The sequence below is a fragment of the Methylomonas rosea genome (assembly GCF_024505055.1).
In the GTDB taxonomy this organism is placed as follows: Bacteria; Pseudomonadota; Gammaproteobacteria; order Methylococcales; family Methylomonadaceae; genus Methylomonas; species Methylomonas rosea.
Genome location: NZ_JANIBL010000011.1, coordinates 1 through 57,671, shown reverse-complemented (window position 1 = coordinate 57,671; position 57,671 = coordinate 1). Strand labels below are relative to the sequence as shown.

General features: G+C 52.8%; 45 protein-coding genes. 16 read left to right on the top strand and 29 right to left on the bottom strand.

The annotated features are described in order from the left end of the window. Nucleotides 1-52: 52 nt before the first annotated feature. The 5 genes from NP589_RS05325 to NP589_RS05305 all read left to right on the top strand — a co-directional run bounded on the left by NP589_RS05325 (nucleotide 53) and on the right by NP589_RS05305 (nucleotide 9,709). Nucleotides 53-2,587 (top strand): circularly permuted type 2 ATP-grasp protein, encoded by a 2,535-nt coding sequence (locus NP589_RS05325; RefSeq protein ID WP_256606056.1) that lies wholly within the window; start codon nucleotides 53-55, stop codon nucleotides 2,585-2,587. A gap of 10 nt (nucleotides 2,588-2,597) precedes the next feature. Further along, a complete protein-coding gene (locus tag NP589_RS05320) occupies nucleotides 2,598-3,479 on the top strand; it encodes a transglutaminase family protein (protein WP_064009809.1) in 882 nt (293 codons plus the stop codon). Between the two features lie 165 nt (nucleotides 3,480-3,644). Beyond that, the gene (locus NP589_RS05315; RefSeq protein WP_256606055.1) at nucleotides 3,645-7,787 is read left to right on the top strand and encodes an EAL domain-containing protein; all 4,143 of its coding nucleotides are present in this window, start codon (nucleotides 3,645-3,647) and stop codon (nucleotides 7,785-7,787) included. Between the two features lie 106 nt (nucleotides 7,788-7,893). Further along, complete coding sequence (locus tag NP589_RS05310; protein ID WP_256606054.1) at nucleotides 7,894-8,952, top strand: hypothetical protein; 1,059 nt, start codon at nucleotides 7,894-7,896, stop codon at nucleotides 8,950-8,952. A gap of 133 nt (nucleotides 8,953-9,085) precedes the next feature. Then, nucleotides 9,086-9,709, top strand: coding sequence for an inorganic pyrophosphatase (locus NP589_RS05305; protein WP_256606053.1), 624 nt, complete (start codon nucleotides 9,086-9,088; stop codon nucleotides 9,707-9,709). A gap of 202 nt (nucleotides 9,710-9,911) precedes the next feature. Here the strand turns inward: NP589_RS05305 and NP589_RS05300 are convergent, their stop codons facing one another. Both NP589_RS05300 and NP589_RS05295 read right to left on the bottom strand, forming a co-directional pair. After that, nucleotides 9,912-11,126, bottom strand: coding sequence for a type II toxin-antitoxin system HipA family toxin (locus NP589_RS05300; RefSeq protein ID WP_256606052.1), 1,215 nt, complete (start codon nucleotides 11,124-11,126; stop codon nucleotides 9,912-9,914). Beyond that, nucleotides 11,127-12,782 carry a GmrSD restriction endonuclease domain-containing protein gene (locus NP589_RS05295; RefSeq protein ID WP_256606051.1) on the bottom strand — a complete coding sequence of 552 codons (1,656 nt, stop codon included), beginning with the start codon at nucleotides 12,780-12,782 and terminating at the stop codon, nucleotides 11,127-11,129. 326 nt (nucleotides 12,783-13,108) lie between these two features. Here NP589_RS05295 and NP589_RS05290 point away from each other — a divergent pair, with 326 nt between their 5' ends. Next, on the top strand, nucleotides 13,109-13,339 hold the full coding sequence (locus NP589_RS05290; RefSeq protein ID WP_256606050.1) for an antitoxin: 231 nt from the start codon (nucleotides 13,109-13,111) through the stop codon (nucleotides 13,337-13,339). A 116-nt stretch (nucleotides 13,340-13,455) separates the two neighbouring features. Continuing rightward, nucleotides 13,456-14,157 (top strand): hypothetical protein, encoded by a 702-nt coding sequence (locus NP589_RS05285; RefSeq protein WP_256606049.1) that lies wholly within the window; start codon nucleotides 13,456-13,458, stop codon nucleotides 14,155-14,157. A gap of 253 nt (nucleotides 14,158-14,410) precedes the next feature. Here the strand turns inward: NP589_RS05285 and NP589_RS05280 are convergent, their stop codons facing one another. After that, entirely contained in the window at nucleotides 14,411-16,189 is a 1,779-nt protein-coding gene (locus tag NP589_RS05280) for a choice-of-anchor Q domain-containing protein (protein WP_256606048.1), read from the bottom strand. Nucleotides 16,190-16,573: 384 nt separating this feature from the next. On the opposite strand from NP589_RS05280, the gene NP589_RS05275 reads away from it, so the two are divergent. Further along, on the top strand, nucleotides 16,574-17,275 hold the full coding sequence (locus NP589_RS05275; protein ID WP_256606047.1) for a HupE/UreJ family protein: 702 nt from the start codon (nucleotides 16,574-16,576) through the stop codon (nucleotides 17,273-17,275). Nucleotides 17,276-17,279: 4 nt separating this feature from the next. Further along, the gene (locus NP589_RS05270; RefSeq protein ID WP_256606046.1) at nucleotides 17,280-17,855 is read left to right on the top strand and encodes a hypothetical protein; all 576 of its coding nucleotides are present in this window, start codon (nucleotides 17,280-17,282) and stop codon (nucleotides 17,853-17,855) included. A 262-nt stretch (nucleotides 17,856-18,117) separates the two neighbouring features. Here the strand turns inward: NP589_RS05270 and NP589_RS05265 are convergent, their stop codons facing one another. The 11 genes from NP589_RS05265 to NP589_RS05215 all read right to left on the bottom strand — a co-directional run bounded on the left by NP589_RS05265 (nucleotide 18,118) and on the right by NP589_RS05215 (nucleotide 28,576). Continuing rightward, the gene (locus NP589_RS05265) at nucleotides 18,118-18,723 is read right to left on the bottom strand and encodes a nitrogen fixation protein NifQ (RefSeq protein ID WP_256606045.1); all 606 of its coding nucleotides are present in this window, start codon (nucleotides 18,721-18,723) and stop codon (nucleotides 18,118-18,120) included. Nucleotides 18,724-18,760: 37 nt separating this feature from the next. After that, nucleotides 18,761-19,111 (bottom strand): 2Fe-2S iron-sulfur cluster-binding protein, encoded by a 351-nt coding sequence (locus NP589_RS05260; protein ID WP_026602163.1) that lies wholly within the window; start codon nucleotides 19,109-19,111, stop codon nucleotides 18,761-18,763. A gap of 20 nt (nucleotides 19,112-19,131) precedes the next feature. After that, a complete protein-coding gene (locus NP589_RS05255; protein ID WP_020484745.1) occupies nucleotides 19,132-19,419 on the bottom strand; it encodes a 2Fe-2S iron-sulfur cluster-binding protein in 288 nt (95 codons plus the stop codon). A 187-nt stretch (nucleotides 19,420-19,606) separates the two neighbouring features. Then, a complete protein-coding gene (locus tag NP589_RS05250; protein WP_256606044.1) occupies nucleotides 19,607-20,884 on the bottom strand; it encodes an FprA family A-type flavoprotein in 1,278 nt (425 codons plus the stop codon). Beyond that, nucleotides 20,881-21,306, bottom strand: a complete 426-nt coding sequence (locus tag NP589_RS05245; protein ID WP_020484743.1) for an ArsC/Spx/MgsR family protein — start codon at nucleotides 21,304-21,306, stop codon at nucleotides 20,881-20,883. The genes NP589_RS05250 and NP589_RS05245 overlap by 4 nt, the downstream gene beginning before the upstream one ends. A gap of 5 nt (nucleotides 21,307-21,311) precedes the next feature. Beyond that, on the bottom strand, nucleotides 21,312-21,596 hold the full coding sequence (locus tag NP589_RS05240) for a 4Fe-4S dicluster domain-containing protein (protein WP_036274323.1): 285 nt from the start codon (nucleotides 21,594-21,596) through the stop codon (nucleotides 21,312-21,314). A 203-nt stretch (nucleotides 21,597-21,799) separates the two neighbouring features. Then, nucleotides 21,800-23,296: a nitrogenase cofactor biosynthesis protein NifB gene (gene nifB / locus NP589_RS05235; RefSeq protein ID WP_256606043.1), complete on the bottom strand. Its 1,497-nt coding sequence runs from the start codon at nucleotides 23,294-23,296 to the stop codon at nucleotides 21,800-21,802. A 240-nt stretch (nucleotides 23,297-23,536) separates the two neighbouring features. Beyond that, entirely contained in the window at nucleotides 23,537-24,649 is a 1,113-nt protein-coding gene (locus NP589_RS05230; protein WP_256606042.1) for an ABC transporter permease, read from the bottom strand. Between the two features lie 5 nt (nucleotides 24,650-24,654). Continuing rightward, entirely contained in the window at nucleotides 24,655-25,776 is a 1,122-nt protein-coding gene (locus tag NP589_RS05225) for an ABC transporter permease (RefSeq protein WP_256606041.1), read from the bottom strand. Beyond that, entirely contained in the window at nucleotides 25,773-27,551 is a 1,779-nt protein-coding gene (locus tag NP589_RS05220) for an ATP-binding cassette domain-containing protein (protein WP_256606040.1), read from the bottom strand. Before NP589_RS05220 ends, NP589_RS05225 begins: the two co-directional genes overlap by 4 nt. 5 nt (nucleotides 27,552-27,556) lie before the next feature. Then, complete coding sequence (locus NP589_RS05215) at nucleotides 27,557-28,576, bottom strand: HlyD family secretion protein (protein ID WP_256606039.1); 1,020 nt, start codon at nucleotides 28,574-28,576, stop codon at nucleotides 27,557-27,559. A 166-nt stretch (nucleotides 28,577-28,742) separates the two neighbouring features. Between NP589_RS05215 and NP589_RS05210 the strand changes: the two genes are divergently transcribed. The 3 genes from NP589_RS05210 (at nucleotide 28,743) to NP589_RS05200 (ending at nucleotide 30,709) form a co-directional block, all read left to right on the top strand. Further along, nucleotides 28,743-29,495 (top strand): proteasome-type protease, encoded by a 753-nt coding sequence (locus NP589_RS05210; RefSeq protein WP_020484739.1) that lies wholly within the window; start codon nucleotides 28,743-28,745, stop codon nucleotides 29,493-29,495. Between the two features lie 181 nt (nucleotides 29,496-29,676). Beyond that, nucleotides 29,677-30,471 (top strand): lysophospholipid acyltransferase family protein, encoded by a 795-nt coding sequence (locus NP589_RS05205; RefSeq protein WP_256606038.1) that lies wholly within the window; start codon nucleotides 29,677-29,679, stop codon nucleotides 30,469-30,471. Beyond that, on the top strand, nucleotides 30,452-30,709 hold the full coding sequence (locus tag NP589_RS05200) for a phosphopantetheine-binding protein (RefSeq protein WP_256606037.1): 258 nt from the start codon (nucleotides 30,452-30,454) through the stop codon (nucleotides 30,707-30,709). Before NP589_RS05205 ends, NP589_RS05200 begins: the two co-directional genes overlap by 20 nt. Before the next feature lie 140 nt (nucleotides 30,710-30,849). Here the strand turns inward: NP589_RS05200 and NP589_RS05195 are convergent, their stop codons facing one another. The 4 genes from NP589_RS05195 to gcvT all read right to left on the bottom strand — a co-directional run bounded on the left by NP589_RS05195 (nucleotide 30,850) and on the right by gcvT (nucleotide 38,361). Beyond that, nucleotides 30,850-32,742 (bottom strand): diguanylate cyclase, encoded by a 1,893-nt coding sequence (locus NP589_RS05195; RefSeq protein ID WP_256606035.1) that lies wholly within the window; start codon nucleotides 32,740-32,742, stop codon nucleotides 30,850-30,852. Nucleotides 32,743-32,949: 207 nt separating this feature from the next. Next, nucleotides 32,950-34,341 carry a 3'-5' exonuclease family protein gene (locus NP589_RS05190; RefSeq protein ID WP_256606034.1) on the bottom strand — a complete coding sequence of 464 codons (1,392 nt, stop codon included), beginning with the start codon at nucleotides 34,339-34,341 and terminating at the stop codon, nucleotides 32,950-32,952. A gap of 8 nt (nucleotides 34,342-34,349) precedes the next feature. Further along, on the bottom strand, nucleotides 34,350-37,259 hold the full coding sequence (gene gcvP / locus NP589_RS05185) for an aminomethyl-transferring glycine dehydrogenase (protein ID WP_256606033.1): 2,910 nt from the start codon (nucleotides 37,257-37,259) through the stop codon (nucleotides 34,350-34,352). Nucleotides 37,260-37,263: 4 nt separating this feature from the next. Further along, nucleotides 37,264-38,361, bottom strand: a complete 1,098-nt coding sequence (gene gcvT, locus NP589_RS05180) for a glycine cleavage system aminomethyltransferase GcvT (RefSeq protein WP_256606032.1) — start codon at nucleotides 38,359-38,361, stop codon at nucleotides 37,264-37,266. Nucleotides 38,362-38,568: 207 nt separating this feature from the next. Between gcvT and NP589_RS05175 the strand changes: the two genes are divergently transcribed. Continuing rightward, a complete protein-coding gene (locus NP589_RS05175; protein ID WP_256606031.1) occupies nucleotides 38,569-39,663 on the top strand; it encodes an acyltransferase family protein in 1,095 nt (364 codons plus the stop codon). 8 nt (nucleotides 39,664-39,671) lie between these two features. Here NP589_RS05175 and NP589_RS05170 read toward each other — a convergent pair whose 3' ends face one another. Together NP589_RS05170 and NP589_RS05165 are read right to left on the bottom strand one after the other, a co-directional pair. Further along, the gene (locus NP589_RS05170; protein ID WP_256606030.1) at nucleotides 39,672-43,352 is read right to left on the bottom strand and encodes a hypothetical protein; all 3,681 of its coding nucleotides are present in this window, start codon (nucleotides 43,350-43,352) and stop codon (nucleotides 39,672-39,674) included. Nucleotides 43,353-43,649: 297 nt separating this feature from the next. Continuing rightward, the gene (locus NP589_RS05165) at nucleotides 43,650-45,344 is read right to left on the bottom strand and encodes an FHA domain-containing protein (RefSeq protein ID WP_256606029.1); all 1,695 of its coding nucleotides are present in this window, start codon (nucleotides 45,342-45,344) and stop codon (nucleotides 43,650-43,652) included. Between the two features lie 420 nt (nucleotides 45,345-45,764). Between NP589_RS05165 and NP589_RS05160 the strand changes: the two genes are divergently transcribed. Beyond that, nucleotides 45,765-46,616 (top strand): glycosyltransferase family A protein, encoded by an 852-nt coding sequence (locus tag NP589_RS05160; RefSeq protein ID WP_256606028.1) that lies wholly within the window; start codon nucleotides 45,765-45,767, stop codon nucleotides 46,614-46,616. 172 nt (nucleotides 46,617-46,788) lie between these two features. Here NP589_RS05160 and NP589_RS05155 read toward each other — a convergent pair whose 3' ends face one another. From NP589_RS05155 to NP589_RS05115, 9 genes are all read right to left on the bottom strand, one after another. Continuing rightward, nucleotides 46,789-47,244 carry a transposase gene (locus NP589_RS05155; protein ID WP_256606027.1) on the bottom strand — a complete coding sequence of 152 codons (456 nt, stop codon included), beginning with the start codon at nucleotides 47,242-47,244 and terminating at the stop codon, nucleotides 46,789-46,791. A gap of 366 nt (nucleotides 47,245-47,610) precedes the next feature. Beyond that, a complete protein-coding gene (locus NP589_RS05150; RefSeq protein WP_256606026.1) occupies nucleotides 47,611-48,621 on the bottom strand; it encodes a hypothetical protein in 1,011 nt (336 codons plus the stop codon). Between the two features lie 37 nt (nucleotides 48,622-48,658). Next, on the bottom strand, nucleotides 48,659-50,071 hold the full coding sequence (locus tag NP589_RS05145) for an MBOAT family O-acyltransferase (RefSeq protein WP_256606025.1): 1,413 nt from the start codon (nucleotides 50,069-50,071) through the stop codon (nucleotides 48,659-48,661). 122 nt (nucleotides 50,072-50,193) lie between these two features. Then, nucleotides 50,194-51,180, bottom strand: a complete 987-nt coding sequence (gene mltB / locus NP589_RS05140) for a lytic murein transglycosylase B (protein ID WP_256606024.1) — start codon at nucleotides 51,178-51,180, stop codon at nucleotides 50,194-50,196. Between the two features lie 7 nt (nucleotides 51,181-51,187). Beyond that, entirely contained in the window at nucleotides 51,188-52,318 is a 1,131-nt protein-coding gene (gene rodA, locus NP589_RS05135; RefSeq protein WP_064036194.1) for a rod shape-determining protein RodA, read from the bottom strand. Then, entirely contained in the window at nucleotides 52,315-54,165 is a 1,851-nt protein-coding gene (mrdA, locus tag NP589_RS05130; RefSeq protein WP_256606023.1) for a penicillin-binding protein 2, read from the bottom strand. Before mrdA ends, rodA begins: the two co-directional genes overlap by 4 nt. A gap of 6 nt (nucleotides 54,166-54,171) precedes the next feature. Beyond that, nucleotides 54,172-54,660, bottom strand: a complete 489-nt coding sequence (gene mreD / locus NP589_RS05125; RefSeq protein ID WP_256606022.1) for a rod shape-determining protein MreD — start codon at nucleotides 54,658-54,660, stop codon at nucleotides 54,172-54,174. Continuing rightward, on the bottom strand, nucleotides 54,647-55,543 hold the full coding sequence (gene mreC, locus NP589_RS05120) for a rod shape-determining protein MreC (protein WP_256606079.1): 897 nt from the start codon (nucleotides 55,541-55,543) through the stop codon (nucleotides 54,647-54,649). The genes mreD and mreC overlap by 14 nt, the downstream gene beginning before the upstream one ends. A 182-nt stretch (nucleotides 55,544-55,725) precedes the next feature. Then, on the bottom strand, nucleotides 55,726-56,769 hold the full coding sequence (locus NP589_RS05115; RefSeq protein WP_020484718.1) for a rod shape-determining protein: 1,044 nt from the start codon (nucleotides 56,767-56,769) through the stop codon (nucleotides 55,726-55,728). Between the two features lie 114 nt (nucleotides 56,770-56,883). On the opposite strand from NP589_RS05115, the gene gatC reads away from it, so the two are divergent. After that, complete coding sequence (gene gatC, locus NP589_RS05110) at nucleotides 56,884-57,171, top strand: Asp-tRNA(Asn)/Glu-tRNA(Gln) amidotransferase subunit GatC (RefSeq protein ID WP_256606021.1); 288 nt, start codon at nucleotides 56,884-56,886, stop codon at nucleotides 57,169-57,171. An 8-nt stretch (nucleotides 57,172-57,179) separates the two neighbouring features. Next, a partial coding sequence (locus tag NP589_RS05105; protein ID WP_256606020.1) for an amidase occupies nucleotides 57,180-57,671 on the top strand: 492 nt, incomplete at its 3' end.

Sequence of the window (57,671 nt, the reverse complement as noted above, 5' to 3'; positions counted from 1 at the left end):
AGATCGGCTTTGATAAATTGCGCAATACCCGGTAAACCGGCAAACTAAAGCTATGAAAACCTTAAGCACACCAGAAGCTTTCGCGCCTGGATACCGCCTCGACAAGGGCATCCACGACGAAATGCTGGACGAGACCGGCCGGGTTAGACCGCATTGGGCCCACCTGATGCAGGCATTGCAACAGCTCGGCCCCCGCGAAGTGGGTCAACGCCATCAGGAAGCGCTGAAGCTGCTGCGCGAAAACGGCGTCACCTATAACGTCTACGGCGACCCGGATGGTATCAACCGCCCCTGGCAACTCGACCCAATACCGCTACTGCTTTCCGGCGACGAATGGTTCGACATCGAGGCCGGACTACTGCAACGCGCCGAACTGTTGAACCTGATTTTGGCCGACCTGTACGGCCCGCGTCAGCTCATCAAGAAAAACCTGCTGCCCTTGGAGCTGATTTATAACCACGGCGGTTTCCTGCGGGTTTGCGATCAAGTGCGCTTGCCCGGCCAACATCAGCTGGTGCTATGCGCCGCCGACCTGGCTCGCGGCCCGGATAAAAAAATGTGGGTACTGGGCGACCGCACTCAAGCGCCGTCCGGTGCCGGCTACGCACTGGAGAACCGTTTGGCTATGTCGCGGGTCTTGCCCAGCCTATTCCGCGATACTCATGTACACCGCCTGGCGCGCTTCTTCCAGTCTCTGCGCGCCGGTCTGAATGCGATCGCCCCCGGCGACGCCGACACGCCGCGCGTCGTGGTACTCACCCCCGGCCCGCTGAACGAAACCTTCTTCGAACACGCCTATCTGGCCTCCTATCTGGGCTACCCCTTAGTGCAAGGCGACGACCTGACCATTCGCGATGGCTATGTCTGGTTGAAATCGCTGGTCGGCTTGCAGCGGGTGGACGTCATTCTGCGCCGGGTGGACGACAATTACTGCGACCCCCTGGAGCTGCGCGAAGATTCGCGGCTCGGCGTCCCCGGCCTATTGGAAGTGGTCAGACGTGGGAATGTAGCGATTGCCAATCCGCTCGGTAGCGGCGTGCTGGAAAACCCCGGCATCATGCCCTTCCTGCCCGGTATTGCCAAATATTTCCTGGGACAAACCTTGAAATTAAATTCGATTGCCACCTGGTGGTGCGGTCAGGCTCGCGAATTAAATTACGTACTCGCCAATCTGGAACGCCTGGTCATCAAACCCATCTACCGCAAGCCCGGCGAACACTCGGTGTTCGGCCATCAACTCAGCCGCGTGCAACTCGCGGACTGGCGCGCACGCATCAAGGCCCGGCCCGCGCTTTACGTCGGCCAGGAGTACGAAAGCTTCTCCACCGTACCGGCGATGGTGTCCGGTGGCTACGAACCCCGCCAAACCCTATTGCGCTGTTTCATGGTGGCGCGGGCTGACGGTTATACCCTGATGCCGGGCGGCTTGAGCCGTAGCGCGCCGCAGTACGGCAATATGATGATCACCAACCAAACCGGCGGCATCAGTAAAGATACCTGGGTGGTTGCCACCGAACCGCAGCATCCGGCCATTCCAAGCAAGCGCAGCGGCGGCGGCCTGACCGGCCACGGCAATGCTTTACCCAGCCGCGCGGCGGACAATATTTTCTGGGTGGGCCGCAACGCGGAACGCGCGGAAGGCGGCGTACGTTTATTACGCGCCACTATCAAAAAATTGTTCAGCAATCCTGATCGCGACAGCCTTGACTATCAGCTCAGCCTGGAAACCCTGCTGCGTTGCGTCACCAGCATGACCGGCACCTACCCCGGCTTTTTTGCCGAGGATAACGAGGGCTTACTGCAAGCACCCGAAGCCGAATTACTGGCGATAGTAGTCGACGAAAGCCGAGCGGGCAGCCTGGCCAACACGGTAAACAGGATGACCCAATCCGGCTATGCGGTGCGCGATTTATGGTCTTCCGATACCTGGCGGGTAATCGACGAAATCGAGGAACAGGTTTCCGAGGCGCGCCGCCTGGGTAAAACCGGCTTGTGGTCGATGCAGGAACAAATGGACCAGCTGATCACCACGCTCTCAGCGTTCAGCGGCCTGGTAATGGAAAGCATGACGCGCGGCAACGGCTGGCTGTTTCTGGACATCGGCCGGCGCCTGGAGCGCGGTTTGCAACTGGTTTCGGTGTTGAGAACCGCATTTGCCATGCCGCAAAGCGAAGCGACGGAAACGCGCTTGATAGAATCCTTACTGGATACCAGCGACAACCTGATTTGCTATCGCCAGCATTACCGCAGCAATCTGGAGTTGGCCTCCTTTCTGGAATTGCTGCTGATGGACCCGAACAACCCCCGCTCACTGGCCTATCAAATCGCCCGCTTGCAGGAACATGTCGGCAAACTGCCGCGCGAACCCAGCACCCGTCGGATAAGCGCCGAAGAACGGCTATTATTAGAGGCAAGCTGCATTCTAAATATCGCCAACATCGAAGACTTGTTGAGCGTGTCGGAAGCCGGCATTCGCGAGGCCTTGGACCAACAACTCAGCAAGATTTACGCACTGCTGGCCGCGCTGTCCGATACCTTGACCGCCAATTATTTCCGCCACGGGGACGCGCCGCAATCGCTGTCCTAAGGGAGTCACCATGCGTTATCGGGTTACCCATACCACTACCTACCGTTACCAACAAGCCGTGGGCTTGTCCTACAACGAAGTCAGGATGCAGCCGCGTCCTTGTCCGAACCAACAATTACTCAGCTCGCAGCTGAAAATCACCCCCTTGCCTTGCGACTATCGGACCCGTACCGATTTTTTCGGCAATCAAGTCGCCTGGTTTTCGATCCGCGAGCCGCATCGGGAGTTTGTAGTCACCGCCAGCAGCGAAGTGCAGATTTTTCCGCAACCGGTGCAGTTGGACTTTAGTCACGGCATGAGCTGGGAATTGGTCAGGGAAGCACTCTGGAACGACAGGAGTGAGCCGCTCCTGGAGGCCCGGCAATTTGCGCTGGATTCGCCGTTCGTCTCCGCCGATGCGGAACTGGCCGGCTATGCGCAAGCGTCCTTCACACCCGGCAAGGCACTGATTGAAGCGATACACGATTTGATGCAACGTATCCACCGCGACTTCACCTTCGATCCGGAATTTACCAATCTGGCTACCCCGCTGACCACCGTCCTGCAACATCGGCGCGGCGTCTGTCAGGATTTCGCCCATCTGGCCATAGGCTGCATCCGTTCGCAAGGCCTGGCGGCCCGCTATGTCAGCGGCTATATCGAAACCCTGCCGCCGCCCGGCAAGAAAAAACTGGTAGGCGCCGACGCTTCGCATGCCTGGTTCTCCGTGTACTTACCCGACCTGGGCTGGATGGATTTCGACCCCACCAACAATCAATTGCCGGGCGACCGGCACATCATCGTCGCCTGGGGCCGCGATTATAGCGATGTCACGCCGTTGAAAGGAGTGATTTTCGGCGGACAGAACCACGAATTGAAAGTGGCGGTGGAAGTTGAAAATTTGGGCGTCTAAACACAAACCGGCGCTGGTGAATCACCGGCACAAAGCCACCTTTCATCCGTTAGGAATGCGCCAAAATCCCAGCACTTAGCCCGTGACAAAACCTTGCATTTCGTGAGATAAACCGAGATATTTTGTTTGTCTATTCGTAAGCTTTCAATAAATCAAGGTAATCTCTTGCGCCGATTCTCGACCTTTTCCAATGCAGAACTAGTCCGGCTTATTGGCCTCGCGGTTGCTTATGCAGTCGTTGCCAAACTGGTGCTGATGTTTTTCGCCGCCAATCACGTCGTTTCCATCATCTGGCCACCCTCCGGCATTGCGTTGGCGGCCTTGTTGTTAGGCGGCAAAAAATTCTGGCCCGGCGTGTTCCTCGGCGCTTTGCTCGGCAATCTATGGGCGGGCAATCCCTTGCAACAGGCGTTGCCTATCGCTTGCGGCAATAGCCTTGCAGCGCTAACCGGCAGCTATTTGCTCGGCAATATTCGCAAACTGCAACAACCGCAAGACTACTTGCGCACATTGTTCGTCGGCGCCTTGGCGTCGGTAGTGGCGGCAACCACGGGGTCCTTCGCTCTATTGCATTTCGAGGTAATAATGCCGCCGCAATGGACAGCCAACTTCGCACATTGGTGGATGGGCGACGTATTGGGTATCGCGATTGTCACCCCCCTTATCCTGGTCTGGCGGCAACCGCCAAGTTTTAACTGGAGCCTGCTACAAGTCTGCCGGGCATTTCTTTATGCCTCCACAGCGTTTCTGGCGGGGCAAATCATTTTCTTGGCGTGGCCGCTGGATCTAGGAGAATACGGCAAAGCCTTTTATATGTTCGCTTTTCTGGTTTATGGCGCCATGCATTTTGGCTTACACGGCACCTTGTTATTGATAGTCATGGTGATGCTGCAAAGCATGTTCGGCGCGATTTTTCAGGTAGGATTTTTTGCAGCCGACAGCAGTGAAACCGGCTTATTGCTGCAATGGTCATTTTTGCTGGTGCTATCCAGCGTCGGTGTTTCCCTGGCGCTGGCCATAGAGCGGTACCAGCGATCCGAACAATTCAGCAAAGCCCTCGGCGATTTCAACAAACACATTCTGCGTTCGGTCCAGGAAGGCGTGATTGTTTACGATCTGCATGGCCGTATCGAACTCTGGAATCGTTTTATGGAAACCCTGACGGGACGGCCGCAAGCCGCTTGCCTGGGGAAAACACCGATTGAATTATTTCCCTGGCTGGCGCAAACGCCGATTCCTGGAGGCATTCAAAAGGCATTGACAGGCGAAACGGTCTATCAGACCCCATTTACCTCCGGCAACGGCCGCTGGATCAGTTCGATGCAAATGCCCTTACGTGACGACCAGGACCGTATTGTCGGCGTTATCGAACTGGTCAAGGACGAATCCTTAAACATCGAGTTCGGCAAATCCCTGTCGGTCAGCGAATTACGCTTTCAAAGCATTCTGGACAATACGCCCACGGTGATTTACAGCAAAGACCTGCAAGGCCAATATCAGCTGATCAACCGCCAATTTGAAAAACTGTTCGCGGTGGATAACGAGACCGTCAGAGGCAAGCGGGATATCGATTTATTTCCGGGCGACGACACCAAACTACTCTGGGAAAACGACTTACAGGTCGTCAATAGCGGCCAGGCGCAGATATTCGAAGAAAAACTCACCCATCAAGACGGTAAAATTCACACGTATTTGTCGCATAAGTTTCCGCTACGCAATGCGCAAGGCGAAATCTATGCGGTGTGCGGCATTTCCACCGACATCAGCGAACGCAAGCAATCGGAAAAACTATTGCAAGAAAGCGAATTGCGCTGGAAATTTGCGTTGGAAAGCGGCGGTGACGGCGTCTGGGATTGGGATTTGACCAACGGTAAAGTGTTTTTGTCGCCGCGCTGTATGGAAATTCTGAACTTTAGCGAACAAGACAGAGACAACGATTACCGCAATTGGGAAGCCACGATACACCCGGAAGACAGCGCCAGAATGATGGCCGACTTGCAGGCCCATCTGGAAAATCGCAGCGCGCGCTTCAGTAACGAACACCGAGTCAAACATGGCGATAAGCAATGGCGCTGGATTCTGACGCGCGGCCTGGTGATCAGTCGCGATGCCCAGGACAAGGCCTTGCGGATGATCGGTACCCAAACCGATATTACCGAACGCAAGCAATTGCAATGGCTGCAATTATCCAAGATTGTGGATGGTTCGCCGGAAGCCACGCTTTTAGTCGGAGAAAACGGCATTATCAAACTCGCCAACCCGCCCGCTGCGAAAGTATTTGTCTATGCGCTGGATGAGTTGATAGGCCTGACTGTCGATGCACTGGTGCCGGAGCGGGCCCGCGCTAAACACCCTGAGCAGCGCGCGCAATTTTTACAGGAAAACAAAGCCCGGCCGATGAGCGCCAGCCGCTCGCTAACCGCAATACGCGGCGACGGCGCGGAATTTCCGGTGGAAATCAGTTTGACGCCTATCGATATAGACAACCGGCGTTACATTATCGTCTCGGTGCTGGACATCAGTGAACGTAAACGCCTTGAGCACGAAATGCAGTTGATGGCCATGATTTATCAGGCTATCGGTGAAGCGGTAATGGTCGCCGATGCCGATAATCGCATCATTGCGATCAACGAGGCATTTACCCGCCTGACCGGCTATAGCGCGGAAGACGCGATAGGCCATTCCACCGACATTCTAAAATCGGGCCGCCACGATCCGGACTTTTATCAAACCATGTGGCACTCACTGTCACAAACCGGCCACTGGCAAGGCGAAATCTGGAATAAACGCAAAAACGGCGACATTTACCACGAGTGGCTGGTGATCAATACCATCTACGGCGAACGCGGCGAAGTAGAACGCCGCGTGGCGATGTTCTCGGAAATTACCGAGCAAAAACACGTCGAACAAACCATCTGGCGCCAAGCCAATTTCGACCCGCTCACCGACCTGGCTAACCGGCGCATGTTCCAGGACCGCTTGAATCAGGAAATCAAAAAAGCCCACCGCGACAAAAACAGCTTGGCGGTGATGCTGCTGGATCTGGACCGCTTCAAGGAAATCAACGACACCCTGGGTCACGGCATGGGCGACATTTTGTTGCAGGAGACCGCGCGGCGCATTTTGGCTTGCGTGCGTAATGTCGATACGGTGGCCCGGCTGGGCGGCGACGAGTTCACCATCATTCTGGGTGAATTGGACTCGGAAACCAATATAGACCGAGTCGCGCAAGGCATTTTGCACCAACTTGCCGAACCGTTTCGTTTGGGCGAGGAACTGGCCTACATCTCGGTCAGCATCGGCATTACCTTCTATCCGCAAGACGCACTGGAAGCCGAACAATTGATCAAGAACGCCGATCAGGCCATGTATTCCGCCAAGCAACAAGGCCGCAACCGTTACAATTTCTTTACCAGCGAAATGGAGCAAACCGCGCAAAACCGCATGCGCTTGACCAGCGACCTGCGCCAAGCGTTGGCCAATCAAGAATTTTGCCTGTTCTATCAACCGATAATCGAACTGAGCAACGGCAGAATGCATAAAACCGAAGCGCTGATCCGCTGGCAACATCCGACGCGCGGCATGATCAGCCCGGCGGAATTTATTCCTTTGGCCGAAGAGACCGGACTGATAGTCGATATTGGCGATTGGGTATTTCGCGTGGCAGCAAAACAGGTTGCCGAGTGGCGCGGCCAATATCGCCCGGATTTACAAATGGGTATTAACAAGTCGCCGGTACAATTTACGCGCAGCAATCTGGGCGACAGCAAATGGATAGACTACTTGCATGAACTAGGCTTATCCGGGCAATGCGTCGTCATCGAAATTACCGAAAGCCTGTTGCTGGATGCCGATAATATCGTCCGCGACCATTTATACGCCTACCGCGATGCCGGCATCCAAGTGGCTATCGACGATTTTGGTACCGGCTATTCATCCTTGTCTTATCTAAAAAAATTCGACATCGATTATCTGAAGATCGACCAAAGCTTTGTACGCAATCTGGAAGCCGATTCCAGCGACCTGGCGCTGTGCGAAGCGATTATTGTGATGGCGCATAAACTGGGCTTAAAAGTGATAGCCGAAGGCATCGAAACCCCGCAACAACTGGAATTGCTAACTGCCGCCAGTTGCGATTATGGCCAAGGCTATCTGTTTTCCAAACCGCTGCCTGCTTCTGAATTTACGCGGCTGTTCGACGCGGAAGATCAACGACGGACACCACCGCCAGCACCCGCACCAACGCCGGCAAAACCAGCCGGACGCGGCGATTCCAGTATTTCCAAATTGTTCGGTTCGGACAAATAAACGGCGCGCGGCGATACACACTAGTTTTTAGAATGAATGCGTTCGGCAATCTTCGGCCGAAGCCTCATACTTTTTATCAGAATACCTATATTGAAACGGAGTTTTTATGCTGATAGACAAACCTTCCTTCCCCATCATGTTACTAAGTGCCGCCGCGCTATTTTACCAACCGGCATGCGCTCAAGACGCCCCTAGCCCACAGCAAGCGCTACAGAACTTCGGCATCAGTGCCGCGCAAATCCCGCAACTGGAACGCGGCGAAATCATCGGTTATGACGTCAGCGAAACCAGTCAAAAAGAACTGGCTATTGGCGTAGCGATGATCATGCCGGTAGGTTTGCCGCGGCTGGCCGATTACATCAAAAAGGGCAAACTCAACGCCGGCGAGAGCGACATCATCGCCACCGGCATGCTGGGCGATAACGCCAGCGTCGACAGTTTTAAGAAGTTTGCTTTTACCGAAAAGCATTTGGACGAAGCTAAGGCCTTTCTGGAAGCGGAGCCGGGCGACGATTTCAATCTATCCAAAGCCGAACTGGACAGTTTGAAAAGTCTGCAAGCCGGACTGGAAGATGCCGACAACAAAACCCTGCTGAAAACCGCCAACCAAAAGTACCGAGAACTTTTACTGCAACGCCTGCAAGCCTATAAAAAAAGTGGCTTGGCCGGCATAGCCCCATACAGCCGCGACGGCGGCACAGCCGACCCGGCCGCGGAACTGCGGAACGACGCCGTGAACAGCAAAGCCTGGGCGCGTTACTTTCCGGAATTGCAACAAGCCTGGCTAAACTACCCTGCCACATTGCCGACTAATACCAGTGAACAGTTTTTGTGGTTGAATCGGCGCGTGGAAGACCGGCCCACCGCCGTACTTAATCATCGTGTCATTGCCATTGGTGAAAGCGGTGGGATTGTGGTTTCCCGGCAGTTTTACGTCGGCCATTCCTACAACTCCAGCCAAGTGGTCGCCGGCGGCCTGCCGTATAAAGACGGCACGCTGGTGTTTTATTCGATCCGCAGCTCCACCGATCAAGTCGCGGGCATGGGCAGTAGCCTGAAGCACTCGATAGGCCGCGAACAGATGAAAAAAGAAATGATCAAGCGCCTGCAACGGCTGAATAAAGACATGAAGCTCAAGCCCGCGCCAGTCGCCGCCGACGAGTAATTTCGATAAACAAACTCAAGGCATTTACCGCAAGCCCGATCAGATACTAGTATTAGGCTTGATTGGCTTGCGCATTGCCCCCGTCCTGGTAAATATCCTTATAACCTTATTCCCCAAAGCCCCTGAATCTTAGATGAATATAAAACACAAAGCCCACCCCTGGCATGGCATCTCACCCGGCGACAACACCCCGGATATAGTCACCGCTTTCATAGAAATCGTCCCATCCGACACGGTGAAATACGAAATAGATAAAGATAGCGGCTATCTGAAAATCGACCGGCCGCAAAAATTCTCCAACATGATTCCGACTCTCTACGGATTCATTCCGCGCAGTTATTGCGCGGAAAAAATCGCCGAGTACGCTGCCACCCAATCCGGCAAACCGGTCAGCAAGGGCGACGGCGACCCGCTGGACATTTGCGTATTAAGCGAACGCAGCGTGACCCATGGCGACATCCTGTTGCAGGCCATTCCGATCGGCGGTTTTCGGTTACTGGATGGCGGCGAGGCCGACGACAAAATCATCGCTGTGATGAAAGGCGACGAATTCTACCGGCAATGGCGCGACGTCTCCGACTGCCCGGAATCGTATATCAACCGCTTGAAGCATTACTTCCTGACCTACAAACATCTACCCAGCGAAAAAAGCGTCTGTGAAATTACTCATGTCTACGGCCGCGAAGAGGCACATGAGGTCATCAGACGCGCAATCGCGGATTATCAATATCACTTCGGCTGTCAGGACAACGAATAGGGTTGTCTGGGCCTGGACGCGCTGAGCCGTTTTCGGCGCGTCCAGGCTACCTCTATTTTCCGAAACCGCCGAATAGGCTAAAGCTTTTAAAAGGAGAAATCGATATCTCTGAATATTTCGACGCATTGGATAGATTCGACGAAATAAATTTTGGAAGGACCATATACAGAAGCAAACTTCTGCCAGCTGGGCCTCTCTGGACTCAGAAGTGCTTACTGATTTCCACCAACGGTATTTGCATGAAATGACTTTCAATAATATCTCGTTGACTGAAATCGTAACCAAAATCACCGTTAAAATTTTGCCAGGCACTTAGGACCGCATCCAGCGAAGCATGCACTAGCTCGACCATTCGCAGCTCATCTTCACCTAGTTTCCGGGCCATACGCCGAAAAGACTCAATTCCAACGTCTTCGAATCGCTTGGATTTTGCGAAGTTCAGAGCTAGTTGATCATTTGGCATGTATTGAATAGTGGAGAGTAAATCATAGGCAGGTGAAAGTTTGGCCTTAACGCCATCAGGATAGAGCAAACTCCAATTCTTATGGTGAGCATCTCCATTGCCGGATACTATTATGAAAACCAAACGGCGAATGAATTCATCTAGCCCTCCGGTTAAAACCAAAATCAACTTGGCTAATGTTTCGTAGTTATATTTTAGGTATTTCTCTTCAGGATATAAACCAAGAATTTGAGCCAAGTCTTCCATATGGACCCGCTGATCGGCAGCCGGCCTATCAAAGCGACGAACAGCCAAAGCAAAATTTTCCGAGAACTTACCAATGTCGCTTGGAAGTCCGGATATGTGACTTAAATTGACCAATTCGAGCTCGGGAATATCGATGCCACTAGCCTTGGCCCAAAGCATAGTCGCGTATTCGTTTTCTGGTACTTTGGGATAGCGGGAATCAGGTAACTTGAGGATCCAGTCGCCACCTTGACCGCTAACAGGAATGGTAAGCCCCCTATCGTTGCGGCGGGCAGAAAATTTGAGCTGAACTCCGGCCAAGGAAAAATGCCATGCCCCAGTCGGGTCGGGCACCAGCAACTGCTCATCAAGCTCAGTTAGGGGTTCAATGGAAACATCATCAGAGATAATCCTAACGGCACCGGGCAAATCTTCCCCCAAACGATGCAGTAGAAAAAACTCACGAGTTGAGGCGACACCGGCTTGTTTAGCCACCAATTCTCGAAGAGGTCCCTCCGGCAACAGATTCGAAAACCACGGAGGCACCCGGGAGCGGCTACTATAAACCTGTTCCAAATTATCGAGAAACTGTTGCCCTAGAACTGGACGCGGATACGCGTGTTTGTAGGACTCTAGCAATCTGAATTCACCTCCGTCGTTGCGGTTTAGGCTTAGCGTACCGATAGGTATGTCGTGTAATAAAACCCGTAAAGTATTGGCAAATTCCATTTATTCCTCCTCGTCCGAGACAAACAGTGAAGACAGAGAGGGGCGGTCAGGCTCGTCCCAGCGAGTACGTTGTTGGAAAAATCGGTCAAAATGAAGCTGTAGCTGTTCCGCACGTAATTGAAGAAATTGCGCCGTATTCCCCTCATGCAAGACTTGCATGGCAATATCTGTTATGCCGTGCGATGCCAGTATATGCGGATTGCTGACATTTAGTAGTATTCGGCGCAGTCCTCCGTTACGGGGCGGATGAGCCAACCTATTAGCGACAGAAGTATGTAATTCGTTTTGAGTTGCCGTTCTATTGGCAAATACCCGAGTAAAAAGCGTTTCTTGGTCATTCAAACCGTTAATCAAAAGTGCTTCTAGCTGCAGAAATGTTCCGCTTTCGAGATCGCGCGGACCAAGTGCCATTAGAGCAAGTGCCTGAAGCTTACTTACCGAATAGCGAAAATTGAAGGGCTCTGCCGCAGATGGATATTTATCGGGCTTTCGATCAACCATTTCCAACATGTGCTGGACCGACAGTTCTTCATTGTCCGGGTCAATGCGATCAAGTGCTTTTCGGGTAGAAGCAGTGTCTCCTTGATGCGAACCGTTCAGTGCACCGCGCCACAGCCAGCGTGCCAGTAAATCGCGTGAGCGGGCATTTGCGCTAGGGTGATAGCTAAAAAACTTACCTAATGTAACTACAGGTTGTTTATACGGAAGCAACTCATAATGGGGAATGCCACTCTCCTCCTTTAGAAACTGAATAACCCGTTTCGCTGCTTCCGCCGTTTGCTGATAGGCTTGCTCAGCCTCGTTAGATGTCAAACGCAATGGACCATCGTTTCCACCTTGAATAACCGGAGCGCCTTTAAGAACCCGTAACAGCTTGTATAACGTCTTTTCCTCAACACGACCAAAACCAAGGGCTTCTAATTCCGTAACAATATCCGTGATTGTTGCCGGTCTCGAACGAGATCTTGCACCATGCAAAGCATCGAAAACCTGGGATGCTTCCAGCCGTTTACCCGTGGAGTTCACACGGCTGAACACTTCTCTAAGAATTTCTTCGCTATCCGTTCGAACAATATAAGCTGGGATTTCATATTCACGTATTCGTTTGCCCAATTGAAATGCCCGATCACGGCGGACTTTGTTAATAGATGACTTTGCCATCAGCCACTGAAAAAGGTACTCTGAGTCCAGTACCTCAGTCATAGGTAGCCAGCGAGTCGGATCTAAGCTTCGCGCGGACACCGACGGTGGCGAGACAAACTCGATTCGATCCAAGTCGAAATAAAGCGCGAAAGCATCGCTATTCGCTTCAGAAGCTAAGAGCACTCTCGCCAATGAGACAATACGCTGCTGACCGTCCACCACCCACCACGCATCCGTACGTTCTGCAGCATTGATATTGACAGACCCAAAGCGCATTTCACTAGTTTGCGCAGTTGTCTCCCAAAATAATAAAGTACCTACTGGATAACCACGATAAAGGCTATCAATCAATTTACTTGCGTCTTTCCGACCCCAACTCAACGGTCTTTGAAAAGACGGGATACGAACTCGCCCCAAACGAACCTCAGCCATTAAATCTTCGATTTTGAATGCCCTGGCCTCTGGGCGACGTTCCAAGGGTTCTGGAGCTTGCATATGATTAGTAGTTGCCATTTATTAAGTTCTAATGCGAATTTGAGCCTCAAAAGGCTTTGTCCATCCTTTTAATCTATTATCGATCATTGAGTCCATCTAATCCGTGAGATTGGTTGATGTAGTTCAGTAATAGTCATATTCAAAACCACCTGTTACTTTGTTGGACCGATACTAGCGGGTATTGCGCCCGGACACTAGGTAGACGTGCAATAAATCACGCCATTTAACAAGAACATGAGACGCTGTTCTTCTGGCTTCACCAGATTGAGATGCTATTCGCACGCAATATTTACGCATGCCTCAAAACTTATATACTTCGCGTAACAATCCATTAGGGGAACTAGATGGCCTACACCCGAGTTTTTCAATCCGGCAATAGCCAGATGGTACTGCTACCCAAGGAATTTCGTTTCAACACTGCCAGGGTGGAAATATTTCGCCGGGGTGATGAGATCGTCTTACGAGAAACGCCCGCCAGCGCTGCCACAATATTCGACACCTTGGTCGCATTGCCCGACGATTTTATGAATGATGGCCGAGAAGATACCGTGCCCCTGGAACGCAAGACCCTGTAATGAAAAATTGCTATTTGCCTGATGCCAATGGCTGTATTTACATTGCCGCAACCATTAGTAATCAAGCGCCCCTTAAACGCCGACAATTCAGCATATGTAGACTCAGGACAATCCGAATGAAACATCTATCAATGACGATTTTTTTGTTGGTTGCCCTGACCGGCTGCACAACAAACTCTCAATATACCCAGCCATTAGCCTTAGCCGACCCAGCCCCCGCTCCAAAATCCCTGTCAACCGCCTCGCTCTACCCACCGGCCGCCACCGAAAAAACCGGCCCCGTGAATGTTTATCTGATTCCACTGAATGATTTTTCGGAAGATGTTGCGGCGCAAATGAGCAGAGATTTGAGTAAGGAATTCGGTCTGTGGGTTAAGGGCATAGTGGCTATGGGCACGCAAGGCCTGATGCCGATGCAGGGCGGTCAGCAATACGCAGCGGAAGATATTTTCGAACAGGCCAAGACCGTGATGCAGCGTTTGCCGGAAGCAGACAGCAGCACCTATTTTATTTTTCTGACTAACCGCGACATCAACAGCCGGGCTCGAAATTTTCGTTTCCAGTTTTCTTATCACGACACAGTTCGCCGCTGCTCGGTGATTTCCGCCGCGCGCATGCACTCTGAACCGGAAAATTCGCTCGGTAGCCGCCAACAACTGGAATCGCGCTTCATCAAAATGACCAAACGCGCCATCGGCCAGATGGTATTGGGCTGGGAGCGCTCCAGCGACATCAATGATCTGATGTATTCGCCGATTATGAGCCTGGACGACATCGATCATCTGGGTAATCGGCATCCGGGCATCCCCAAGAAATAAGCCGGCAAAAGAGGCCGGCTTTGATGGTTTCTGTTGGGTTTCCGTTGTTTTACCCAACCTATGTTGCTGATTTGCTCTCCTCACCCCTGTCCTTTATGCCCAGCGGGTGCGGGAGGAGAGGGCTGGGGAGAGGAGAATTAAATTCGCAAGTGCCTAATTTTGATTCCCCTCACCCTGCCTCTCCCGCTGGAGAGGAACTGTTGTGCTTCGCGCTGAATAATTGCGATTTTTATTCTTTTAGCGCCGGCTTACCCTAAGGTATACCGGTTTTAGCCTCACAGTTAGTCGCGGTATCGGTGCCGGCGCCGCCGTCGCAGCTATCCGTACCTGCTTCGCCGTTCAGGGTGTCGTTACCGGCATCGCCTTTCAGCGTGTCTTGGCCTAGGCCGCCGCAGATGATGTCATTATCGGCAGCGCCGCTGATGGTGTCGTTACCGCTCAAACCGTGGATGATGTCGCGGCGTTTGCTACCGACTAACGTATCCGCACCTGTGGTACCGACGATAGTTGGCACCAAGCCGTTGCACAATAGCGGCTGAACAGCGACCGTTTGCGTAGCAGTGTTATTTAGCGGCTGGCTGTCGTTTTGGTCGGCAAGCACAGTCACTTGATTACTCAACGTAATCGCAGCAGTGGGAATGGCTTTGACGCTAACCGTGGCGCTGGCGGTGTTAGCCAGGCTACCCAAATTACAAGTGATCTTACCGTTGACCGGCGCACTGCAATTACCTTGCGATGCGGTTGCGGAGATGGATGACAAGCCGGAGGCCGGCAAGGTATCGATTAACTTCACACCCGAGGCATCGGCTGTGCCGTTATTTTTAACCACAATCGTCCAGGTCAGGCTGTCGCGCACCATCGCTGCACTGGCTGTGCCGGTGACCGCCAAATCCGCCGAAGGTACAGCTGCCAATTCGAAAGCACCGATATCGCATTGCGGGCCTTGCGGACGAGCCACGCCGCGTTGGTCCAAATTACTCACCGGCGCAGTGGCGCACAGTGCGTTATCAGCGGCATCAATGGCGGCGCTGCCAGGGACTAGCGCCAAAGTTTGGGTCGGGCCGCCGTTGTTAGCCAAAGTAGCTGCGACCAATGTGCTCGCATCGACACCGGTAATGTTGCCGTTGCTGCCGTGTACCGGCACAATCGGGCCAAGCCCGTTCCATCTGTAAAACAGGGTAGCGGGAAAGCCAATCAAGTTGTAACTGGCAGCCGTTGGCGAACCGCCGATGTCGGCATCACCCACCGTCGCCGTGTTGCCGGCGACGATGCTGTTATGTAGATTCAGCGTACCAAGATTTTCGATGCCGCCGCCGTTGTCTTCCAGTGAACAAAACAAGCCCGGCGGGCAAGCCGGTAGCTGCACTCTATTGCCGACAATGGTGCTGTTGATAATCGTCGCCGCAATACCGGAGTTTCTAATCGCACCGCCGAAAACCGAACTGTTGCCGGAGAACGTACTGTTAACGACCGTGAGATTGCCGCCGGGATTGGCTAGGGAGGTATCCGAGTAGTTGGCAATACCGCCGCCGGTGCGGGTGGCGGTATTGCCGACGAAAGTGCTATTCAACACGGTGAGGTTACCGAATTGGTTATACACGCCGCCGCCCTGCGGGTCCGCATAACCGTTGGCAACGGTCAGATTCTTTAACGTTAAGCCCGCGCCGGGTGTGACCCAAAACACGCGCACGGCGTTACCGCCACTTAGCGTGACGCTGCGGCCCAAGCTATCAAGGGTTAGTCCATCGACATCGCTGATGATCAGGGTGCTGCTCAGCACGGCAGTGCCGTTGACGCCGAAGGTGATGGTATCGGCGCCCGCACCGGCCGGACAATCGCCGCCGGTGGTGTCGCTATCGCTATTCGCGTTGCCGACCGCCTCGCGCAGTGTGCAACTGCCATCCGCCACAGCGGCTACATCAAGTAAATTGGTGACGTTGATCGTGTTGGCCCAGGCAGGCGAAGCTATCAGCGCGGATAACACAGCCAAAGCCATGTGGTTGCCGGATAGACTGGTTTTTGAACTGTTCATAAATTTCCTTGGTGCTTGGTTTGCCTTGGAACAAGGCTACTGGTGGCCGATCAATCGGCACTATTAGTCGGGTAATGCTGTATTAACTTATTGGCCTGTCGTCATATATGCGTTAACCGTTTGTTTTAAGAAGTATCGTCCCGTATCGGCTGGAACAGATTAACACCGGCCGTTTCGTGCAGGGCAATTACCTTGTAAATCACCTGAAATTAGCAAAGGTTCAACACGGATAAAAAATTAGTAATTATTCAATCAAAACAGCGCCCAAGGAATTTAATGGCCCGTTTAATAAACGCGGTAAGCTGTCACTTGCTTGTGCTTGCTATTTAACCCAAGTATCCGAGTCGACTATACTCGGCGCCATTACACCTGGAATTTTTAAACATGACTCCCGCAACCTTGCGAAAAACCTGGCTGACAGGTTTACCGCTCCTGTTAATGCTGCTCAGCTCCACCGCCTTTGCCCACGGCGTCGATGCCAATACCGAGCGGTTTTTGCTGACCAACCAAGGCGTCGCCATCGGCCCGTTTTTGTATATCGGCGCCAAACACATGGTCACCGGCTACGATCATTTGCTGTTTTTGCTGGGGGTGATTTTTTTCTTATTCCGCACCCGCGACGTGCTGGTCTATGTCAGCCTGTTTACCCTCGGGCATAGCTTGACGCTGCTGTGCGGCGTGTTGAGCCACATCTCGGTCAATCCGTTTCTGATCGACGCCATTATCGGCCTGTCGATTGTCTATAAAGGCTTCGACAACCTGGGCGGTTTTCAGCGTCTATTGGGGTTTCAGCCCAATACGAAATGGGCGGTGATGGTTTTTGGCTTGTTTCACGGCTTTGGCTTGGCGACCAAATTGCAGGACTTTTCGCTGCCCGCGGCCGGGCTTTGGAAAAACTTGTTGGCGTTTAACGTGGGCGTAGAGATCGGCCAGTTTCTAGCTCTGCTGTTTATCTTGATCGCACTGGACTTTTGGCGCCGTCATCGCAGTTATTACGCCTTTTCCGCAGCCACCAACACTCTATTAATGTCCGGCGGCTTAATTCTATTCGGCTACCAAATCACGGGGTACATCATCAATGGATAACTCGATGCAAGACAGCAACCCGCCGGTTCAATCGCTCAAATCGCTGACCATCGCCAGCCTGTCGGCGACACTATTGGCAGGCGTTGTACTCGTCACAGCGGTGTTGCCCGCCGAATATGGCATAGATCCGACCGGGTTTGGTGAAATGACCGGTTTAACCAGCTTATCCTCGGCAAACAAAACCGCCGCCCAAGGAGCAGCCGCTGCTTGCGCGGAGCAGCCGGTGGCGGTGAGCGCCGCGCAAGCGGCTTCGAATTTACAGTGGCAAGATACGGTAAAGATTGTGGTGCCGGCAGGCGAAGGTCTGGAATACAAATTTCATTTAGCCAAAGGCGCGGCGCTGGAATATTCGTGGTCCACCAACGGCGCGGCACTGTATTTTGATTTTCACGGCGAACCGCAAGGCGATAAAACCGGCTATTTCAAAAGCTACAAGGAAACGACCGATAGCCAATCCAGCGGCTCGTTAAGCGCGCCGTTCGAAGGCTCGCACGGCTGGTATTGGGAGAACAAATCCAGCGCACCAGTCACCGTGGTTTTAAACACGAAAGGGGCTTATCGGATTTTGGGTTTGATGTGATCGGATAAGCCGCTGGCTCAACCGAATTTTAGCGAGCAAAGTCAAAGTAGCTTCTACGCTCGAACTCGGATGGGGATGCCCCCAAAAAGAAAACGTAACTATTCAGCAAATCGCAAAACCCGACAAGTCGCTGAATGTAGGGTCGAATTTATTCGACCTTTGGTGCCCGTAGTGCGAATAAATTCGCACCTACAAGTTCTTAACTGAACGGCATTGCCCCACTCTGGGAACGAGTCGTTGTGCTTCGCGCTGAATAATAAGCTCAATCCTCAGGCCCAAAGCACTGCGGATAATCTTTACAAACCTCGCAGGATGGCGCTCGGCAGACGTACAAACCTTCCGCTTCACATAGCTGTTTGTACAAAAACTTTTTCCATTTCATATCTTTGCTATTGCGCACCAATAATTCCGGAAAGTTGTAGCCCAGCATGGCCGACAAATCGGTCCGTGACCACAGCCCTAAATCCTGCCAAAGATGATCGCTGCCCAGACAGGCCGCCACGATCATGGCGATCAGCCATTCGGTCTCCGTACCGGGATTGGCAGCGAATTGCGCGAGCAGGATTTCCAAATCCTGTTTTTCCAACATGCGACTGAAATCCAGACAGCTACCGGAACTGGCTTGCGTGGCCAGCTGATAACCGGGGAAATTTCGGTCGATCATTTGTTGAAATTGTGCCGGGCTTAAGCCCAGGCTATCGGGAAGCACACCATCGCCGACGCTCCAACTGGCGATGATTTGCGCCAACCAGACGCTGTTGGGCGACTGGTCGGCACGAGCCATCAGATCTTGAAAAATGTGTTGCCGCGACTTAACTACCGAGGGCTTTGCCCTATCATTCGGTTCTATGGAAAGTGTGCAACTCATACTCGATTCTCCGGCCTTTTTAACGATGACGCAGAAATTAATATTCGACGCGAATATCTTCATCCCTAACGATCATCTGACATGCCAGACGCCATTCGGGCGGCAGGTCGTCAACAATCATTTGCTCCAACTGTTCGGTAGTGACTTTACCGATTTGTTTTAGCAGGGATTTTTCCTTCTCGGTCATCGTGCCACCCATGCGCTCCATTTTTTTGTCGATGCTGGTGACGCGGACCACGCAAGTGCCGCATTCGCCATCTTCGCATTCGAAATTAATGGGGATCTTGTTTTCCAAAGCCAGCTTCAAAATAGTCTGGGTGTGACTGCCAGCAACGGCGTAGACGGTTTTGTCCCTATATTCGGGACTGGTAAATGTTACTAATGCCATGTGTTACTCCTTTTGCGTTCTTAAACTGGTTTAAGGGAAATTTCGCCGCCCAAGACTTGCGCTTGGCAAGCTAGACGGTTGTGTTTGCCAGCCATGTTTTCCCGCAAAATTTTGTCTTCCAGTACGGACGGCTCGGTCAGGTTATTCCACCCAGCAGTCACTTTCATAATGCAGGTTCCGCAATCGCCTTCCCGGCAACCGTACGTAATGCCGGAACCTACTTTCTCGGACACCTCAATAACCCGGGTGCCGGCGGGGACGGTAACAGTCACGTTTATATCTTCAAATGTAATGGTCGCTTTGGCCATTGTAAAAACTCCATAAGGTATTAAAAGTAATCTCGGCAGCCTCTAATCTGAGGACTCCCGGTTTGGAACCGAAACGATTCCTGATTTTCACCGGCCTTACGGCCGATGAGGTCACCGATGCGTCCTTGGATCGGTTTAGCCTACGAATACCGCTGTAGGCTCAATAGCAGGCGTCTGTTTATCCGGTTTACAGGTCCGCAAAATTAATCACTCTCGACTCTCTGGCCCCGGTCAATTCCTGAGCCAGTTCCAAGCCAAAGGCTTTACACTCATGTATTTCGTCCTCGGTCGGAATCAACTTGACGCGCAAACCTTGAATCGGCACCCGCAGCTTCAAGCCGCGTAAGCGGTCCTCCACCAGGCGCACGCCCTCGCCGGTCCAGCCGTAAGAACCGAACACACCGCCGAGTTTGTTTTTAAGATTGACCACGGCCAGTGAGGACAGCAGATCCCAAATCGGCTTGACCGCATCGCCGTTGATGGTCGGCGTGCCCAACACCAAGCCGTCGGCTTCCTCGATCAAATCCACGAACGGCGCCACCTCGCCGCCTTCCAGGTCATAAAGCGATACCCGCACGTCCTCGATTTGCATCGCGCCTTGATAAATGGCTTCCGCCATCCGCCGGGTATTGCCGTAGGAACTGATGTAAAAAATCAGCAGGGTTTTTTGATTGGGTTTCAGTTCGTTATGCAGCGCTGGGCTGGATAGCTGACGGTAGCGCTGGATGTAATGCTGCGGGCGGTCGCGCAATATTGGGCCGTGCGTGGGCGCAATCAATTTCAGCGGCAAAGGTTCTATCAGTTCCAAGGCCCTGACCACGTATTCCTTGAAAGGCCGCATGATGTGGGCGTAGTAGTACTCAAAGGAAAACCGAAAATCGCCGACCTTGTCGTTGTACAAGCGGTTATCGCAAAAGTGGCAACCAAACACGTCGCCGGAAAACAGCATCGCCTCTTCCGGCGCATAGGTGCATTGCGTGTCGGGCCAATGCAAATAAGGGGTGTGTAAAAACTCCAGGCTGCGGTCGCCCAAGGACACTTTGTCGCCGGTCACCACGGGGGTATAGCTCAGCTCGTCCTGTTTCAACAGGCCTTTGAGCATGGACTGGGCTTTTTGGGAAATGAACAATTGCGCTTGCGGGGCCCGTTTCATCAACTCCGGCAAGGCGCCGGTATGATCGGGTTCCAAGTGATTGAGGACGATGACCTTGATTTCCGAATAATCGGCGACGCTTTCCAAGCGAGCAAAAAAATCGTTGGCAAAGCCTTCCTTGACGGTGTCGATCACCGCCACGCCCTCGCTACCGCGAATCACATAAGCGTTGTAACTGGTACCGTTGGCGGTCTTCAGGATAATGTCGAAAGTACGCAGGTTCGGATCCAGCGCGCCGACCCAATGCACGCGTTCGGATAAGGCTACCGCCAGCGGTACGCCGTCTTCGCTCTCCAATTGGACGCTGTTCATGGCTTGCAAGCCTCGGCGTGCGACTGCTTGGGGCAGGTTTCCAAATTTTTGTGCGATACGGCTGTCGCCAAACCCAACCAGGCATCGACCTGTTGTTGGTCGAACCCGCAGACACGCTGTTCGTTGACCTCCATCAAAGGCCGACGTATTAACAACGGCTGCGCCACCATCAGCGCTATAGCTTCGTCTTCGCTGACAGTGTTTGGATCGACCAACCCTTGTTTGACAGCCGGCGCGCTACGGTTAAACCAATCCGCGACCGGCATGTCGCCGAAAAACGAACGCAACTTGCCCGGTTCCCTGCCCCACGGCTGTTGCAGCAGATCGTACACCACCAGCAAATGGCCGGCGGCACTCAGCAACTGCTTCTGCCGGGTATTGTTCAAGCAGCCCGGCTTTTCATAGAAATGCACGGTGGCCATGGCCGTCAATGTGCTTGTAGTTCCGCCATCGCCTCTGCCATTCTTTCCGGCGGAATACCGGTCAATGAGCCGGGCGGGTTAATGGGGACGCCTAGCGCGTCGAGAATGGCACCTTCGATAGGACAAATGCTGGCGCATTGAGTATCTTTAAAATCGCCTTCGCATTCGGTGCATTTTTTTGGGTTGATCCTGAAATGCCCGGTTTTTTCGGACATATAGATCGCCTTGCTGGGGCACAACGGCTCGCAGGCATAACAGTTGACGCAGGATTCGATAATTTGTAAGGCCATGACGTTACCTTTGTATTCTATGATTTAGCGTTTGGCGGAAATGCCCACATGGCAAAACCGATTCGTAACATCGTCTGTCCCAAGCCAATGGGACAATCTCCCTCTCCTGATGGAGAGGGCTGGGAGCGGAAAATTAGAAAAGCAGAAGCCTTTATTTTGATTCGCCTCACCCAACCCTCTCACACAGGAAACAAGACGTCGGATCAGGCAGTCGCCCGTTCTTCTTGTGGTGCCGCTTCATCCAGCTTGCCGGCGGCAGCCATTTCCTTGTAAACCGCCATCACGGCTTCTTCGATAGGTTCCATCGCATGCTCGCCGTTGGGCACGATGCCGGCTTTTTCCAGTAAGTCCCAAGGTTCGTAGCCGATTTTGGAGCACAACACTGCTTCACAGCCGGCCAGGGAACGAATGGTTTGTTGCAATACGCTCTCGCCGTCGCCGCAGGTATCGTCGCCGCCGCAATACAAATCGGTCTTGCGATGACTCATGAAGCGCACGCCGTTCGGGGATGCTTCGTAGATCAGGAATTCCTTGGCATGCCCGAAGTGCATATTGATGACGCCTTGACCGCTGGTGGCGATAGCCATCAACACCGGACGGGTGTTCAGTTTGGGTTCGTCGGCATGGCTGGCGGCTTTTTCCACCTTCGCGGCGCGCTTGCTATGCATTTCCTCGGCAATCGCTTCGTGAATGACTTTGCGTTTTTCCATGGCCGATTGGTAGTCGATTTCCATGCTCTCGATTTTGTCCATGGTGAACTCGTCGCCACGGTCTTCGCCCAGCAGACCGACCGCATCAGCGCGGCATTGCCGGCAGTGACGCATCATGTTCATGTCGCCGGAGCAGGAATCTTGCAGTTCCATCAATTCATCTTGAGTCGGACCACGTTGCCCCATCACACCGTAGAATGTGCCATGTTCAGCTTCCGCGATTAAAGGCATCACGTTATGCAGGAAAGCGCCTTTGGCTTTAACGATTTTGCTGACTTCGGCCAAGTGCTTGTCATTGACGCCAGGGATCATCACCGAGTTGACTTTGACCAAAATGCCTTTGGCAGCGAGCATTTCCAGGCCTTTTTGTTGCTGCTCGATCAAAATCTTCGCGCCTTTCACACCCTTGATGCGCTTGTTTTCCCAGAAAATCCAAGGATAGATTTGCGCACCAATTTCAGGGTCGACGCAGTTAATCGTGATCGTGACGTGGTCGATATTGTGTTTGGACAATTCCTCGACCGATTCCGGCAAGGCCAGACCGTTGGTGGAAACGCACAGTTTGATGTCCGGTGCTTCTGCGCTCAGGCGGCGGAAGGTTTCGAAGGTACGCTCCGGATTGGCTAATGGGTCGCCAGGACCGGCAATACCAAGTACCGTCATTTGCGGAATGTTAGCCGCCACCGCCATGGTTTTTTTCACCGCTTGATCGGGGGTCAACAACTCGGAAACCACACCGGGACGTGACTCGTTAGAGCAATCGTATTTGCGGTTGCAATAGTGGCATTGAATATTACAAGCCGGCGCCACCGCTACGTGCATGCGGGCAAAATAATGATGAGCGTCTTCCGAATAACAAGGATGGTTTTCTACTTTGGAGCGAATCTCGTCGGACAAATGGCCGAGTTGATCATCACTTGTACCGCAAGAATGGGAGGAGCAGCCGCCTGCGCTTGCTGCTGGAGTTTCGTTTAATACTGGCAGTTCCATATTCTTCACCTCACTTGATTGGTTATACAGTGAGAAAGCACAGGCCATGCCAGTTATGAAATCAATTTAAATTATTGATATATAAATGCTTTTTTAATATAAACCACCAAGCACCCCAAAATGAGACCGCCTAATGTTTGTAACGACACAATCCCCGCCGGCCGATTGTAAGGATTTGGACAAAGCGCAAGAGACCTAAAACCAGGCAATTGCGCTGACAACTCAGACGCCTGGCATCGTTCAGTACATACGCTTGCGAAATAGCAAGCCGGCGCAACTCAAACAGAATAAACCGATCAGCGCCAGGGGCCAGTATTGATCGACTAAATCGGCAACTCCCAAGCCTTCCAGAAACACACCGCGGATGATGATCAGAAAATAGCGGAGCGGGTTGACCAGCGTCAGATGCTGCACCAGCTCCGGCATGTTCTCGATGGGCGTCGCGTAACCGGAGAGAATCACGCCCGGCACGATGACTAAAAAACCGCCCAACAACCCTTGCTGTTGCGTTACCGATAGCGAGGAAATCATCAAGCCGGCGCCGATCACCGAAAACACATACAACACTATGCCGATATACAACGCCGCCAAGCTGCCCAACAAGGGCACCTGAAACCAGACCACCACCATGAAGATACTGAACGATGCTTCTACTACGCCGATGATCAGGCCGGGAATGGCTTTGCCGATCAGAATTTCCGCTGGCGTTAACGGCGTAACCAGCAGTTGATCGAAAGTGCCCTGCTCCCGTTCGCGGGCCACCGACAACGCAGCCACCGTCATCGTCACCACCAGCGTCAGCAAGCCGACGATGCCGGGCACGATAAACCAACGGCTTTCCAGATTGGGATTGAACCAGGCTCTAACACGTAATTCTGCCGGCGACCCTGGTTGGTTGTGCTGGTGCGCCCAATCGCTATTGAACTGGCTGACCACGGTTCGGGCATAGCCCAAGGCAATCTGGGCGGTATTGGAGTCTCGGCCGTCGAGCAAAATCTGCACCGCCGCCGGTTGCCGGCTGCTAAGCAAATCGCGGCTGAATTGCTGGCCGATATGCAACACCATTAATACCTGTTTGCCGTCCAGAGCCTCGGCGATTTGCGCCTGACGCTCGATGCGCAGCACTTCCCGAAACGCCGGCGGGCCGTTGAAGCGGGCGATCAGATCGCGGGCGGCGCTGCCGCGGTCTTCGTTGTAAATCGCAATCGGCAGTTGATTCAGATCGTAGGTGGCGGCGTAACTCAACACAAACAATTGCACCAGCGGCGGCACGATCAACACGAAACGGCTTTTTTTATCCTTGAGCAGGCTGAGGAATTCCTTAATCAATAAAGCCTGGATGCGCCACCACATACTCGTCATTCCAGGCGGCGCGGCGCCCGCCACAAGGCCAGTGCCAAAAACGCCAGCGCCATCAGCAACAAGGCCAATGCATTCGGCAAAATGACCTCCCAAATATCGCCGGCCAGGAATACTGTCTGCAGAATGGCAACGAAATAACGAGCCGCCACCAAGTGGGTAAACAATTGCACCGGCCACGGCATGCTGTCGATATTGAAAATAAAACCCGACAAGATAAACGCCGGCAGAAAGGTAACGACGATGGCGATCTGCCCGGCGACAAACTGATTTTTGGCGGCTATCGAAATCAACAAACCCATACCCAGCGCCGCCAATAGAAACAGGGATCCAGCCAACAGCAACACCCACAAGGAACCTACCAGCGGCACCTGGAATAAAAACACCGCCATGCCTATCGACAGCAACATGCCGCCCATGCCCAGCAAGTAGTATGGAATCAATTTGCCGAGCAGCACTTCGCGGACGCTGACCGGCGTTGAAATCAACGCCTCCATCGTGCCGCGCTCCCATTCGCGGGCCATCACCAACGCGGTCAGCAGCGCGCCGATCAAGGTCATGATCACCGCGATCAGGCCCGGCACCAGAAAATTGCGGCTGCGCAAGCCGCTGTTGTACCAGACCCGCGCTTCCAACTGCACCGCCCGCACCGGCGTCAGGCCCTGCCATTCGGCCCTAGCATTGAGCCAGGCTTCCCAAACGCCCTGCACATAGCCGCTGGTCAAGCGGGCGGTATTGGCATCGACGCCATTGACGATGACCTGAATCGGCGCCGGCTCGCTACCGTTCAGCCGCCGCTCGAAATCGGCCTGCAAATGCACGATGGCATTGATTTTTCGGCTTAGTAAGGCCTGCCTGGCCTCGCGCAGGTCGCGGAAGTAATGCGCTTGAAAATAGTCCGAATAATCGAAGCCGGCGCTAAAACTGCGCGATTCCGGCGAGACATGCTCAACGACCAAGCCGATCGGTACATGGCGGGCATCCAGCGACACGCCGTAACCAAACAGCAATAGCAAAAACACCGGCATCGCAAAGGCAATCGCCAGGCTGCTGGGATCGCGCAGCACTTGGAGAAACTCCTTGCGGATCAAGCCCAACAGGCGTTGGCTGGCGGCGTTCATCCGTTTGCCTCTCCCGTGATTTCCAGCAGCCGGATAAAGGCCTCTTCCATCGTGCCGGCCGGTGCTTGATCGGCGGTTTGACTACTGCTTCTGATTTGGGCCGGCGTGCCGGCGGCCAGGATGTCGCCCTCGCGCATGATCAACAGCCGGTCGCAATATTCGGCTTCTTCCATGAAATGCGTGGTAACCAATATCGTCACGCCTTGCGCCGCCAGGCTGTTGATACGGGTCCAAAACTCGCGGCGCGCCAAGGGGTCGATGCCGGAGGTAGGCTCATCGAGAAACAGAATCTCGGGCTCATGCATTAGCGCGCAAGCCAGCGCCAGCCGTTGTTTGTAACCCAGCGGCAGATCGACGCTGTTGCTGTCGGCAAAATCAGTCAGATCGAACTCTTGAAACGCCCAGGCTATACGTTCCAGACGCCGTTTATTACGCAAACCGTAGGCATGGCTGAAAAACTCCAGGTTTTGCTTGACCGACAATTGCCCGTACAACGAGAACTTCTGCGACATATAGCCCAGCCGCGCCCTGGCCTGAGCCGCAGCCTTGCGCAAATCCAGGCCAGCCACCCGCAAGCGGCCGTTACTGGCAGGCAGCAAGCCGCACAACATTCTGAAAGTCGTGGTCTTGCCGGCGCCGTTTGCACCGAGCAAACCGAAAATCTCGCCGTGCCGCACATCAAACGACAGTTTTTTTACCGCTTGAAAATTACCGAACCAGCGATCCACCTGATCAACCTCAATTACCGCCGGCTGTTGTCCCACCAAATGCCGCGAGCCATTGGGCAAGAAATGCACCGCCTCAATTTGCGGCTGAGAAGCGTGTCGAGCCAGCAGTAACATGATAAAAGCATCCTCCAAACGCGGCGGCACCGGCGTGACCCACACTTGTTCGGTATCGTCGAATATTACCGTCCAATCCGGCCGGCTACCCGGTCGGGCCACCGCCCTTACCGCATCGCCCTGCACCACCGAGTCGATAAGGTCCGGTTGCCCCTGCAAGCGCTGCTGCAGCATGCGCTTACCCAGGACCGGACTGGACAGCTGGTAACTGCAAGCGTCTGCCAAACGATGAAATCCGGCCGGCGCATCCTGATGCAGAATTTGGCCCCGGTCCAGTAACACCACCTGCTGGCAACGCTCCGCCTCATCCATGTAGGCGGTGCTGAGCAACACCGTGGTGCCAAACTCCTGCACCAGCAAGGCGATAATCTGCCACAGCTCACGGCGCGACAAGGGATCGACACCGACCGAAGGCTCGTCCAGCACCAGCAAGCGGGGCCGATTCAGCAAAGTGCAAGCCAGACCCAATTTTTGCTTCATGCCGCCGGACAGTTGGCCGGCCAGACGCTGATTGAATTTTTGCAGATTGGTCATGCGCATCAGCTCGGCAAAGCGGAGTTGCCGGTCCTGCCGGGAAATGCCGTAAAGGTCGGCGTAGAGGTTGAGATTTTCCAGTACGCTCAAGTCCTCATAAAGACCAAAACGCTGCGGCATATAGCCGATTAGGCGATGCAACTGCTCGCCGGCGACCGCTGTATTCAAGCCAAAAGTTGCTATGCTGCCGCTGTCGGGCAACAACAGCCCGGCGGCCAGCCGCAACAAGGTCGTTTTGCCGGCGCCGTCCGGGCCGACCAGAGCCGTGACTTGGCCGAGCGGCAGGCTGAGGGAAATATCCTGCAAGGCCGAGACGACGCGATTGCCGGCGGTAAAACGTTTGCTTACCGACGTAAATATCAAAGGGGCTGGCGTGACGTCGGCCTTTACTGCATTCACGGCGATTATTCGCAGCCCGGTTGGTTCATCGGCGTTTGACTGGTATCTATCGTCACGGTGACCGGCATGCCCAGCCGTAGCTGATCGTCAGGGTCGCAGGCATAGATCCGCACTTGATAGACCAAACTAGTTCTCAGTTCCGTGGTTTCCACGGTCTTGGGTGTAAATTCGGCGGTCGGAGAGATGTAAGCCACCCAGCCCCGGTAGCTTTTGTCCGGAAAACTGTCGCTGGCCAAACTGGCGGGCAGCCCATAGCGCAGCCGGCCCAAATCGGCTTCCGCGACATAGGTTCTGGCCCACAACGGATCGCGCAAGGCCAGCGTCAACACCGGCTTTTGGGCGTTGGCCATGTCGCCGGGCTCCAGTATCCGGTTTTGGATCACGCCGTCCTGCGGCGCGTACAAGCGCGCATCGGCCAGCGCTTTGTCCGCCAGTTGCATCGCGGCCCGATCGGCTTTCAGTTGCGCTTGGGCGGCCCGAATGTCTTCATTGCGCGGGCCGATTTCCGTCAGTGCGTATTGCTGTTTCAAGGCTTGCAGACTCTCCCTGGCCCCGTCATATTGAGCTTGCGCCCGATCCAGAGACTCGGCGGAACTTAGTTTGCGCTTAACCAGCACCTGTAATCGGGCCAGCTCTTTTTTAGCCAATACGACCGCAGCTTCCGCAGCCTTAACATCGTTGCCGGCCTTGCCGATTTCCTGAGGCCGCGATCCGTGCAACAGCTTATCCAACTGATGTTGTTGTACTTCGACTTTGGCCTCGGCCTGATCGCGGCTGAATTGAAACCGCTCCAACGCTTGCGTAGCCAACAACTGGCCGCGTTTGACCCGCTCGCCTTCCTGAACCAGGATCTGCTCCACGCGTTCTGGATCGTGAAAACTCAATTCGACCTGGCGAATATCGATGTTGCCGTATAAGGTCAAGGTATCGCTGAGCTGGTTCCCATCCCTGAGATAAAAACCCGTGGCGACAATGATAACGACAGCCAATGCGCCGGTGGCAATTAGGCCTGGTTTACTGATCATCTATGACTTACCCGCAGCTAATTTGAACCTGTCCGCTCAGTATAGTGAAAGCCGGCCATACGGTGTATCGAACAACTTACCCCGACAGTTAATCGATACTGACCTTGGCCTTTACGCAGCTTCTTTAGTACACTGCGGGCAACCTTATTTTTCAGGCGCAGAGCGTATGACTTATTGTATTGCTGTCTCCCTAAAAGACGGACTGGTATTAACCTCGGATTCCAGAACCAACGCCGGCATCGACAATGTCAGCATTTACGGGAAAATGCACCCGTTTTGTACGGCATCTGATCGGAAGATCGTGCTGCTCAGCGCCGGCAATCTGGCCACCACTCAGGCCGTGATCGACCAGTTGAAGCGCGACATGAAAGAAGAGACCGAAGTAAATCTGGACACGGTTAACTATCTGTCGGAAGCCGCCGCCTATCTGGGACGGATCAGCGTCGAAAAACAGCGCCGTCATGTGGATGCCGGCCAAAGCAGCTTCAATCCGTCCGCCACTTTTATTTTGGCGGGGCAAATCGGCCAAGAGCCGCACGGCGCTTATTTGATTTACCCGGAAGGCAATTGCATCACTACGTCCCGGCAGACCCCTTATCTGCAAATCGGCGAAAACAAATACGGCAAACCGGTGCTGGATCGATTTTTAAAAATCGACACTTCGCTGCACGAAGCCGGCCGTTGCTGTTTGATTTCGATGGATTCGACGATGCGCAGTAACGCCAGCGTCGGCGCGCCGGTGGAACTTTTGATCTATCATCGGGATACGCTGATACTGGACGAATACTATTGTTTCCAGGAGGACAACGAGTATCTGAGCAAAATCCGCAAGATGTGGCACGAAAAACTGAAAGAAGCCTTCGCCACCTTGCCGCAGTTCAGTAAAGAGGATTCCCGTCCGCTACCAGGCTGCATATAAAGCCCTGTTTCACGCTATTCCTAGCGGTCCGCGAGTCGCGGAATAGGCTTAGCCCCGCAGTTGATTTATCGTCAACGACTCGTCATCACAGCTAGCAACCGCTACAATTGCCGGCCTTTATCAAATTCCTGTTCACCGCCCGGCAATATAGTTTGGGCGGCGAGCAGGACTGCGGCTGGCAATGGTAAACATACTCATAAAAAAAATCGACTTCGGCTGGCGCTTGCTGGCGACAGCCATCAGCTTTACCAGCTTCGGTATCGGCGGCGTGATGCTGTGGCTGCTGGTGTTTCCGCTGTTGGCGATATGGCCGGGCAGCCGCACCCAAAAAGCCGGCCGCGCCCAATACACCGTCCATCTCAGTTTTTATGTGTTTATAGGCCTGATGCACAGGCTGGGCGTGATGACGTATGAGGTGATCGGCCTGGAAAAACTCAACCGTCCCCGCCAGCTGATTGTCGCCAATCACCCGACGCTGGTAGACGTGGTCTTTCTACTCAGCCGGATCAAGCAAGCCAATTGCATCGTCAAGGCCAGCCTATGGCATAACCCGGCCATGCGCGGACCAATCTTGAACGCCGGCTATATCAGCAACGCCGATTCCGAAACCATGATCAACGATTGCGCCACCTGGCTGCAAAACGGCGGCGCCATGCTGATTTTCCCGGAAGGCACCCGCTCGGTGCCCGGCCAGGCCTATCGATTTCAACGGGGGGCGGCAGCCATTGCCTTACAAGCCGATAGTATAATCACCCCGGTAACACTGAGTTGCATGCCCAGCACCCTGACCAAAACCCAAGCCTGGTACCAAATTCCGCAGCAGCGTTTTCATTTGCGGATGATCGTCGGCGACGATGTCGAATTGCAGCCTTTCCGGGAACTGCAACCGCGCTCGATAGCGGTACGGCGTTTAACGCAATATTTACAGGATTATTTTACTCAACAACGAGAACGCCATGAGCGAGATGGAAACTGAAATAAAACAGCTGATTATTGACACGCTGGCGCTGGAAGATGTCGATGTGGCGGATATCGACAGCAACGCCGCGTTGTTCAATGACGGCCTAGGCCTAGACTCCATAGACGCGCTGGAACTGGGCTTGGCGATTCGCAAAACCTATCAGGTAAAAATCGATGCCGAGCGTGATGACGTGATAAAAATTTTCGCTTCGGTAGCGGCCTTGGCGCAATACATCGAATCCGTTCGCGCTTGAGAAGCTTATTAAAATCCTGAAGATATGTTGGCACACCTACCTGGCATCGCGGAGGATTTGACCGAAGGTGCTGAGGAAACATCCGGCAATACGGATAAAGCCGGTAGATTTAAACCTCACGCGGCATTCCCGATGCAGTCCTATTGTTGCTGCGAAAAACTACAGACTTTATTCCGGCCGCTGTGTTTGGCTTGATACAAACCCTTATCGGCCAGATTCAACAAATCGCCGATGCTGCTGTTTTTATCCGTCAGGGTAGCCACGCCGATTGATACGGTAAATTGCAATTCCAGCCCCGACTCTACCGGAATCACGCTGTTGGCAACCACGCTTCTGAGTCGTTCCGCCACGTCGATGGCTTTAAGCAGGCCGGTTTCCGGCAACAAAATCGCAAACTCTTCGCCGCCCATGCGCCCGGGAATGTCAATTTCCCGCAAAACCTCGACCAAAATGGAACCCAGTTTTTGTAAGGCCTGATCGCCGGCCGCATGGCCGTAGTTGTCGTTGACGGCTTTAAAATAGTCGATATCCAGCATCAGTACCGACAAGGGGTTGCCGTAACGATCATTGCGCGCCAACTCCGCTTCGCCCTGCTCCATGAAATAGCGGCGATTGGCAATGCCGGTCAGGTAATCGATACGCGCCTGGCGCTCCAGCTCCGCTTGCAGGGCTTTACGCTCGCTAATGTCGCGCACGAATGCGCAGTTATATTCCAGGCCTTCGAAGACCAAATAATTCGCGGCCACTTCCACCGGTATTTCCCGGCCGTCTTTACAGCGATGGATGGCTTCCATTTTTAACGCGCCTTTTTGTTTTACTTCCTGCCAATGCGCGGGCCAATTTTCCGCCGTTAACTCCTTGTCGATATCCATTACCGAAAAGGTCAACAACTCCTCGCGGCTATAGCCCAATACTTGGCAGGCAGTGTTGTTTACAAATTGGAATCTGGCGTCGGCGGTTATCCAGTACAAACATTCAGTGGCTCTGTCCACCGAAAACTGCGTCAAATGCAAGGCCTTTTCCGCCAGCTTGCGTTCGGTAACATCGTTGTAAATCGAGACAATTTCGCCGCCGGGCAATTTATACACATAATTTTCCCGCCACCCCTGAATCCGCTCGTCGCGGTAAAACGATGGCGGAAAAGCTTCCGGCGTTCCAGTTTTGGCGACTCTCTGCAAGACTTCGAATAAGCCGAACTCGAATACCCCCGGAAACATTTCGGTAAGTTTTTTACCGATCAATTCTTTACGGGTGATTTTTTCGATCTGCTCGGCAGCTTTGTTGAAACCGATGATAATGAAATCCCGGCCATCATCGCTGGCTCGGTACACCGCCACGCCGCTACTCATGTGTTTGAATAGCGCCGACAAACGCGCTTCGCTGGCGGCCAGGGCACGCTTTTCCAGCAGCAAGTGCTGGTTGTTTTGAATCAGTTGCTCGGTTCTTTCCTCGACGCGCCGATTCAGTTCGTTATTAAGCTCCGCCAATTTCGCCGCTGCCTGTTTTTGCTGCAACCGATCCGCGCCGTGTTTGGCAAAAGCTTGCGCGAGTTGCGCGTACATTTCGGTGATGGTCTCCAGCCGCTGCTTCGGAATAACCGGTACATTGCTGATGCTTTGCAGATAGCTATGCTCCTCGAACCCATAGCGCCGGGCCTGACTACGAAAGAATTCCAGATCGGGAGGCTCAATAAAACATTGGCCGGTAAATATATTGGCGACGTGCTGGCCCTCGACAATAATGGGCATAGCCGAATCGACCAGGCCGTTCAGACATTTGTAGATTGCAAACCTCTCACCTTTCAGCATGCTCTCAACCAATGCCGTATCGCTTTCTATGCAGTTACTGCATGTGTTGTGATTGACCCGATGAAATTTTACGCAGGCGTCTTGCCATCCGGCGTTGGTGATAACGATGCCGTCGGTGTCGATAATCGCGTTTGGTATGCCGATCACCCGGTACAAATCGTCCATCAGCGTTTGCAGACTGGCAAGATCGACAAGTTGGGCGTATTTGATGGTGTTTTCGGACATCGGCTGGTGTGGAATCGAGCAGTAAAGTTAACAGTCTGTCGTGTGAGATTGATAATAGCAGCATTCCCATGAAGCGGAACTGAAAAACACTGGATTTTGGCTGGCAACTAATGTCCGCCAAGCTCGATTGTTAAGGCCTTAACACGTATAACGGATTAACAAATTTTCTATGGCGCCGTAATTAACTAGAGTTAAACGCTCGGATTTTTACCTCGTTGCCGCCCGAGACCTAGGTTTGGAGGACAAGGATACGATCTCGGCTTTTTTTAAAGCCTTACTCAGGGTCAGATAAGTATCCCGGTCGAACGCCGGGCGGCCGCTGGCCAGCAGTTCATGAATATCCGCTTCATGTTTGGCCGTCCCCAGATAGCACCAGCGATCCAACACATGTAATTCCTCGCCCTCGCGAACACCTATCGGTCCCGGATAAGGCCAGCTGCTGAGTTTCAGCTTATCCATCGCAACCATCAGCCGCGCGGCATGCGCCAAAGGCTGCTCTTTGCCCACGCAGGCCCCCCGGCATTTTTTCAATTGATGCGCAAAGCAGGGCCGGCCAGGGCTAGTTTTCTCGATACCCAACACGCTCAAACACAATTGCTGTTGCTCGGCGACGTTGCGTAAGGCTTTTTGGGCGTCGCGCAGGGTGTGATACAAACCGTAGAGATTATCCTGCGCGCCAAAATCCAGATGGTCGGCCCAGGTCAATACCGGCCGCAGATGCTCGCCCTGTTGTTGCAATTGCCAGGCGCATAACGCGCTTTTCCGGCGCAAACGCTGGTTATGCACCGGCATCATTTGCTTGATCAGTTTGGATTCGGTCAGCAAGGCACCCAACTCGCCGGCGGTTTCGATCCAATCGATGCGCCGCAGTTGCTGGGCCAGGCTCATTTCCTTATTGCTCTTATGATCAGCGCCGAAATGCGCCAATACCCGGTTACGAATATTCACGCTTTTACCAACGTACAACGGTAAGTCGTTCTCACCATAAAACAGGTACACGCCAGGCGCTTCCGGTAAATCGTGAATCAATAAAGGATCGATATTGGACGGCAGGCTGGAGCGACCCACCAAGCGCTGCACGGCAGCATCGACGGTTTCGTCGGAAAATTGTTCGTAGACCTGGGTCCAAAATTGATGAATCAATTGCGCATCCGCCAGTGCCCGGTGCCGATCTTTGGCCTGCAAACCGTGGCGTTCGATCAGGCTGTCCAGGTTATGCCGGTGAAAATGCGGATACAAAGCCCGCGACAGTTTGACGGTACACAGCACTTGCGGCCGAAAGGTCATGCCCACCCGGCTGAACTCGTTCTTCAAAAAGCCGTAATCGAAACGGGCGTTGTGAGCGATAAACAAGCGCCCTTCAAGCAATTCCGCCACTTCGCCTGCCACTTGCGCAAAGCTAGGTGCTTCGGCGACCATCTCGTTGCTGATGCCGGTCAATTGCTCGATAAACAGCGGAATGCGGGTTTGCGGGTGCACCAGTTGGTTCCACTCGCGCACGCCGTCCTCGTCAACCAAAACGATACCGATTTCGGTGATACGGTCTTTGGTGGCTGAAGCGCCGGTGGTTTCCAGGTCGACAAAGGCCAAGGCTTGCATGCAGGCGTTCAGGAGATCCCCTCAATAGGCTCGGCCCAATCGGTCGGACAACTGCACATCACATTGCGGTCGCCGTAGACGTTATCGATACGCCCAACCGGCGGCCAGTATTTGTCGTCATGCTGATGGCTATCCGGGAAAAAAGCCTTTTGCCGGGAATACGGCAGCGTCCATTCCTCCAGCAACAGTCGATGCGTGTGCGGGGCATTGTGCAGCACGTTGTTATGACTGTCGGCCAGGCCGTCTTCGATCTCTTTAATCTCCTCTCGAATCGCTATCAAGGCTGCACAGAAGCGGTCGATCTCGGTTTTATTCTCACTTTCGGTAGGTTCTATCATCAAAGTGTCTGCCACCGGAAACGACACGGTCGGCGCGTGGAACCCATAATCGATTAGGCGTTTGGCGATATCCTCTACGGTGACATTGGCCGATTTGCGGAACTGATGGCAATCGATGATGCATTCGTGCGCCACCCAGCCTTTGGCATCGGTATAGAGAATCGGATAATGCGGTGCCAGTCGCCGAGCGACGTAATTGGCATTCATAATCGCCGCCAAGGTAGCACGGCGCAGACCGGTAGCCCCCATCATCGCGATATACGCCCAAGAAATCGTCAAAATACTCGCCGAGCCCCACGGGGCAGCGGATACCGTACCCACGGTGCCGTGCTCACCCTTGGCCGGATTGACGCCTTCCACCAACGGATGATCCGGCAAGTACGGCGCCAGATGGGCGCCCACGCCGATAGGGCCGACGCCGGGACCGCCGCCGCCGTGCGGAATGCAAAAGGTCTTGTGCAAATTCAGATGCGCCACGTCCGCGCCGATCTTGCCGGGCCGGCTGAGGCCAACCAATGCGTTGAAATTGGCGCCGTCCATGTACACTTGGCCGCCGTGTTGATGGACGATGTCGCAAATCTCCCGAAAGGCTTGTTCGTAAACGCCGTGGGTGGACGGGTAAGTAATCATCAGCGCCGCCAGCGTGTCGCGATACTGCTCGGCTTTGGCGCGCAAATCGTCGACACTGACATTGCCTTGTTCGTCGCAAGCTACCACCACCACGGTCAAGCCCGCCAAGCTGGCGCTAGCCGGATTGGTACCGTGCGCGGACGCAGGAATCAGACAAATCGTACGTTGCCCCTGACCGTTAACCTGGTGATATTTACGAATCACCAGCAAGCCGGTGTATTCGCCTTGCGAGCCGGCATTGGGCTGTAAAGAAAACGCATCGAAGCCGGTTAGATCGCAGAGCATGTCTTCCAGCTCCGCGAACAATTGCTGATAGCCTTGCGCCTGATACAGCGGCACGAACGGATGCATGGAATTAAATTCGTAGAACGAAATGGCCTGCATCTCGGTGGCGGCGTTGAGCTTCATCGTACACGAGCCCAACGGGATCATCGCCCGGTCCAGAGCGATGTCGCGACGCGCCAACCGACGCATGTAGCGCATCATCTCGGTTTCCGAGTGATACAGGCTAAACACCGGGTTTTGCAGAATCGCATCTTCACGCAATAGCGCATCGGGGATACATTCGTTCAAAGTTGCATCCAGCGCGCCGATGTCAGGCAACTCCGCGATGGGCGAAGCAAACACCTGCCACAAGATCCGTAAATGCTCGCGAGTGGTGGTTTCGTCCAGAGAAATACCCAGAGTGTCGGCATCGATAATCCGTAAATTGATATTCACGTCAGCAGCCTGCGCGGCGATGCGCCGGGCGCGATTCGGCACGCTGACCACGACGGTATCGAAATAACATTGGCTCAGCACTTGGTGGCCGCTGTGCGCCAGCCCTGCAGCCAGAATCTGCGTGTAGCGATGAACCCGGCCAGTAATCATCCGCAGGCCTTCTGCCCCATGATAAATCGCGTAAAAACCGGCAATCACCGCCAACAACACCTGCGACGTGCAAATGTTGCTGGTGGCCTTGTCACGGCGAATATGTTGCTCGCGGGTCTGCAAGGCCATCCGCAAAGCAATCTGGCCGTGACTATCCTTGGACACACCGATTAGGCGACCGGGCATCGAGCGTTTGAAATCGTCGCGGGTGGCAAAAAAAGCCGCGTGCGGACCGCCGTAACCCATCGGCACCCCGAAGCGCTGGGCGCTGCCCACGGCGATGTCGGCATCAAACAGAGCTGGCGGCTTTAACAGCACCAAACTCAGTAAGTCGGCGGCCACCGTTACCAACGCTTGCTTGCCGTGAGCGATCGTGGTCGCCTCGGTAAGGTCGCGGATTTCGCCGCCGGAGCCGGGGTACTGCAGAATTAAGGCAAAGAACTCGTGTTGCGTTAGATTATCGAACGGATCGGCGACCACCACGTCATAGCCCAGAGAGCCGGCCCGGGTCTGCACTACCGCGATGGTTTGCGGGTGACAATCTTTATCGATCAACACGGTGTTTGACGAGCTTTTCGCCAAGCGCCGCGACATGGTCATCGCTTCCGCGGCCGCAGTCGCTTCGTCCAGCAAAGAGGCATTGGCGATTTCCATTCCGGTCAAATCGATGATCATTTGCTGAAAATTCAGCAAGGCTTCCAGCCGGCCCTGCCCTACTTCGGCTTGATACGGCGTGTAGGCGGTGTACCAGCCGGGATTTTCCAGCAAGTTGCGCTTGATCACGGCCGGCATGATGGTGTCGTAGTAGCCCATGCCTATCATCGACACCAGCACCTTGTTACGCTCGCGCATTTTGCGCAGGTATTTGATCACCGCGCGCTCGCTGATGGTGCCGGTGAGTTTTAAGGGTTCGTGGTTGAGAATGTTGGCGGGAATGACTTGGCCGACAATATCTTCCAGATCGTTCAAACCCAACTCAGCCAACATTTCCTGAGTCTGCTTAGGATTGGGCCCGATATGCCGTTGAATGAAATTACCGCGCATTTCCAGTTGGTCGAGACGGGGGCGTTTTGCAGACATGGGCTTATCTTCTCAAGTAGCGGTGAGGAACAAAAGGTAGCGAAGTGACCGTGACCGGAATGGCAGAGTTCCGCACCAGAGCGGTTAATCCTGCGCCCGGCTCGGCAAACCGGCGGTCCAACAAGGCCATCGCCACGGGCCGGCTCAGACTGGGCGAGAAACTGCCGCTGGTCACATAACCGATTTGCTTGTCCTGATGAACTATCGCGCAACCTTCCCGCACCGGAATTCGGCCATCCACCAGCAAACCGACGCGCACTCGCTCAGCACCGTTTTGCCGTTGCGCCAAAATTTTTTCCGCGCCGGGAAAATCGCGATGGCCTTTTTTGAATATCCATTGCAAGCCCGCCTCGATAGGCGTGATCGTTTCGTTGAGTTCGTGCCCGTATAGACAAAGGCCGGCTTCCAGGCGCAGCGTATCGCGGGCCCCCAAACCAATCGGTTCGACGCCGTCTTCCGCCAACAGCAAACGCGCGATTCGCTCCGCGTCGGCTTGCGGCAAGGAAATCTCAAAGCCGTCCTCGCCGCTGTAGCCGCTGCGACTAATATGGCATACGCTCCCGGCGATGTCGGCGGCACAAGCCTGCATAAACTTCAGCCTGCCGGCCTCAGCCGCAAACTTGGCCATCACCGCCGCTGCGCCCGGTCCTTGTAAGGCAAACAAGGCTAAATCGCTTAACGCTTCGAATAAACAATCGGCCGGTAACTGGCTGCGCAGGTAAGCAAAATCTTTGTCCTTGCAACCGGCGTTGACGATGAGGGATAAACCGGATGCGTTGCGGGTAACGATGATGTCGTCTATCACCCCGCCCTCGGCATTGCTCAACACTGTATATTTCTGCGCACCGGGCTTTAGATCGACGATGCCACCGGGGGTGAGTTTTTCCAAGGCCTCTGCTGCGTGTTCGCCTGATACTCTGCACTGGCCCATGTGCGAAATATCGAAAAAACCCGCCTGACTGCGGCAGTGCAAATGCTCGTGAATGATGCCGCTTTTATATTGCACCGGCATTTGGTAGCCGGCAAATGTGGTCATTTTGGCGCCCAATTGCAGATGTAAATCGTACAAGGGCGTTTGCTTTGAACTAGTCACCGTGACCATCCTATACTGTTTAGCGATTTTATAAGTCTAGCGCCGGGACGAAGTCCGACCAAGTAAATTTACAAACGGCTCATTTGCCTGTGCCAATGACAGCCAAGTAAGGTCAACGTGTTGAACGGACCTTGGCGATTTGTAAATCAGCCGCTATTGGTTTGTAATTTAATCACTTTTACCCTCGACCCAGCATCAATAACCTAAGCAATAAATATGATAAATATCGCAAGTTGGATCCGCAATACTTTCGAAATATCCCATATTGGCCATAACGCCATTCGCTCGATGGAAGGCATACGCGGCTTTGCGGTGTTTCTGGTATTTCTGGTTCACTATGTGACATTAATCGAACCATGGCTGCTGACAAATTCGATTACTCACGTAATTGCGAGAAACATTCATACCATCGGCAATACCGGCGTTGATTTGTTTTTTGTATTAAGCGGTTATTTGATTTACGGCATGCTGATAAAAAAGCCTACCGAGTTCAAAAAATATTTATACCGCAGAATACAGAGAATTTATCCAACATTTACCGTAGTCTTTATTATTTATCTGGCACTTTCGTTTGCTTTTCCGTCCGAATCGAAAATCCCCAACGACTGGAAAAGCGGATTTGTTTTCGTGATGCAAAATTATTTGCTGATGCCCGGCTTGTTCGATATTACTCCTATTATTACCGTAGCCTGGTCATTGAGCTATGAGTTTTTTTATTACCTGTTGATTCCGTTACTAATAACGACACTTAAGCTGCGCTCTTGGCCGAGAAGATACAGGATATTATTATTCTTATCGGCATCAATTATATTATTCAGCTACTTTTATAATCACAGCGGCCCAATTCGCTTACTAATGTTTATTGCCGGAATAATTTTGTACGAAACTGTCGAAAGCGGTTATTTAAAACACTTCCCGCCCATAGGCTTGCCAGCTTTAATATTGGCTATTACATCATTCGGAATAACCAGCTACTACCCCATCAATATTTCATTAAAGTACTTATTACTTTACGCGCTGTTTTTTATTTTCTGCCTGGAATGTTTTTGCATGTCAGGATTTACCAATTATTTATTTACATCACCCTACCTTAGATGGCTGGGCAACATGAGTTATTCTTATTATTTAATTCATGGCCTGTCATTAAAAGCTATTTTCATGGTATTTGCCAAACTACTTCCTCCCCATCACGGCAGCGAACTAATATTCTGGATGGGTTTAACGCCTATTTTCCTGATTACCTTATTACCTTCGAGCGTATTATTTTGCTGGATAGAAAAACCGTTTTCCTTGCAAAGACACCACAAATAAGCCAGATTTTAATCGCGGAGCAAATTTAGATAGTCAGCGCGCGACAACAGATAGACAGGGCTGGATGAAATGGAAACATTGGCCTTGCCTGCACTATCGACCGCCAAGTCTCGAACGTGCCCGACCACATCCACCACCACCCAGGCCTTTTTCGGGTCTAACTGTATGGTCCGGACGCTACTGGAGTCGTCCGCGCGCCAGATCATCAAGGTGTCGCCAAAATAGGCGGCCTGTATATTGCCATCCTTGGTATCGATAGCACGGTAAGGCAGCCCGTCGATCAGCGCACCGGCGGTATACATCGCCGCCTCGCCCGGCTTATGGCCCAAGGAATAATCCCAGATGCGACCATAAGCCAAATCATATTCGTGGACAATACAAAATGCCACGCCCAGATAATCCTGGCGACTGTTGACCCAGGCGATGATTTTCGCCACCTGCTCCGCCTGCCAGCGCCGGCCACTGAAGCCGTGCATGGCCTTGGCACCGGTTTCGCCCAACCAGAACGGCAATTGGTTGCTTCGGCCCAGGCTGGCATAGGTTGCCAACACACCCCGCTCATCTTCCGTATCGCCATTGCCGATCGGGCCGCCAAAACGCGGCGGCTGTTGCGGGTAGGCATGCACGTCCCAGGCATCCTGATAATTATCCAAACCCAGTTGCAATACCTGTTTAAACCAATCGCCCTCGCCCGGCCTGACCAGGCTACCGCCGACGACATGCGCATCACTGCGCGCTTGATGGGCCAACTGGTATTCCCATTTGGCTCGTTCGAGCCAATGCGCCGGCTCGCGCAGCTTTTGCCACTCGGCTTCATGGCGAATATCGATCTCGTTAGTAGCTTTGAAAAAGCGCGTATACGCTGCCGCACTATTGATAAAGTTTTGGCTGTCGCCCGGCTTGTCGTTCAGCCAGTTGCTGTCGCCTGAAGAATCGGCGACTAGCTGTAAGCCGCGCTGCTTGGCTTGTTCCCAAAGCGGCCGGTATTGGGAATCAAAGCCCGGATAGCTACCGTAGCTTCTGAAAATCCCCATGCGCTCCAACCAGGTAAAGTAGCCGCCGGACTGCCGGAAACTTTTATCGCCGTCGGCAAGGGCGTAGTAATCGTTGTTCCAGAGTTTTTTTTGCGCCAGCCGTTGTTTTTGGGCGGCATTGCCGCCGACCACACTAAAGCCGTCGGCTGGATAACGCATGATCAAGCGGCCATCGTTTGTATACAAGGATGGATATACCGCGTAATAGCCCGGCTCAAGCAACTTGCCGAAATCGGCTTCGACCTGACCGGGAAAGGTGTCGCTAATTTCCCTTGCGGCGATTTGTTTGCCGTTGTAATCGACCAGACGCAGACGTAACTTTGCAGGGAAACGCAATAACGGCGCCGATAATGTCATTTCTTCCAAAACGGGTTGCCAGCGTAAATCTACTTTTAGCTTCACTGCGTCGCCTGGATGCGGCAGATTGGCCGGTGCGTCAACGAACACGATAGGCCGCAATTTCGCAGCAATCCGTTGCAAAGCCAGATCGGCATCGGGGTCGGCGACTTGGGTTTTCACGCTTTCCAGCGGTCGCCCGGCCGCATCGGTAAACACGCCGGAGAAATGAAAGCGCTGGCCTTGATCATGTTGCATCACCAGTTTAAGCAGCAGGCTATGCCAGCCGGGCGTTAGGTTTAGTGTCGCCACTTGCGGCGTCTGCGCGAGCTCCGCTGTAGCGCTTGCCAGCAAGCCTTCCGTGGTTAAACCGTGCAACAGGGCGTTGACTTGGACGCCGATAGACTTGGGTGCGCCAGGCTGGGGCGTTGGATCATCATTAAATGTCAAATTCTGACCATCCAGCCAGCCTGCAGAGTTGATACCGGAATGTCGCAGATGCAGTTGCGTTTGAATGGGCTGCTCGGCGTATACATAAAGCTGGGCATAGCCCGTGCCGCGCGACCAGCCATAGGCATGCTGGGTACTGGCTTCTATGTCGGTCTCGCCGTTGGCCTGAGTTGTTGCAATACGCCAATTACGCATTTTGCCGCCCATCATTTCCAGGCTCAGATAGGGTTGCTCGGGATTGGGTCGCAAGATGGCTTCCGTGTCCAGGCCGAACACCGAGACGCCGGCCTGCCCGTCCTGTAAGCCGCCGACCAGCCAAGCGTGTGGAATACCATTGCTCATAGGTGTCGGCTGCAGGGGAGTAACTTGAGCGGGTTTCGGCATAGCGCCAAATTTGCCGGGTTCAGCCAGAAATTTGAGCACCTCCGTTTCATTAGCAGGCTGAGTCAGTGCGCCAAGCACGGTAAAGTGATCGTCGGCGATTACTGCTGCGGGCAACGTCTCGATATTCAATTGCCGAGCCAGCGTTTCGGCTTCGGGGCCGATCAGATAAGTCACCGGCAAATGTTCATAGACAGGCCGCGCCGCATCCGCCGCCAAGCCGCGAAACAATGTCTCGGCATTTTCACCGTTGCCATCCAGCAGATAAAGGCGACGCGGGCCTGCGGCGGCAGGCTTGGTCAAAGCCAGGAAGCGATTTCTGGCCTGAGCTTGTTCGGCGGACATCCAGTCACCTAGCGGTTTATCCAGTTTCAATAAAAAGGCATCGAAGACTTTGGCGCCGTCCGCCTTGCCGCTATTTTCAATTTCCAGCCAATGGTCGCCGGGCAGTAAGTTGATAGTCGTAGATGCCGGCAACCATTGATATTCCCACGGCGTGGAGTTGGTCAACGCCAACTCGGCGCGAGTCGCCAGATCCTCAGGCTTGGCGCCAGCCTTGACGATGAAGTTTTGCTTGACCTGCGACACCTCCCCGCCACTTTTATAGCGGGCTTGCAGCCGGTACTGCCCGGGCTTCAGCGTTGCCGGCAACTTAAACCGAAAACGTCCGCCCCAATCGCCAAAACCCTGATGAAACAATAGCGCTTCGTCATTCTCGATAGCCAAGGCGCCGGTATTAGCGCCCGCCGTGGCTGAACCGGCGACTAGTTCAAGATAGGGCGGCTTTGGCAACGCTGCCAAGGCCGGTGCTTTACCCAATTCCAACAGCACGACCGGCTGTTCGGCGCTACCCGCCAAAGGCAGTGCGGCCCACGGCGAAGCCAACAAAAACGCATCGAACACTTTGGCATCATGGCCGTTGCCGCTATTGCGAATCTCGACCACCTTATCGTCGGCTTGCAGCGGCACCGTCACATCGCCGGTAATCCAGGAATATTCCCAGCCCTTGGGTTTGAGCGACAAACTGCCGCGCAAGGCCAACCGGCCCACATCCGGCCCGGCCCAAACTTCGAAAGCCTGCACACAAACATTCGGATCGCCACCCTGTCGCCAGCGCGCCCAGAATTGGAAATCGCCCACGACAGGTTGACTTAAATTGAATCGAAAAGCCGTTTGCCATTGGCCAAAGCCTGAATGCAGCACGTTAACGGCGTCAGGTTCGACTTGCCAGCTAACACCAGCTTGCGGGTCTTGCTGCGCGTGGCCCTGTATGAATTGAACACCGGGTAACGAGCGAGATTGTGTGTCAGGCACGCTGCCCAGGTCCAGCAATAGTGCCGGTTGCTGCGGCGTGTGATTGATAGGTAGATTGAATGTGTCATTTAGCCCGGCCTGACACACACTAGAATTAGCCAATGCCAGCAAGCAGGCAAAAATAAAACTGGAAGAGGCCGAAAACAGCCGAATGAACACAGCACAGGGAGACATCGCAAATCCTTGTCGATTGTAAACGCCCGAGACCAACCCGGGGGCAAACACATCCTTGTTGGTGCCATGATAAAACAGCTAGACGAAAATTTCCGCTTTAGTCCGCCCGGCTTCACTGATAGCCTTTGGCTAAAGAACTTCTTTAACCTACGAAATAATCATTGGGCCTTGCGCCGCATGTATAACACCCAGTATGTCTAAACACGGCTATTGCCTATTGGCATTAAACTCGCCTTAGCTCGCAGCTCAAATTAAACCAATATTAGTCGCCGAAAACCGCCGAAGTAGAGCAAAAACTCAATTGACGGCCTGAGATATTTGTAACAGCGGCGGATTGAAGTCGAAACCGAAGTGTTTTGGGTCTTCGCCTATTACTGCCGCCGAGACGATGTAAAACACATAATCGTAGGTTTCTACCGGGATTTCGTATTGTTGGATGAATTTCCAGAAGTTGCGGTCGCGCGGGTTGTCCGGCATTTTTTCTACCATCCCCCGGACTTTGTTATGGCCGTAGTTATAGCTGGCCATCACCAATAATCCCGATGCCTGCGCCTGCTTGCTGTAGATATATTTCAGGTATTTCGCACCGGCTTGGGTGGCCTGCGCGAAGTCGAAACGCGCATCCTGTTCGTCGTATTCTCTGACATTCGCCAGCGGCCCGGGCGGTAGACCGTATTCCTGGCCGGTGGTAGCCAGGAATTGCCAGGCACCCTTCGCAATCCCAAAACGAGTCTCCGGCCCTATCGCTTTAGTGTCGTAATTGCTTTCCTGTAGCGGCAAGTACATAAAATACGCCGGCAAGCCTTCCTTATCCAGCGCATCCAAGACCATGGTGCCATATTGGTTGTCTTGCATGTTTTTAATGGCTACGCGCAACCGGGCGGTATCCTGCCAGTTCTTGATGTATTGCCGCACTTGTGTGACAAACTCGTCCGGCAGTTCCAACTCACTCTCACCAAAGCCTCTGACCACGCGGGTAATCAACTCGCGCTCGTATTGTTCATCGGTCGGAAAACTCAGGCGCAGAAAATCGATTTCTTTTAGATACTCCTGATATTTGGCTTTCATCAGTTTCAACTTCTTTCTTTCCTCCGCTAGACGTTTTTTCTCTTCCAGAATTTTTGCCTGTTCGGCTTTGATGCGCTCTTGAGAGACCTTTAATTTTTCGTCCTTTACTTCCTCTAAGGCTTTGGCCAAGGACTCGACATTCTCCGCCAGCCGTATGTCGGCTTGCGACAAACTGACTTCCAGGGTTTTGACGTCGTAAAACATGTTGATCGCCAGCTTGCGGGCATTATCCAGCGCCAGATATTGATAGGTCACCAAGCCGGCGGATATGACAAACAAGATCCCTAAGGACCAAATCAGCTTTTTATAGTTTCTGGTTCTGACCGTTCTATCCTCGCGGATCACCCGCCGCACCATGCGGGTGTAATCGCCCATATCCGCCGACTCTTCCTCGGACAACAGGCGATTTTTGATGGCATCGGCCGATAAGTTCTGTTGCGGCTTGGGAGACGGGGCCGTGGGCTGACTTAAAACAGGCGTCTGCGCGGCGGCAAATAAGGTGGCGTCGTCTTTTGGCGTGAGTAAAACGGGTTTTGCATTTGCGGAGCTGATTTTTAGCTGAAACGGCGAAACGCCCAGGTCCAACAACACTGGCAAGTGCAATTTGGTTTTAGCGGCCAGCCGTTGTTTGTCCAGATAAACGCCGTGCGTGCTGTTTAAGTCAACCAGCCACCAGCCATCGGGCTCGCGCTTGATTTGCATGTGATGCCGGCTAATCGATTGATCATTGACGACCACCGAATTCTCTTGGGCACGACCAACACTGAAACTGTTTTCGAAAGCATGATTGGCGATCACTTCTCCGCTAATATTCAGCAAATCAACCAGAAGCGTCCCGGGCTTGGCCAATACCGTGCGATCGGTATCCACTTCCGGTGTTTTAAACGGACTAACGCCCATGAAAACGGTTTTATCGTCTTCCATCAACTTGCCTCATCGTTACATTGCTCGCGCCAAACCTTGCTAAGTCCATATTAAAAACATAGTCTAAGCTAAAGCGCTTGTTACGCTACCTTAATTTGGCATGTTGCCCTCTTTTGAATTGTCTGAGCCAGAATCAATTAATCTCCAAGGATTAGTTGAACATCATCCATACCCGGACTTCCGTCTTTGAGTACCTAGGTTGTTGGCTCTTAGGGGACCAATGGGCAGATTCAAAACCCAAGTACAATACCCAAAATGCCAGTAGGTTTGTCTCCCAAAAGGAATGAAATAAAAAATTGGCAGCACTAGGAATTTGAAATTATTATACAATCAAACTAAGCTCAAAACCCTACAATAATTACCTGCCAATTTACTTAAATCAGTGTTATTAGATATTAGCCACCAACAAACATCAATATAATGCGCAAATCTCTACCTTCAATACCAATAAGAGCCAAGCAATTTCCTAATTTTATAAAAAATATATTTATTAGAACCATATTGCTTTTGCAAAATACGCATTCGCAGCCAACATTTCATTTATGTTATTTCAGTTGTAACTCTTATTTCAAATATCTGTATTGTTCTTTACACAGCCTGTTAAAATTTTCATCAAATCATAATTTTAAAATTTATGTATTTAATGATAATGAACAACCTTTATCAGATGCTCAAATTTTATCTATACAAAGTCTAATTCCTGGAACAAAGGTTATACCTTGGCCAAAAAGTATGGGTTGGGGAGCTAATCAAATCAAGACAATTTGGCAAGCTTATGAAAAAGTTGCAGAACATGCTTTAGATAACGACATTGTTGCCCGTGTAGATTCCGACGTTTTTTTCTTTAATGATATTATTTTCCGTGCTGTTGCTAAGAGTGATGCAGATTTAATTGGAGATGGGCATTATGTTAATTTTGAATATACCCAAGGCGGATGCTATTTTTTTAGAGCTGATGCCATCAAAAAAATAGTCAAATTATTGGCAACAGAAAACATTGAGAGCTTACTAGGCGAAATCGAGCCAATTGTTGAAGATATTGCTGCTCATCATTTTGCCCGGCACCTTAAACTAAAGATATGGCTAACTTGGTTTATGATGTTTCCTGATGAATTACGTAATGCAGGAGGTATTACAAAATGGATGAATTGGAAATTTAGTTGTCTTCATTTCGTAATGAAAAATAAAAAAGCTATGCTAACAACATACCAGAATGAACTTCTACAGATCCAAGAGATTGACAGCTTTAGTAAAATAATTGACACCGAATAATTAATCGATACAAATACTCAATCCTGTCAACTAAAGCCCTAAGGAACCTCTGAAAAACAACCATTTTGAACGGCATTCACTGTCAAAGTGAGTAAAAAATTTCAATATTCGCTCGATTTTTGATCAAACCATTGGTTGTTCGCGAAGAACTCGCCCGTTTCCGGGTCTATTTTCAAATTTCGGACGCAATCAGACTCCGACGTTCATAAGCGTCACCGCGCAGCACGTTGGCAATCGCCGTCAGGAAGGTCAAACTCGCCGCGTTTGTGACCAAGCACCGATAGCGATTCTTGGCATAACCAAAACGAATTTTGATATCCCGAAACACGTACTCGACCTTAGCGCGGCGGCTTGCTAGTTCGCGGGCAGCCTGGCGCAGTAGCTGGGCCTGCTCGCAATCGTCTTGGGTTAACTGGGCCAATTTGCCCGGACGCATCGCAATCACGCAGACCGGGGCGCTTTCGCTGGGCATCTCAGAACGTTTGTCCAAGCCTTGATACCCGGCATAGCCGTGTACAAATTGTTCCTCACCGTGCAGCAACGACGCGGCTTCGACAATGTCGCTAAGGATGAGTCGGATTAAGCGACGGCGGAGCAGCAGGAGTTCGGCGACACAGAGGTGCGGCATATTGGGAATGGTTATGGGCTTACCACAGTTATCCCTTCTGAGTTTTAGCAGGCCAGCGAAAACACAGAAGCAGTTACCGCCCAACGATTTTGAGGCCTCAAAAAAATGTGGAATAGACAATTTAAAAATGATGGCCTTTTCCCTGCCCAACAACGACGATACTCGAAAGGTTGGTGTGCGATCTGAGTCTGGAAGACCGAATCCAAGCCATATAGCGATCTAGTAAATATTCCCCTGCTTCTCTTGTACCATGGGAGCACTTAACCTACCGGAGGACCCAACAGAAATAGGCTTCGACAAACTCAGCCCAAACCAAATACCTACAATAAATAGAGTTTGATTCATCGTTTTTTCCCAGCGCCGAATTCAAAAAACCGCTTTGGCTTTCAATCCCGAAACCAGCTGTTCGGTAAAAGTCTGCTTATCTCGCACATCCAAATGCGAGCCATCCGGCAATGCAAAGTTTAAAGCCGGATAATCCTGAGAATTAAAAGTAATTGCTCGGCTATGGGCGGCGAATACATCCCAGCCGAATTGGCGCGGGCTACGGTGCTCATCGATAGCGAAAATCAATCCCGTCATCGGGAAATTGATAAAGGCGATTTTGCCGCCCCGGTCCAGAATCCGGTCGGTTAGGCGATTGACGTAGAAAAACTGCTCCGGCGCATAATGAGTCGGCGCCGATTGTTGCAAGGCGTCGATCACCAAGCGTTCGAAATCGGCTTGCGAAGCCACTTTAGTGAGATCGACCGTTTGCCCAAGGTTGCGTAACACCCGCTGAATATAAAACATCGGTTGTTCGACCAATTGATAATCGGCGTCGCGTTGCCGATTGGGTTTAGTGCTGAGATAAAGCGGCCTAACCTTGCCGGGCGTGTTCAAGCGTATCAGCAGGTCGCTGGCCGGCATGCCGCTGGCGTATAACGCGGACCATTGTTGCACTTGGCTTTTCAATAGCGTTTCGAGTTTGGGCGCCACCAAGGCTTGGTATTCTCGGTGATAAAAATCTATCCATTCGTTAGCACGGTCGGTATGCTGCTTTTCTACCAACTTCCAGACATCGCCGGACACCAGCACGGTACCGGTGATACTCTCATCAGCAGCCAAATCCGCCAACACCGGTAAAAACTCCGAACCGTCTATGGCCAGTTGCACCGGTGTCAAACCGGTTGTGGCAGCCAACACATCCAGGTCCATATCTAGTTGCATGCGCGAGTCGCCGACTAAAATCAACGCCTGCTTGCCCAACAAAACGGCTTTGCTGCGCTCGGTGGCCCATAATTCCTTGCTGTCCTGCACCGTGGGCTGAAAGCCGATTTGCCGTAATCTCAGCTCGACGACCATTAATAACAGCACCCCTATTAACGTGCCAATCAAAAAGCTCTGTTTAAGATCTTGCCGTGGCAAGCGATCACTAGAATTGGAAGTAGATGAATGCACGACTGTCACCCGTAGAAAAAATACCCACACAAACCATCAACAAGGCGATGACGCTGGTTTTGACCATGGGTGAGAAATTATCGAATCGTTGTTCAAGCCTGATTTCCCGACTAGCCATGTGCCAAATCAGTGTTGTAGTCATAACTACCACAACGACCACTCTGTTAAGCATGGCTAATTCGCTACTGCCGGTCGTATTGGTCAGCGCCTCTACTAATGCCGCTAAATTGTCGAAACCTTGCGCGCGAAACGGAATCCAGGTCAACGACACGATTACAAATGTCAGCAAGATCAAAACCAATTTTGGCGCCAGCCCTGTTGGACGATAAGCCGTGATTTGTTTGATGCCGTGTTCAATGATCAGAAACAAGCCATGCAAACAGCCCCAGACCGCAAAGGTCCAGGCCGCACCATGCCACAATCCACCCAAAATCATCACCAACACTAAATTAAACGCGGTCCTGATCGGCTTGCCCCGGCTACCGCCCAAACTAAAATACAGATAATCCCGCAGCCAACTGGACAGCGAAATATGCCAGCGCTTCCAAAAATCCGAGAACCCCAGCGCGCCGTAAGGGCAATGAAAATTATCCGGCAAGCTAAAGCCCAGGGTCAGCGCAGCACCAATTGCGCATAAGGAATAACCGGCAAAATCAAAAAAGATTTGCCCGGAAAACGCCAGCACCCCCAACCAGACATCCAAACCTGGAAACGCGCTGGGCGTCGTGTAAATCTGATCGACTACCGGTGCGAGGGCAGTGTCTGCCAAAATAGCTTTAGCGAATATTCCGAATAAAAACAGCGTCAGTCCCCAAATAAATTGTTCGCTGGTGGCTTTTTGCGGGGTTTTACACTGAGGCAAGAACTGCGGTGCACGGACTATCGGCCCGGCCACCAGTTGCGGAAAAAACGTCACGAACAAGGAAAAATCCAAAAAACTGCGCTCGGCGGGCGTTTTGCGTTGATAAACGTCCAGCGTGTAGGACAAGGTCTGGAAGGTATAAAAAGAAATACCGATCGGCAACACGATGCTCAAAGGCAGCGGTTGATATTTGATCCCCGTTAATCCGAGCACAGCGGCAAAACTTTGATTCAAGAAATCCGCGTATTTGAAAAACCCCAGAAACCCCAGATTCACCAACAAACTAATCGTCAGCAAGCCTTTACGGCGTTCCTGGTTTTTCGAGGCCGCCATGGTTTTGGCCAGAAAAAAATCTACGGTCGTGGAAATCCACAGCAACACCACGAACGGTGGATTCCAGGCCGCATAGAACAGGTAGCTGGCTATTAGTAAAACAATTTTTTGCGCTCGCCAATTGCTTATCGAGTAATGCAGAGCTAAAACGACTAGCCAAAAAATCAGAAACAAAAACGAATCAAATTGCATAGGCCCGCTGCCAAGTGAAACAGGGCCGATAGCATCGACCCTGTAAAGTCAGATATAAGCGCTACCAGCAAGTCTGGTTTTGCCAGTGCCGGACAAGAATAGTCCATCAATGGCAGTCATGCTTAAGAAGCCTTACGGGCGGCAATGGCCTGGCTGAGTTGATACACCGCCATCGCGTAAAGCGGGCTGTGGTTGTAGCGGGTAATCACATAGAAATTATGCAGGCCTACCCATAAATCTTCGCCAACCTGCTGCTGGTAAGCCAACAGTTTGACAGTTTCGCTAGAGGCTAATTGCGTCGGCGCATCCACCCCTAAGCGGCGCAATTCGCCGACGTTAGTATCGGGTTTAACGCCCTTGCCTAGCGCTTGCCGATAAGCGTCGCCGCGCGCAGTGACCGGGTAAGCCACAGCCCCGCCGGGTTGCCATTGGTTACGGACGAAATAATTAGCCACGCTGGCTATCGCATCGGCGCTATTGGTCCAGATATTCCGTTTACCGTCCAGATCAAAATCCTTGGCGTAGCCGCGAAAACTGCTGGGCATGAACTGCGGCAAGCCCATCGCCCCGGCGTAAGACCCCATCGGTTGCAGCGGGTCAATATGCTCTTCGCGGGCTAACACCAGGAATTGTTCCAACTCTTTCAAGAAGAACTCGCTGCGCGGCGGATAGGCAAAACCCAAAGTCACCAGCGCGTCGATCACCCGGTATTTGCCGGTATGCGCGCCGTACTTGGTTTCCACGCCGATGATGGCGATGATGATTTCCGCCGGCACACCGTATTGGCTTTCCACGGCTTTCAAGACTGCTTCGTTATCTTTCCAGAACTGCACGCCTCCGGCGATGCGCGCTTCGGTCATGAAGATCTCGCGGTATTGAAACCAAGGCTTACCTTCCGCTGGTTTGGACATCGCATCCAGGATCGGCTGCTGGATTTGCACCATTTTGAACAGATTTCGCAAATCAGCTTCGTTGAAATGCTGTTGTTTAACCATGTTATGGATAAATTGTTTGAAGCTGTCGGTTTCTGCCACCTCGGCGGAGGCCGAACCTGCCCCCAGTATCGTGGCGGCTAACACCCAGGCGGATAGTTTCTTGTTGATATTCATAAGCCAATTAAACGGGTAGTAATTTACGGTGAGTATGTATGGACATCAGGATACCGAAACCGGCCATCAAGGTCACCATTGAGGTGCCGCCGTAACTGACCAGCGGTAGCGGCACGCCGACCACCGGCAATACGCCGATCACCATGCCGATATTCACAAAAACGTAGACAAAAAAAGTAAACGCCAAGCTGCCGGCCAACAGGCGCGAGTAGGTATCCTGGGCTTGCACGGCGATATAAAAACACCGGCTGATGACCAGCAAATACAAAACCAGCAGACCGACGCAGCCGAACAGGCCAAATTCCTCGGCAAACACCGCAAAGATAAAGTCGGTGGAGCTTTCCGGTAAAAAATCCAGCTCCGCCTGACTACTGCCCAGCCAGCCCTTGCCGTTGATCCCTCCGGAACCGATAGCAATTTTCGACTGGATGATATGGTAACCGGCGCCCATCGGATCGGCCTCCGGATTCATAAACGTCAATACTCTATTGCGCTGATAATCGCGCATAAAATGCCACAACACCGGCGTCAAAGACGCCAGTAAAGCCACAATGCCCAGCATGAACCACCAGGATAAGCCGGCGAAGAACAATACCGCCGCACCGGAGCTGGCAACCAGCAACGAGGTCCCCAAATCCGGCTGTTTGGCAATTAGTAAAACCGGCACAATCAACAACGTCGCTGCACCCAACACATGTTTAGGCTTGGGCGGCAAGGCGCGTTCCGACAGATACCAAGCCACCATCATCGGCGCGCTGATTTTGGTAAATTCGGACGGCTGAAAACGAAAGAACCCAAGATCCAGCCAGCGCTGAGCGCCCATACTGATCTGCCCCATCACCGCTACCGCCAACAACAGCAGCACACAAACGGTGAACAGGGCCACTGAAAAAGTTTGGAAGCGGCGCGGGTTGATATGCGCCAACACGATCATCAATAAAATCGCGAAACCCATGCGGGTGGCGTGTCGAATCAACAAGGGCACTTCCTGGCCGCCGGCACTGTATAAAATCACAAAACTGGTGGCGCAGATCAGTAACAAGCCGATGAACAGCGGAATGTCGATATGCAGCTTTCTGAGCAAATTTCCCAGCAGCGACGGCGGCTGGAATTGTTCGTTGCGCATTTCGGTTCTCATGGCTGAGCATCCTTTTTCTGATTCAGATAGGCATCGATAATTTCGCCGGCAATCGGCGCCGCCACCGAACCGCCGTGACCGCCGTGCTCGGCGATGATAGCCACGGCGATTTGCGGATCGTGCACCGGGGCAAAAGCTATGAATAAAGCATGATCGCGCATTTTAAAGTCGATGGCGTCTTCGTTGTATTTCTCTTCCTGCTTGATGGTAAACACTTGTGCCGTACCAGTCTTGCCGGCAATTTGATAGGTAATGGCCTTGGCCAAGCGGCCGGCGGTACCCCTGGAACCGTGCACCACATTGGTCATGCCTTTAATGATATTTTCGACATTCTGCGTTTTCAACGGGATCAAGGCATCGGCTTTACCGCCGATCATGTCGGCATAATCGGCGCTAATAATACTGTGCACCAGATGCGGCGTGATCACCTTGCCGTAGTTGGCCAACGTCGCCGTGGCATGCGCCAATTGCAGCGGCGTGGCTTGCGTGTAGCCTTGCCCTATTCCGGTAATCAACGTCTCGCCGGGAAACCAGGCCTGACTACGGTAATGTTTTTTCCATTCCTTGGACGGCATCAAGCCGTCCACTTCGCCGACCAAATCAATCCCGGTTTTGCGGCCGAAACTGAATTTATCCATAAATGCATGCATTTTATCGATGCCTAGTGCCAGCGCCAGATCGTAGAAATACACATCGCAGGACTGGGTAATCGCATCGTTCATGTCGACCATGCCGTGCCCCCATTTTTTCCAGTCACGGTATTTATGATCGACATTCGGCAATTTGTAATAGCCGGGACAGAATAAGCGGTGGTTGAACTCGGTGACGCCATATTCCAAGCCGGCCAACGCTAAAAACGGTTTGACTGTCGAGCCAGGCGGGTACTGGCCGCGCAAAGCCCGATTATAGAGCGGCTGATCCGGCGAATCCTGCAAGGCCTTGTATTCTTTGCCGGAAATACCCGACACAAACGGATTGGGGTCAAAACCGGGCCGGCTGGCGAACACCAGTACGCCACCGGTTTTAATTTCAATCGCTACCGCCGCGCCGTTGTATTCGGATAATGCGTCGTAAGCAATTTTTTGCAAATCGATATCTAAGGTCAAATAGATGTTGGACCCGGCTACCGGCTCCACCGTCGCCACGGTATTGACTGCCCTGGCTTGCGCATTGGTTTCAATTTCTTCGTAACCGGCGGTACCTAACAGATGTTCTTCGTAGGTTTTCTCAATACCGGTTTTGCCGATATGGTTGGTGCCGCGATATTTCGCCAGCGGCAGAGTCCTCATCTCCTGCTCGTTGATCCGCCCCACATAGCCCACGACATGGGAAGCCAAATCGCCGTAGGGATAATGCCGCACCAAACGCGCGTAGACATCGACACCGGGGAAATACGGCCTAACCACGGCAAATTTCGCCACGTCCTCGTCGCTGAGATTTTGCAATAAGGGCGTGCTGGTAAAGGATTTATTGCGTTTGCGCTGCTTTTGAAACAAATCGATTTTTTCTTCGGAAATGTCCAGCAGCTTCTGCAATCTGGCTAGCGTGTCGTCGATATTTTCGATCTGTTCGGGAATAAGTTCCAAACTGTAGGTTGGCACGTTTTCCGCGAGCATCCGGCCCTTGCGGTCGTAAATCACCCCGCGGGTGGGGGGCAAGGGCGATATCTTGATGCGGTTATCCTTGGACAGCGTCGCATAGTGCTCATGCCCGACGACCTGCAAATACACCAAACGTAACACCAGACCGGCGATCAAAAACAGGATCAGGATAAAAGCCGCGACGATGCGGCTTAAAAATAAGCGGCTTTCGGCGAGCGGGTCTTTGATGGCGAATTTTCTATCCATGCCCCATTAAACGATGCGCGCCATTACCCGGATATAGCGCAGCACCACAAACACCAGCGGCCACACCAAGGTTCCGGATAACACCGGATACCAAAATGCCAGGGGCAGGCGATTGCCGGCTTGCATGCTTTCCGTGCCGAAAATAATGCTCTGCGATGCAAACAAACACAAAAACACAAACACGCATTGCTGCACCATCGGGAATTGCCGCAAACGCCGGTGCTCGTTGATACTGAAATAGCAAATCAGCGCATAGATCAAGGCGTACTGGCCAAGCAAGCGCCCGGTTAACACATCGGTCAACAAACCTATCGACCAAGCGCTGAACACGCCAAACCGTTCAGGCAAGGCAATGGACCAATAAATCAACACCAGTACGATCCAGTCCGGATTGAATACATCCATGCTCGGAAACAGCGACATGACCCGCAGCACCATCGCCCCGCCTATGGTGGCGAAGAAGTAAACAGTGGCGGCAAAATCAAGGCGCGACATTCTCTGCACCCTTGGGTTCGGGTTCTACCGGGGCTTTGCCCGGCTCCCCTAACACGACCGGCGTGGAGTGACTCCAGACGATCAAAAACTCGCGGCTTTTATCCAATTCCGCTTTTGGCGTGGCGTAGATATTGGCAAAGGATTTGTCCGGCCTGGCTTCGAACTTATCGACTACGGCCACCGGGTAACCAGCCGGAAACACACCGCCAAGCCCTGAAGTTACCAGCAAATCGCCAGGCACGATGTCGGCGTTATTAGCCAGAAACGGCAAATGCAGGCGATTGGGTTGACCGGTGCCGAAGGCGATGGTGCGCAAACCATTGCGGTTGACTTGTACCGGTATGGCATGATCCGGATCGGTGATCAGCATCACTTCCGAGCTGGACGGCAAAGCCCTCACCACCTGGCCGACAATGCCATTGGCATCCAACACCGGTTGTTCAGGATGCACGCCAAAACGCGAGCCTTTGTTGACCACCACGGTATGCTCATAAGGGGCCAGTTTTACCGACACCAGCTCAGCGACCAACACCTGCTCACCAAGCTGAAAGGAGTTTTCCAACAGCATCCGCAGACGGGTATTTTCTTTTTCCAAGGCCGCGAATTTCAGCAATTTCGTGTCATTTACAAACTGGGCCTCTTTCAAACGCCGATTTTCTTTTTGCAATTCCACAAAAGAAATGACCGTTCCGGAAACCGTCTGGTAAAAATCGACCGGCAGGCTGGCAAGCGACTGTAATGGATAGGTAAACACCGACAACAAGGAGCGTAACCGCTCCAGGCGCTCACTACGGTAATCGATCACTAACATCGAAATGGATACCAGTAATGCCACCAGTAAACGGGTATTAAGCGAAGGGCCTTTGGCAAATAAGAGTTTTATGGCAAACCTCTAACAATCAAAACGCGACAAGCAAGACCGGCACCCATCGACGCGAAAGTAAGAACAATCAACCTCCGCTGACCGGCATATTATGTGCCGAGCGGCATAAATTTCATAGAAAAGGCCGCTGTAGCCACTTTGCGCGGTTACAGCGGCCTTTCAGAGATGTTTGGCAGCGGCGCTTATTCCAAAGAAAACGCCGAAGCACCTTTAGAATCCAACATTTCCAACACCATGCCACCACCTCTGGCCACGCATGTCAAAGGATCGTCGGCAATATACACCGGCAGACCGGTTTCCTCGGAAATCAAGCGATCAATATCCTTTAACAACGCACCACCGCCAGTCAAGACAATACCCCGGCTGGCTACGTCCGCACCCAGCTCCGGAGGGGTTTGTTCCAGCGCGACTTTCACCGCGCTGACGATACCTGATAATGGCTCTTGCAAGGCTTCCAAAATTTCGTTGCTGTTCAGCGAGAAACTGCGTGGCACGCCCTCGGCCAGATTACGGCCGGTAACTTGCATTTCCCGGACTTCGCTGCCGGGATAGGCCGCGCCGATTTGATGTTTGATTTTTTCGGCGGTCGCTTCGCCGATCAAGGTGCCGTAATTGCGGCGTACATAGCTGATGATCGCATCGTCGAAGCGGTCGCCGCCGATTCGGACTGAGGCGGAATAAACAATACCGTTCAAGGAAATCACCGCTACTTCCGAAGTCCCTCCACCGATATCCAGCACCATAGAACCATGTGCTGTATCCACCGGTAAACCCGCGCCAACAGCAGCGGACATCGGCTCTTCGATCAAATACACTTCTCTGGCGCCGGCCATGGCTGCCGATTCGCGAATCGCCCGCCTCTCCACTTGGGTAGAGCCGCAAGGCACGCAGATCAAAATCCGCGGACTAGGGCGTAACAATTTGTTTTCATGCACTTTTTTGATAAAAAATCGCAGCATGCGTTCGGTAACCGCAAAATCGGCGATCACGCCGTCTTTTAGAGGCCGGATTGCGGTGATATTGCCGGGCGTACGGCCCAACATGCTTTTGGCATCGGCACCGATGGCGGCGATGGTTTTTTGGCCGCGAATTTTATCTTCTTTAATCGCCACCACGGAAGGCTCGTTGAGTACGATTCCCTGGCCTGGAACATAAATTAACGTATTTGCCGTCCCTAAATCGATCGACAAATCATTGGAAAAGAGGCCACGAATTCTTTTAAACATTTTATGCAGTACCCTAAGCGCACACGGAAAATCCCACTACTTTAACAATCAAGCAGGTATTTGAGCAAGATATAAAGTATCATAGTTTTACTAAGAAAACCTGGAGTTAGAAGAATGTCGTTAACGGCGAATGACGTTAAAAAAATCGCTCACCTGGCAAGGCTGGGCATTGCTGAACAAGATGTCGAACACTATGCAAAAGACCTATCCGGCGTACTGGAATTAATGACGCAGATGGGCCAGTTAAACACCGACGGCGTGACGCCGATGGCGCATCCGCTGGACCAAATGCAGCGCCTGCGCGAAGACGCGGTGACCGAGACCGATCAGCGCGACCATTTCCAAACCATCGCCCCGCAAACAGAAGCCGGATTGTACCTGGTTCCCAAAGTCATCGATTAAGGACGATTATGCACAAAAAAACCCTTAGCGAACTGGCAGCCGGGCTGCGCAGTAGAGAATTTTCCAGCTTTGATCTCACCCAATTCTTCTTGGACCGCATTAGCCAGCACCAGGACCTGAACGCATTTATCACCGTTAGCGCGGAAAGCGCGTTGCAACAAGCGCAAACCGCAGATCAACTGCTTGCTGCCGGCACCGCCGGACCACTAACCGGAATCCCCATCGCCCAAAAAGACATTTTCTGCACGCTAGGCACTAAAACCAGCTGCGGCTCAAAAATGTTGGACAATTTTATCGCCCCCTACGACGCCACAGTGGTTGAACACTTCAACAGCGCTGGTGCAGTGATGTTGGGCAAATTGAACATGGACGAATTTGCCATGGGCTCGTCCAACGAAAACAGTTTCTACGGCCCGGTGCGTAATCCCTGGGCGACCGATTGCGTACCCGGCGGCTCGTCCGGTGGCTCAGCGGCCGCAATTGCTGCGCGCCTGGCGCCG

Coding starts and splice junctions, on each gene's coding strand:
- rodA (WP_064036194.1), bottom strand. CDS start 52,318: ATGAGAACCGAAATGCGCAACGAACAATTCCAGCCGCCGTCGCTGCTG.
- NP589_RS05250 (WP_256606044.1), bottom strand. CDS start 20,884: ATGAACAGCGTCCAATTGGAGAGCGAAGACGGCGTACCGCTGGCGGTA.
- gcvT (WP_256606032.1), bottom strand. CDS start 38,361: ATGGTCACGGTGACTAGTTCAAAGCAAACGCCCTTGTACGATTTACAT.
- NP589_RS05245 (WP_020484743.1), bottom strand. CDS start 21,306: ATGGCCACCGTGCATTTCTATGAAAAGCCGGGCTGCTTGAACAATACC.
- NP589_RS05275 (WP_256606047.1), top strand. CDS start 16,574: ATGACTCCCGCAACCTTGCGAAAAACCTGGCTGACAGGTTTACCGCTC.
- NP589_RS05295 (WP_256606051.1), bottom strand. CDS start 12,782: ATGGCAACTACTAATCATATGCAAGCTCCAGAACCCTTGGAACGTCGC.
- NP589_RS05155 (WP_256606027.1), bottom strand. CDS start 47,244: ATGCCGCACCTCTGTGTCGCCGAACTCCTGCTGCTCCGCCGTCGCTTA.
- NP589_RS05190 (WP_256606034.1), bottom strand. CDS start 34,341: ATGCAAGCCTTGGCCTTTGTCGACCTGGAAACCACCGGCGCTTCAGCC.
- NP589_RS05195 (WP_256606035.1), bottom strand. CDS start 32,742: ATGTCCGAAAACACCATCAAATACGCCCAACTTGTCGATCTTGCCAGT.
- NP589_RS05285 (WP_256606049.1), top strand. CDS start 13,456: ATGAAACATCTATCAATGACGATTTTTTTGTTGGTTGCCCTGACCGGC.
- mrdA (WP_256606023.1), bottom strand. CDS start 54,165: ATGGATAGAAAATTCGCCATCAAAGACCCGCTCGCCGAAAGCCGCTTA.
- NP589_RS05280 (WP_256606048.1), bottom strand. CDS start 16,189: ATGAACAGTTCAAAAACCAGTCTATCCGGCAACCACATGGCTTTGGCT.
- NP589_RS05265 (WP_256606045.1), bottom strand. CDS start 18,723: ATGAGTTGCACACTTTCCATAGAACCGAATGATAGGGCAAAGCCCTCG.
- gatC (WP_256606021.1), top strand. CDS start 56,884: ATGTCGTTAACGGCGAATGACGTTAAAAAAATCGCTCACCTGGCAAGG.
- nifB (WP_256606043.1), bottom strand. CDS start 23,296: ATGGAACTGCCAGTATTAAACGAAACTCCAGCAGCAAGCGCAGGCGGC.
- NP589_RS05325 (WP_256606056.1), top strand. CDS start 53: ATGAAAACCTTAAGCACACCAGAAGCTTTCGCGCCTGGATACCGCCTC.
- NP589_RS05115 (WP_020484718.1), bottom strand. CDS start 56,769: ATGTTTAAAAGAATTCGTGGCCTCTTTTCCAATGATTTGTCGATCGAT.
- NP589_RS05305 (WP_256606053.1), top strand. CDS start 9,086: ATGAATATAAAACACAAAGCCCACCCCTGGCATGGCATCTCACCCGGC.
- NP589_RS05260 (WP_026602163.1), bottom strand. CDS start 19,111: ATGGCATTAGTAACATTTACCAGTCCCGAATATAGGGACAAAACCGTC.
- NP589_RS05160 (WP_256606028.1), top strand. CDS start 45,765: ATGCGCAAATCTCTACCTTCAATACCAATAAGAGCCAAGCAATTTCCT.
- NP589_RS05210 (WP_020484739.1), top strand. CDS start 28,743: ATGACTTATTGTATTGCTGTCTCCCTAAAAGACGGACTGGTATTAACC.
- NP589_RS05290 (WP_256606050.1), top strand. CDS start 13,109: ATGGCCTACACCCGAGTTTTTCAATCCGGCAATAGCCAGATGGTACTG.
- NP589_RS05175 (WP_256606031.1), top strand. CDS start 38,569: ATGATAAATATCGCAAGTTGGATCCGCAATACTTTCGAAATATCCCAT.
- NP589_RS05310 (WP_256606054.1), top strand. CDS start 7,894: ATGCTGATAGACAAACCTTCCTTCCCCATCATGTTACTAAGTGCCGCC.
- mltB (WP_256606024.1), bottom strand. CDS start 51,180: ATGAATATCAACAAGAAACTATCCGCCTGGGTGTTAGCCGCCACGATA.
- gcvP (WP_256606033.1), bottom strand. CDS start 37,259: ATGTCTGCAAAACGCCCCCGTCTCGACCAACTGGAAATGCGCGGTAAT.
- NP589_RS05255 (WP_020484745.1), bottom strand. CDS start 19,419: ATGGCCAAAGCGACCATTACATTTGAAGATATAAACGTGACTGTTACC.
- NP589_RS05205 (WP_256606038.1), top strand. CDS start 29,677: ATGGTAAACATACTCATAAAAAAAATCGACTTCGGCTGGCGCTTGCTG.
- NP589_RS05215 (WP_256606039.1), bottom strand. CDS start 28,576: ATGATCAGTAAACCAGGCCTAATTGCCACCGGCGCATTGGCTGTCGTT.
- mreD (WP_256606022.1), bottom strand. CDS start 54,660: ATGTCGCGCCTTGATTTTGCCGCCACTGTTTACTTCTTCGCCACCATA.
- NP589_RS05240 (WP_036274323.1), bottom strand. CDS start 21,596: ATGGCCTTACAAATTATCGAATCCTGCGTCAACTGTTATGCCTGCGAG.
- NP589_RS05145 (WP_256606025.1), bottom strand. CDS start 50,071: ATGCAATTTGATTCGTTTTTGTTTCTGATTTTTTGGCTAGTCGTTTTA.
- NP589_RS05225 (WP_256606041.1), bottom strand. CDS start 25,776: ATGAACGCCGCCAGCCAACGCCTGTTGGGCTTGATCCGCAAGGAGTTT.
- NP589_RS05270 (WP_256606046.1), top strand. CDS start 17,280: ATGCAAGACAGCAACCCGCCGGTTCAATCGCTCAAATCGCTGACCATC.
- NP589_RS05300 (WP_256606052.1), bottom strand. CDS start 11,126: ATGGAATTTGCCAATACTTTACGGGTTTTATTACACGACATACCTATC.
- NP589_RS05320 (WP_064009809.1), top strand. CDS start 2,598: ATGCGTTATCGGGTTACCCATACCACTACCTACCGTTACCAACAAGCC.
- NP589_RS05165 (WP_256606029.1), bottom strand. CDS start 45,344: ATGGAAGACGATAAAACCGTTTTCATGGGCGTTAGTCCGTTTAAAACA.
- NP589_RS05230 (WP_256606042.1), bottom strand. CDS start 24,649: ATGTGGTGGCGCATCCAGGCTTTATTGATTAAGGAATTCCTCAGCCTG.
- NP589_RS05200 (WP_256606037.1), top strand. CDS start 30,452: ATGAGCGAGATGGAAACTGAAATAAAACAGCTGATTATTGACACGCTG.
- NP589_RS05170 (WP_256606030.1), bottom strand. CDS start 43,352: ATGTCTCCCTGTGCTGTGTTCATTCGGCTGTTTTCGGCCTCTTCCAGT.